Below are 57,671 nucleotides of genomic sequence, written 5' to 3'. Positions count from 1 at the left end.
GCGCTACGGCGAGCTGCGCCGTATTGAAAACCGCTATAACGGCACCGTAAACCAGTACTTCCTCTGCGATCGGGGTCGTTTTGGCTATGGCTACGTCAACGCGAAAGATCGTCCACGCCAGCCTGTTCAGCGACGCGGCAGCGATTTGATCGCGCTGAATGCAGAGCAGGCGATGCAGGGGGCAGCGGACGTGCTGCGTCAGGCGAAAAAAATTATCGGTATCGGCTCTGCCCGCGCCAGCGTGGAAAGCAACTTTGCCCTGCGTGAACTGGTAGGCGCGGAAAACTTCTCAACCGGTATTCCTGCCGCCGAACAGGCGCGTCTGGAGCTGATGCTGAAAGTGCTGCGCGACAGCGGCGTTCACACGCCAACCCTGCGCGAAATCGAAAGTTATGATGCGGTGCTGGTGCTGGGTGAAGATTTAACCCAGACCGGCGCTCGCGTCGCGCTCTCTGTCCGTCAGGCTGTCAAAGGCAAGGCGCGCCAGATGGCTGCCGCCCAGAAAGTGGCGGACTGGCAGATCGCCGCCATCATGAACATCGGTCAGCACGCCAAGCATCCGCTCTTTGTGACCAATGTTGACCAGACGCGTCTGGATGACATCGCCGCCTGGAGCTACCGCGCACCGGTCGAAGATCAGGCGCGTCTGGGCTTCGCCATTGCTAACGCGCTGGATGAAACCGCACCCGCCGTCAGCGGCATCGATCGTGAGCTGAGCGGTAAAATTGATGTGGTCGTGCAGGCGCTGGCCGGCGCGAAAAAGCCGCTGATTATCTCCGGCGTGCATTCCGGTAGCGAAGCGATGATTCAGGCGGCGGCGAACGTCGCCAGAGCGCTGAAAATGCGTGGTGCTGACGTTGGCATCACTCTGCTGGCCGGAGCGGCTAACAGCGTAGGCCTGGGCCTGATTGGCGGTCATCCGCTGGAAACGGCGCTTGACGAGCTGGAGAGCGGAGCGGCGGATGCGGTAATCATCATGGAAAACGATCTTTACCGTCATGCGGCGAAAGCGAAGGTCGATGCGGCCCTGAGCAATGCAGCGAACGTCATCGTTATCGATCATCAGCAAACGGCCACCAGCGACAAAGCCGGTCTGCTTCTTTCCGGCGCAAGCTTTGCGGAGAGCGACGGGACGCTGGTGAACCAGGAGGGGCGTGCCCAGCGTTTCTTCCAGGTATACGATCCCACTTACTACGATGACACCGTTCAGATCCTGGAAAGCTGGCGCTGGCTGCACTCGCTGCACAGCACCATCAACAGCCGTGAAGTGGACTGGAGCCAGCTTGATGATGTGATCGATGCCTGTGTTAAAGCGCTGCCGCAACTGGCCGGTATTAGAGAAGCGGCACCCAATGCCAGCTTCCGTATTCGCGGGCAGAAACTGGCGCGTGAACCACACCGTTACAGCGGACGCACCGCGATGCGTGCCAATATCAGCGTGCATGAGCCGCGTCAGCCGCAGGATAAAGACACCATGTTCGCCTTCTCGATGGAAGGGAACAACCAGCCATCGGCTCCGCGTTCGCAGATCCCCTTTGCCTGGGCACCGGGCTGGAACTCCCCGCAGGCCTGGAATAAATTCCAGGACGAAGTGGGCGGGCATCTGCGCAATGGCGATCCGGGCGTACGCCTGTTCGAGGCCGGAGATGCACAGCTGAGCTGGTTCGAAGCCGTTCCTGACGCCTTTGCCGGTGAGGTGGGAAGTTGGCGTGTGGCACCATACTTCCACCTGTTTGGCAGCGAAGAGATGACCCAGCGTTCCGCCGTTATTCAGCAGCGCATGCCGGAACCTTATGTGATGGTAAACCCTGCTGATGCGATGAAGCTCGGCGTCAATGCCGGCACCGCCATTGAGTTCAGCTGCGCGGGCGAAACCCTGCGCCTGCCGGTGCGCTTATCTGAGACGCTACAGGCGGGGCAGGTTGGCCTTCCCGTCGGGCTGCCGGGCATTCCGCCTTTCCTGGCGGGCGCAAGGATTGACAATCTGCAGGAGGCCGCACAATGAACTGGCTGACACCGGAAGTTATTGATGTACTGATCGCCATCGGTAAAGCGCTGGTGATCCTGTTCGTGGTGGTGGGCTGTGGCGCATTTATGAGCTTCGGCGAGCGTCGTCTGCTTGGCCTGTTCCAGAACCGTTACGGACCAAACCGCGTGGGTTGGGGCGGTTCGCTCCAGCTGGTGGCGGACATGATCAAGATGTTCTTTAAAGAGGACTGGACGCCGCCCTTTACTGACCGCGTGATCTTTACGCTAGCGCCGATGATCGCCTTCACCTCGCTGCTGCTGGCGATGGCAATTGTGCCGGTGACCTCCACCTGGATGGGCGCTGACCTTAACATCGGTCTGCTGTTCTTCCTGATGATGGCGGGTCTGGCGGTCTATGCCGTGCTGTTTGCGGGCTGGTCCAGCAACAACAAATACTCCCTGCTGGGCGCGATGCGTGCTTCGGCGCAGACGCTGAGCTATGAAGTTTTCCTCGGCCTGTCGCTGATGGGCGTGGTGGCGCAGGCTGGCTCGTTCAATATGGTCGATATCGTCAACAGCCAGCAGCATATGTGGAATATTATTCCGCAGTTCCTTGGCTTTCTGACCTTTGCCATTGCGGGTGTTGCGGTCTGTCACCGTCACCCCTTTGACCAGCCGGAAGCGGAGCAGGAACTGGCCGATGGCTATCACATTGAGTATGCCGGGATGAAATTCGGCCTGTTCTTTGTGGGGGAGTACGTGGGCATCGTTACCGTCTCATCGCTGATCGTCACGCTGTTCTTCGGCGGCTGGAACGGTCCGTGGCTGCCGCCGGTGATCTGGTTTGCCATCAAAACGGCATTCTTCATGATGATGTTCATTCTGATTCGTGCTGCGTTACCGCGTCCGCGCTATGACCAGGTGATGTCGTTCGGCTGGAAAGTTTGTCTGCCGTTGACGCTGTTGAACCTGCTGGCCACTGCCGCAGTGATTCTGTACAACGCGCAGTAAGGGGTAAACCATGACATTAAAAGACCTTGTGGTGGGATTTGGCACCACGGTACGCAGTATCTTTCTGATTGGGATGAACGCGTTCGCCAAGCGGGAAACCATGATGTATCCGGAAGAGCCGGTTTACCTGCCGCCTCGTTACCGTGGACGTATCGTGCTGACCCGCGATCCTGACGGTCAGGAGCGCTGCGTGGCCTGTAACCTCTGCGCGGTAGCCTGTCCGGTAGGCTGTATTTCGCTGCAGAAAGCGGAAATGCAGGATGGCCGCTGGTATCCCGAATTCTTTCGTATCAACTTCTCACGCTGCATCTTTTGCGGGCTGTGTGAAGAGGCTTGCCCGACAACGGCCATTCAGCTTACCCCAGACTTTGAGCTGGGCGAGTTTAAGCGCCAGGATCTGGTCTATGAAAAAGAGGACCTGCTGATTTCCGGGCCGGGCAAATATCCGGAGTATAATTTTTACCGGATGGCGGGTATGGCGATCGACGGGAAAGACAAGGGCTCCGCTGAAAACGAAGCTAAACCTATCGACGTCAAGGGCTTGTTACCTTAAGGAGCCAGGCATGGAATTCGCTTTTTATCTTTGCGGCCTGATCGCTGTACTGACCACGCTACGCGTGATCACCCACACCAATCCGGTTTACGCACTGCTTTATCTGATCATCTCGCTGCTCTCGGTGGCCGGCGTCTTTTTTTCGCTGGGAGCCTACTTTGCGGGCGCGCTGGAGATCATCGTTTACGCTGGCGCCATTATGGTGCTGTTCGTCTTCGTGGTGATGATGCTTAATCTTGGCGACAGCGTGCAGGAACAGGAGCGCCAGTGGCTTCAGCCGGGGGCCTGGATTGGGCCTGGCCTGGCGTCACTGGTTCTGCTGGTGGTGATTGTTTATGCCATCCTGACCGTAAACGATCAGGGCATAGACGGCACCATGATCGACGCGAAAGCGGTCGGCATCAGCCTGTTCGGCCCCTATGTACTGGCGGTTGAGCTGGCCTCAATGCTGCTGCTGGCGGGTCTGGTTGTGGCTTACCATATCGGTCGCGAACAGCGTCCGGGCGAAGTGTTAAGCAATCGTCCGGCCGATGCCGTGAAAAGCAAGATGGAGGAACACCCATGATCCCTCTGCAACATGGCCTGATTCTGGCCGCTATCCTGTTTGTCCTCGGGCTGACCGGCGTGATCATTCGTCGCAATATGCTGTTTATGCTGATCAGTATCGAAATCATGATCAACGCCGCTGCGCTGGCATTTGTGGTCGCAGGAAGCTACTGGGGACAGGCGGATGGACAGGTAATGTACATCCTGGCGATAAGCCTGGCGGCGGCCGAGGCGAGTATTGGCCTGGCTCTGCTGCTCCAGCTCCATCGCCGCAGCCAGAACCTTAACATTGATAAAGTGAGCGAGATGCGCGGATGAATCTTCTCTATTTAACGGTACTCTTTCCGCTTATCGGCTTTTTACTGCTGGCCTTCTCCCGGGGCCGTTGGTCAGAAAATCTGTCCGCGGCTATCGGCATGGGTTCGGTCGGTCTGGCGGCGCTGGTAACGCTTTTTGTCGGAATGGATTTCTTTGCCCAGGGCGAGGCGGTTTACACCCAGGCGCTCTGGACCTGGATGCAGGTTGGGGATTTCAATATCAGCGTCAGCCTGACGCTGGATGGTCTGTCGCTGACGATGCTGTCGGTGGTGACGGGCGTGGGCTTCTTTATCCATATGTTCGCCTCCTGGTATATGCGCGGAGAAGAGGGCTATTCCCGCTTCTTCGCCTATACCAACCTGTTTATCGCCAGCATGGTGGTTCTGGTACTCGCCGACAACCTGATGCTGATGTATCTGGGCTGGGAAGGGGTAGGCCTCTGCTCCTATCTGCTGATCGGTTTTTACTACACCGATCCGAAGAACGGCGCGGCGGCAATGAAAGCCTTTATCATCACCCGTGTGGGTGACGTGTTCCTGGCGTTTGGGCTGTTCATTCTCTACAACGAACTGGGTACGCTGAACTTCCGGGAAATGGTTGAGCTGGCGCCTGCACACTTCGCTACGGATAACCATATGCTCCAGTGGGCGACGCTGATGCTGCTTGGCGGCGCGGTAGGTAAATCCGCACAGCTGCCGTTGCAGACCTGGCTGGCGGACGCCATGGCAGGTCCGACGCCGGTCTCTGCGCTGATCCACGCGGCAACCATGGTCACGGCGGGTGTCTATCTGATCGCCCGTACGCACGGCCTGTTCCTGCTGACGCCGGAAGTCCTGCATCTGGTGGGTATCATCGGTGCTGTTACGCTGCTGCTGGCGGGGTTTGCCGCGCTGGTACAGACCGATATCAAGCGCGTGCTGGCCTATTCCACCATGAGTCAGATTGGTTATATGTTCCTCGCGCTGGGCGTTCAGGCCTGGGACGCGGCGATTTTCCATCTGATGACCCATGCGTTCTTCAAAGCGCTGCTGTTCCTCTCCTCCGGTTCGGTGATCCTGGCCTGCCACCATGAGCAGAACATCTTTAAAATGGGTGGCCTGCGTAAGAGCATCCCGCTGGTCTATGTCTGCTTCCTGGTCGGTGGTGCCGCACTTTCGGCGCTGCCGCTGCTGACCGCAGGCTTCTTCAGTAAGGATGCGATTCTGGCAGGCGCGCTGGCAAACGGTCACATCAATCTGATGGTTGCCGGTTTGGTGGGCGCGTTAATGACGTCGCTCTATACCTTCAGAATGATTTTCATCACATTCCATGGGGAAGAGAAAATTCATGCGCATGCAGGCAAAGGGATTACGCATCACCTGCCGCTTGTCGTGTTGCTGATCCTCTCAACCTTTATTGGCGCAATGATCGTGCCGCCGCTGCGTGGCGTACTGCCGGAAACGGCCGAGATGGCGCACGGCACGGTGCTGACGCTGGAAATCACCTCAGGTGTGGTGGCCGTGGTCGGTATCCTGCTGGCAGCCATGCTGTGGCTGGGCAAGCGTACGCTGGTGACCCGTATCGCCAGCAGCGCGCCGGGGCGTTTCTTCGCGACCTGGTGGTTTGCTGCCTGGGGCTTCGACTGGCTCTATGACAAGATTTTCGTGAAGCCTTATCTGTTTATCGCCAGAGTGCTGCAGCGCGATCCGCTGGATGGCCTGATGGGAACACCGGCATTGTTTGCCCGGTTGACCAACAAAGGGCTGGTGGTCAGCGAAAACGGCTATCTGCGCTGGTATGTTGCTTCCATGAGCATTGGTGCCGTTGTGGTGCTGGTGCTGCTGATGGTGGTGTAAGTTTGTGAGCGGGCAGAGTTGATTACTCTGCCCTGAAAAAGCATTTTGAAAATATACCCCTTATAAATGGGCGTCATCGGCGATGGGAGTTTGGTTTCGAGCCGCTTAGCAACCGCAGCATACTTAAGTATGTGAGGAGTGCAGGCACTGCCGGAAATCAAACTACCGAGCAAGATAGCCCAAAAGGGGTCATAAAGAAGGGACATTACCGCCATGTTATTACCCTGGCTTATCCTTATCCCGTTCATCGGTGGCCTGCTCTGTTGGCAGTTGGAGCGCTTCGGTGCCAAATTGCCGCGCTGGATCGCGCTGATTGCAATGGGGCTGACGCTGGCTCTCTCCCTGCAGCTCTGGTTGCAGGGCGGCTATTCGCTGACGCAGTCTGCAGGCCTGCCGCAGTGGCAGTCTGAATTCCTGCTGGAGTGGATACCGCGCTTTGGTATCAACGTCCACCTGGCGCTGGACGGTCTTTCACTGCTGATGGTTGTGCTGACCGGCCTGCTTGGCGTGATGGCGATTCTCTGTTCGTGGAATGAAATCGAGAAATGGCAGGGCTTTTTTCACCTTAACCTGCTCTGGATCCTGGGCGGCGTCATCGGCGTGTTCCTCGCGATTGACCTGTTCCTGTTCTTCTTCTTCTGGGAGATGATGCTGGTTCCGATGTATTTCCTGATCGCCCTGTGGGGCCATAAGGCATCGGACGGTAAAACGCGTATTTCCGCCGCGACCAAATTCTTCATCTACACTCAGGCCAGCGGTCTGGTGATGCTGATTGCGATTCTGGCGCTGGTATTTGTGCACTACAACGCCACCGGCGTGTGGACCTTCAATTATGAAGATCTGTTGAATACGCCGATGTCGCAGACGGTGGAATATCTGCTGATGCTTGGCTTCTTCATCGCCTTTGCGGTCAAAATGCCGGTCGTTCCGCTTCACGGCTGGCTGCCGGATGCACATAGTCAGGCACCCACGGCGGGTTCTGTTGACCTGGCGGGGATCCTGCTGAAAACCGCGGCCTACGGTCTGCTGCGTTTTGCCTTACCGCTGTTCCCGAATGCGTCAGCGGAGTTCGCGCCAATAGCGATGTGGCTGGGTATTATCGGTATTTTCTACGGCGCGTGGATGGCTTTCTCGCAGTACGATATCAAACGTCTGATCGCTTATACCTCCATTTCGCACATGGGTTTTGTGCTGATTGCTATCTACACCGGCAGCCAGCTGGCATTTCAGGGCGCGGTTATTCAGATGATTGCGCATGGGCTGTCAGCGGCGGCGCTGTTTATTCTCTGCGGCCAGCTCTATGAACGTCTGCACACCCGTGATATGCGGCAGATGGGCGGTCTCTGGTCACGCATTAAGTGGCTGCCGGGCTTGTCGCTGTTCTTTGCTGTCGCTAACCTGGGGATGCCGGGTACCGGTAACTTCGTCGGTGAGTTTATGATCCTGACCGGCAGCTTCCAGAGCGTGCCGGTGATTATCGTCATCGCCACTTTCGGCCTGGTATTTGCCTCTGTTTACTCGCTGATCATGATGCAGCGTGCTTATTACGGCACGCCGAAATCGGAAACGCCGCTGCGGGGTATGTCACCGCGTGAGTTCCTGATGATCATGGTGCTGGTCGTGCTGCTGGTTCTGCTGGGAGTTTATCCGCAGCCGATACTGGATACTTCCCATGCTGCAATGAGTAATATTCAGCAGTGGTATACCGCTTCAATTTCAACTACAAGGCCGTAATTCGCCATGACAATAACTCCTCAACACTTGATCGCGCTTCTGCCGCTGCTGATCGTCGGATTGACGGTGGTAGTTGTGATGCTGTCCATTGCGTGGCGACGCAATCACTTCGTCAATGCCACGCTGGCGGTAATTGGGCTGAACATCGCGCTGTTCTCACTTTGGTTCGTGGGACACGCGGGCGCAATGGACGTCACGCCGCTGCTGCGTGTGGATGGCTATTCGATGTTTTATACGGGGCTGGTGATCCTTGCCAGCCTGGCTACCTGTACCTTTGCCTATCCGTGGCTGGCAACCTACCCCGACAACCGCGAAGAGTTCTACCTGCTGGTGCTGATTGCGGCGCTGGGCGGTATCGTACTGGCCAGTGCCAACCATCTGGCGGCGCTGTTTATCGGTATTGAGCTGATTTCTCTGCCGCTGTTCGGCCTGGTGGGCTACGCCTTCCAGCAGAAACGCTCGCTGGAAGCCAGTATCAAATACACCATTATGTCGGCTGTGGCCTCATCGTTCCTGCTGTTCGGGATGGCGCTGGTTTATGCCGATTCCGGTAACCTGGGCTTCCTGGCGCTGGGACAGAGCCTGAATGACAGCCTGCTCAGCCAGCCGCTGCTGCTGGCAGGTCTGGGCATGATGATTGTCGGTTTGGGCTTTAAGCTCTCGCTGGTGCCTTTCCACCTGTGGACGCCGGATGTTTATCAGGGCGCGCCTGCGCCGGTATCGACCTTCCTGGCGACAGCCAGCAAGATCGCTATCTTCGGCGTGGTAATGCGTCTGTTCCTCTACGCGCCGGTCGCGGACAGTGAAGCAGTCAGGCTGGTGTTAGCGATTATCGCCGTGGCGTCGATTCTGTTTGGTAACCTGATGGCTATCACCCAGAGCAACATCAAACGCCTGCTTGGCTACTCATCCATTGCTCACCTGGGTTACCTGCTGGTCGCGCTGATTGCTATTCAGACCCATCAGCTGTCGCTGGAAACCGTCGGCGTCTATCTGGCGGGTTACCTGTTCAGCAGCCTCGGCGCGTTTGGCGTGGTCAGCCTGATGTCCAGCCCGTACCGTGGTCCGGACGCCGACTCGCTCTACTCCTATCGCGGCCTGTTCTGGCACCGTCCGATCCTCTCCGCGGTAATGACGGTGATGATGCTCTCCCTGGCCGGTATTCCGATGACGCTGGGCTTTATCGGTAAGTTCTATGTGATTGCCGTAGGCGTGGGCGCGCAGCTCTGGTGGCTGACCGGCGCCGTGGTGGTGGGGAGTGCGATTGGCCTCTACTACTATCTGCGCGTGACGGTCAGTCTCTATCTGAATCCGCCTGAACTGTTACAGCGTGATACCCAGGCAAACTGGGCCTTCACCGCTGGTGGCGTTGTGGTGCTGATTTCTGCCATTCTGGTGCTGTTGCTGGGGATTTACCCTCAGCCGCTGATCTCTCTGGTGCAGATGGCGCAGCCGCTGATGTAACAGTGCTATCTTCAGATTTTAGCTGACAGAAATCCCGGCCTTGCAGGAGTCCGGGATTTTTTTGCGCTGTTAATCAACCAGTTCAATGCCCAGACTATCAAGCAGAGCCAGCGCTTCCTGGCGTGAAAATTTTGCACGGTCGACGGCATTGTTCAGTACATCAATAGTGAAATCCCAGGAATCGGTAAGATCTGCCGCCTGGAGATTGGTATTACCGAATAAGCTGCCGCCCATATCGCAGCCGGTCAGTGCAGCTTTACGCAGATCGCACTCTCTGAAATCGACTTCATGCAGCCTGCATCCGCTCATCATCAGGCCTTGCAACGTCAGGCCAAAAAACGATGCATTGGTCAGAATACATTGTGTAAACCGTAATTCATGATCCAGGTTAAAAGTGGGCCAGTAAGCCCGCGTCCAGTCGGTGCCGCTAAGCTTGCACTCGTTAAAGCTTACCTCGTTAAAGCGCGAACCGGTTATCTCCATCACGCTGAGATTACAGTGATCGAAGGAGCAGTTAATGAACTTGCAGCGGCTAAAGCGCGCGGCGGTGAAGTTGCAGTGGTCAAATTCGCAACCTTCAAAGATGGCCTCTTCGGTTAAGGAAGAGGAGAGATCAAGTTTCGTAAAAGACGCATCGAAAAATTCTTTATGATCGAGTAGCGTTGTCATACAGCCCTCATGCTGACTTTACAGATGAAAGTGATGATACCTTGTCACCCTTCAGCGCTTGAATAGATCGAAGAAATTATCACTAACGGGGAGAATATTGAGTGATTATCTGGCAGGACTTACATCACAGTGAGCTGAGCGCCACGCTGCTTTATCAACTCTTAGCACTGCGCAACGCGGTTTTTATCGTCGAGCAAAATTGCCCTTATCAGGATATCGACGGTATCGATCTGGCTGGCGAAAATCGGCATCTTCTGGGCATGCAAGACAATAAACTGGTGGCATATGCCCGCCTGCTGGCACCCGGCAGTCCCGCCAGTCCGGTAAAGATTGGCCGGGTTATCGTTGCCAGCGAAGCACGGGGTTTGCGCCTCGGTAACCAGCTGATGTCGCAGGCGATGGCCAGCTGCGAAGCGCACTGGCCGCAGCACAGAATCAGACTCTCTGCGCAGGCGCACCTTGGGAAATTCTACGCCCGCTTTGGTTTTAACGCGGTCAGCGATCTGTATCTGGAAGATAATATTCCACATGTTGATATGGAAAACTGATGGCTGACAGCAAAGCGGCGGGCCTTCAGTTAATCAGCCCACCCTGCGTCAGCCACTGACGGCGCTGTTCCGCCAGTTGCGCTTTCTCCGTACTGTGCTTTGAGACGGCTATTCTTAGCCGCTGCTGTTGGGTATAACGATCTTCCCGCGAGAGCTGAGTATCTCCACTCAGCTCACACAACAGGGTGTTCATATCCCGGATACTGTTTTTCGCGATCTCCTCGCTGACGCGCGCGGAGACTTCGGCAAGATGATCCATTTTTTATCCCCTAAGAACAGTTTAATTGTTGAATGAGTAGGGCACCGGCAACCAGCAGCGACAGCGGCGTCACGGGCAGTTCGAGATCGACCCAGGCTTTGTTGCCGCCATATTCCGTTTCGAAATGCCACCGCTCGTCGCTAAGCTGTCGATAAGTAAAAGGTAGTCCACGGTGTCGGCCACCGAAAGCCGCCCAGCGAAGGGCAGAACAGATGGCTTCAGCAGTAGGAAGGGAATCAGCGTTAGGCATAGCGAGTTACCTGTAAAGTAAATTTGAGTACTCACCCGATAACGCAATATGCATGCCAATTTATAATTTATTGTATTTTAAAAATATTTATCAAGGGGCTGTCAAAGTGACACCGTAAGTAGCGTGTCACTTTGACAATGCATTGTCAGTTTGACATTCAGTCTGACGCAGCGGATGCGAAGGGCGGAGCGAGGTCCGCCCGGTAAGGATCAGCCCGCCGTCATCTGGCGATCGTCGACATAGTGACGTTTGTCTGCAGGCGGCGGCATATACTGGTAAAGCCATGTCTCACTTAACGTCTCCTCTTTGCTGCGCAGGAACAGACGCAGCTCAACCGGATCGGCGGCTTCGCTGGTGGGGTACCAGTCAAAAAGGATCCGGTAACCGTTAATCGGCTCAAGATAGAGAATTTCAACCTGCTTCAGCGTCCCTGAAGAGGTGGTTATCACCGGTTCAATGCCTTTTGCCGCCGCGGCTTTCAGATCGCCGCCGACAAAGTCCACCGCAAAACGGCGTGCCCAGACTTTCGGATAGTGTTCGCCAGGCGCCCAGCCTTCCGGGAAGCCACCCATACCGGTGCGGGTGGCGTTAACGCGGGCAAGATCGCTGCGTACCGGCGGCAGGCCGCTCCAGTAAAGCTTGTAGCTGAAGCTGTGCTCACTGCCGGCTTTGATCGCCTTCGCCGGATGCCAGAAGCAGACAATGTTATCCAGCGTTTCGCCGGTCGTCGGGATTTCCATCAGATCAATGGTCCCTTTGCCCCACTGGCCTACCGGCTCCACCCACAGGCTCGGGCGTTTATCATACCAGCCGATAACATCCTGGTAGTCCTGGAAGTTATGGTTAAGCTGGAGCATACCGAAACCACGAGGGTTTTCATCCTCATAGCTGTTGAACGTCAGACGCTGTGGGTTGTTCAGCGGACGGCAGATCCACTCTCCTGAACCGGCCCACATCGCCAGGCGATCGGAGTCGTGGATCTGCGGATGGATGGTGTCACACATCCGGCGCTCATTATTGCCACAGCTGAACATGGTGGTCATCGGCGCGATGCCAAGCTGGCTGATATCTTTACGGGTATAGAGGTGGTTTTCCACCTCCATCACCACGCGCTTCTCTTCGCAATGAATGATGAATTTAAACGCCCCGGTACAGCTTGGGCCATCAAGCAGGGTATAAACGGTGAAGGTCGTGTCATCCGCTTCCGGCGTTTCAAACCAGAAGGCGGTAAAGTCCGGGAACTCTTCAGGTTCACTGCCGAACGTATTGACCGCCACGCCGCGCGCCGACAGGCCGTACTGATAGGTATCATCTACGGCACGGAAATAGCTGGCGCCCAGGAAAGAAACGATATCCCGGCGGGCAAGCTCCGGCTTTTTAAAAGCGCGGAAACCGGCAAAGCCCAGATCCGTTTTTCCTTCCAGCTGGCGGGTGTCGACGTTGGCATTGTTGTAGTTAAACAGCTCAGGGCGGAAGTGAATCTCACGCGCCTGGTTGTCAGCATCAATGGAGAACATGCGCAGACGGCGTTTAAACCCCATGCCTACGTGGAAGAACTGCACGTCAAGCTCGCGATTGGGAATGTCGTTCCACAGCGAGTGGTTGGCGTCATACTGAATTTCGTTATAGGCCTGTGGCGTCATGGTCGCCAGGGTTTCAGGCAAAGGCGCCGGTGCGCCGCCGTAGGGTTGCTTCGCCATGCCAGCGGCCATTTTCTTTAGCACGTCGAAATCAAAGCGTTTCGCAGTACCATCGGCAATATCGGTATCAGCCCAGGCAGCCTGGGCAAACAAGGTGGATAAACCGGACATTCCGCTGAGGGTAGCGAACGCCATTGACGCTTTCATAAACATTCTTCGATTCATGCCAGAAGCCATTTCCTTTGCTGAACGGAGTTTGTAGAGTCTGTTGTGCATATGCGCACCAGGCTGCAACGCTTATCGTGCGGCGTGCGGCCCCGCTTTACCCGAATTGTGAGATAGCTCACGGTGATTACGACAGTTGCTGCTTTGTTAAATTCAGTCGCCAGAAACTTATCAGAAATATCCAGGAAAAGCAGTGAATTCCTCTCTCTGCGCCGATTTCACGCCATTTCCTGATACGAATATACCGATACTGTCCGCGTTAACAGCATTTCCGCATCAGGCCGGTTATTCTTCCGACAGGAGCGACCTTGCCGATCGCAGCGGCATTAGCCTTTTTATTCGTAGTCAGGTGAGGAGGCATGCCGATACAAGCGGCATGGGCAAAAGCCGGTAGTGAAAGAAATTCGCTAAGTTTTTACTTTATCAGTCAATTCCTGGCCTGATTTAAGCGCAAGTTGGTCAGGAAGGTCTACAGTTAGTAGTTAGTAAGCTTACTTACACAAGGAGATGTTATGGCTAATATGACAACTGACCCACAAGAATCACGCCTGGACGACGATCTGGCGCTGCTGACGAAAACCCTGGAAGATGTACTGAAATCCTCCGGCGATCCGGCAGATCAGAAATATATCGAGCTGAAAGCGAAAGCGGAAAAATCACTTAACGACGTGAAATCCCGCGTGAGCAATGCTTCTGATACTTACTACTATCGTGCGAAGCAGGTTGCTTACCGCGCTGATGAGTACGTACATGACAAACCCTGGCAGGGCGTTGGCGTTGGCGCCGCGCTTGGTCTGGTGGTAGGACTGCTGCTGGCGCGTCGTTAATCGCCTCAGCCGTTCAGGCAAAAATGGGTGTCCTCAGGGACGCCCTTTTTTTGTCACTAATCCGGGTAGCGCGCCTGCAGCGCATTGCGTTACCGGACGGGCCTGGATCAACATTCACTTTCTGAGGCGGCGTTAAAATCACGCTTATTTCCTCTGCATGGATGAGCCGTTGTGCCGCTTTTATCTGCGCTTCAAATGCTGCGTCAGCAGCTCTCTCAGGTTACCGATGCCCGGACGGGTTATGCCAGTTTCACTGCCTCGGTTTCATCAGGGACGGAAAGCCTGGCCTGGCTGGCGGGGCAGCCGCACTGGCCGAAATTTTTCTGGCAGTCCCGCGATAACGGTGAAAGCCTGGCGGCCTGCGGCGAGCTGATAAGGGCAACGACACCGGCGGAGGCCATGCTGCTGGTCAAAACGCTGCCGCCCGGCTGGAAACTGACAGGCGCGAACGCGTTCGGGCCGGAGAGCTTTTTCTTTGCGCCCCGTCTGCTCTGGCAGGATGATCAGATGACGATATTTATCCATGGCGAGCTGTCGAAGGATGCGCGGCGGGCGATTGAATTTATCGATCGGCTGGTGCTTTTGACTGCGGCGGAAACGCTACCTCGCCGGACGGACGCTCTTTCTCATATGCCGGAGCGGGCGGCGTGGGAGCTGCTGGTGGAAAAAGCGCTCGCCGGGATTACGGCGGGCGCCTTCGACAAAGTGGTTCTGGCGCGCGCGACCGATTTGCATTTCTCCTCGCCGGTTCCGCCAGCGGCACTGCTGGCCGCCAGCCGCCACAAAAATCCTCACTGCTACCATTTTATGCTGGCGCCAGGCCCGTATAAGGCGTTTGTCGGCTCCAGCCCTGAGCGCCTTTACCGGCGGCAGGGCAAGCAACTGCAAAGTGAGGCGCTGGCGGGAACCTGTGCCAGCACAGCGGATGATCGCCTGGCCTTGCAGCTGGCTGAAAAACTGCTGAATGATGAGAAAAATCAGCGGGAAAACCGCCTGGTGGTGGAGGACATTTGCCAGCGGTTGCAGCCTATAACTGGTCACATCCAGGTTGCGCCTGTGGAAATTGTCCGGTTACGCCACGTGCAGCACCTGCGGCGGCAGATTCACTGCACGCTACAGGTTCAGGATGATGCACTCTGTCTTACTCAGCTCCAGCCAACGGCAGCGGTCGCCGGGCTGCCCCGGGAACCTGCCAGGCAATTTATCCGCGACTATGAACCTTTTCAGCGCGGCTGGTATGCCGGTTCGGTGGGGTATTTATCTGCCGCTGAAAGCGAATTTTCCGTGGCTTTACGTTCTGCTGAGATTGGCGGCAATCGCGTCCGCCTTTATGCGGGCGCAGGTATAGTCGCGGGTTCCGTCGCCAGCCAGGAGTGGCGCGAGCTGGATCAAAAAGCGGCGGGCCTTGGCGCACTGCTGGATCTGCATTTCATCCAGTAACCCTGCCTCAAATCAAAATACCCCCACTGCGCCCCTCATATACTTAGGGGGTGCTTTTTTGATCTGGAATGGGTTATGTCATGCAGCACCTTTAACCGCCGCTGGGCCGGCGTCATTCTTGAAGCCTTAACCCGGCAGGGCGTCCGTCATCTCTGCATCGCCCCCGGATCGCGTTCAGCGCCCTTAACGCTTGCGGCCGTCGCGCATCCCCGGCTGATCTGCCATACCCATTTTGATGAACGTGGGCTTGGGTTCCTGGCGCTCGGACTGGCGAAAGCGACCCGGCAACCTGTTGCGGTGATCGTCACGTCGGGTACGGCGGTGGCGAACCTCTATCCGGCCATAATTGAGGCGAAGCTCACCGGAGAGCGACTGGTGATACTCAGCGCGGATCGTCCGCCTGAGCTGATCGACTGTGGGGCTAATCAGGCCATCAGCCAGCCGGGCCTGTTTGCCAGCCATGCTGCTACCCTCAATCTTCCCGGTCCTTCTCCGGCGATTTCCGCCCGCTGGCTGGTGAGCGCCGTCGATGCGCTGCTGGGCCAGCACCCTTTTGGTGCCGTTCATCTCAACTGCCCCTTCGCTGAACCGCTTTACGGGGGCGATCCTGATGCCTTTCAGCACTGGTGGGATACGCTGGGCAACTGGTGGCAAAGCACGCAACCCTGGCTTCAGTATGAGGCTGAGGCGGACATACGCGTCCATGAAGAATGGGCGGAAATGCGCCTGAAACGCGGTCTGGTGGTGGTGGGCAAGGTGACGCCCGAAGAGGGTAAGGCGATCGCGGCATGGGCTGACCTGCTCGGCTGGCCGCTGCTGGCCGACGTTCAGTCACAAACCGGACAGCCGTTTCCCTTTGCTGAAATCTGGCTGAGAAAACCGCAGGCGCGCCAGGTGCTGTCACAGGCGGATGTGGTGGTGCAGTTTGGCAGCCATTTTGTCAGTAAACAGCTCACCCTCTGGCTGGCGAACCATCAGCCTGAAGCCTGGTGGCTGATTGAGCCGGTGCCCGGCCGGCGGGATCCTGCCCATCATCAAAGTTGCCGTATTGAGGCGGACATTCTCCGCTGGCTGGCGGCGCATCCTGCCGAAAAATGTATGGCATGGTGGCCGCAAATCGCCCGGTTTTCGGCCGCCGCCCGTGAGGCACTGACGACGCCTCCTCCTCCTTTCGGCGAGGCGCTGCTGGCGCAACGACTGTCGGACTTTCTGCCGGACGAGGGTGCGCTTTTCCTGGGCAACAGTCTTACGGTACGGCTGGTTGATGCCCTCGGCCAGCTCCCGGCGGGATATCCGGTTTTTGCCAGCCGTGGCGCAAGCGGTATCGACGGGCTTATCGCCACGGCAGCGGGCGTTCAGCGCGGAACAGCAAAACCTCTGCTGGTGGTGATGGGCGATCTTTCTGCGCTGTACGATCTCAACAGTCTTGCGCTGCTGAGGCAGGTCACCGCACCGCTGATACTGATCGTTATCAACAATAACGGGGGGCAGATATTCTCCCTGCTGCCAACGCCAGAAGAGGCAAGGGAGCGCTTCTTTGCTATGCCGCAGCATATCGATTTTTCCAGTGCCGCCGCGATGTTCGGGCTGCGCTACGCCTGTCCGGATAACTGGGACGATCTTTGTACGGCGGTGATGCAGGGCTGGCAGGCGCAAGCGACATTGATTGAGCTACGCGTTGCGCCCGAACAGGGGGCGCAGTTTCTGGCTCAGGCGGGGGAACGGTGAGACTTCATGCCCGCTGGCAGGGCGAGCGTGGCAGCGGCAGGCCGGTGCTGGTCTGGCTGCACGGTTTTCTGGGCTGCGGGGAAGAGTGGCAGGTGATACAGCGCCATTTCGCCGCCTGGCCGCAGCTGAGTCTCGATCTGCCGGGGCATGGCGGTTCCAGCGCCAGCCGCACTGAAGGTTTCGGGGCGCTTTCCTGTGCGATTAGCGAAACGCTACAGCGCTATCAGATTCAGCGTTACTGGCTAATTGGCTACTCCCTGGGCGGGCGCATCGCGCTTTTCCACGCCTGTCGGCAAATCACGCGAAAGCCAGTGGGTGTGATTGTAGAGGGTGCCCATCCCGGGCTGACCAGCGAGTCTGAACGGCAGGAAAGAAAGATAAGCGATGCCGCCTGGGCGCATCTTTTCCGCCAGCAACCGCTCTCACAGACGCTGGAACAGTGGTATCGCCAGCCGGTTTTTAGCGATCTGAGCGAGGCGGCGAGACGGAAACTGATCGCGCTGCGCCAGAATAATCACCCTGATGCGCTGGCCGATATGCTGCTGGCGACCTCACTTGCCCACCAGCCCGATCTCACTGCTGAACTCAAACAACTCAGCCTGCCCGTTCACGCCATTTGCGGCGAGCGCGACGCCAAATTTCTGCAGTTAGCGCAGCGGACGGCGCTGCCGCTGCACCTCATTCCCGCGGCGGGGCATAACGCTCACCGGGCTAATCCGCAGGCGTATGCTGACCGGTTGCGGCAAATTTTAACTGACTTTAAGGACTCCGCATGATTTACCCAGATGAAGACGAGCTCTATGCACCGGTTGAATGGCAGGAGTGCGGGATGGGCTTCAGTGATATCCGCTTCCATAAATCGCCGGAAGGGATAGCCAAAATCACCCTGAATCGTCCCGAAGTGCGCAACGCTTTCCGTCCACAGACCATCAAAGAGATGATGCAGGCGCTGAATGATGCGCGGCACGACGACGCTATCGGCGTCATCATTCTGACCGGCGAAGGGGATAAGGCGTTTTGCGCTGGTGGCGATCAGAAAATTCGCGGCGACTATGGCGGCTACCGCGATGAATCGGGCGTCCATCATCTTAACGTGCTCGATTTTCAGCGGCAGATACGGACCTGTCCAAAGCCGGTGGTGGCGATGGTCGCGGGGTATGCCGTCGGTGGCGGCCACGTTCTGCATATGATGTGCGACCTGACAATCGCGGCGGATAATGCCCAGTTTGGGCAGACGGGACCGAAAGTTGGCTCTTTTGATGGCGGCTGGGGCGCGGCCTACATGGCGCGTATCGTTGGGCAGAAAAAGGCGCGGGAAATCTGGTTTCTCTGCCGGATGTACAGCGCCCAGCAGGCGCTGGAGATGGGGCTGGTCAACACCGTGGTGCCGCTGGCGGCGCTGGAGAAAGAAACGGTACGCTGGTGCCGTGAAATGCTGGAGAACAGCCCGATGGCGCTGCGCTGCCTGAAGGCGGCCCTGAACGCCGACTGCGACGGCCAGGCCGGACTGCAGGAGCTGGCGGGTAACGCCACCATGCTGTTTTATATGACCGAAGAGGGGCAGGAAGGGCGCAACGCCTTCAACCAGAAACGCCCGGCAAATTTCCGCAAATTTAAGCGCAACCCATGATGCGTCGCGCCCAGTTATTTCACTACAGTATCCCGCTTGAGGCCGGCGTGGTCCTGCGGGACAGTCGGATCAAACAGCGTGAAGGACTGCTGGTCAAACTCCGCGAAGCGGGCCGCGAGGGGTGGGGCGAAATTGCCCCGCTGCCCGGATTCAGTCAGGAAACGCTCGATGCGGCGCAGCGGGAGGCGGCCGACCGGCTACGGTGTTGGGCCAGGGATGGCAGCGTATCAGAAAGTACATTGCCTTCGGTTGCCTTCGGCCTTAGCTGCGCCTGGGCAGAACTGGCGGATGAACTGCCTGCCGGGGCGGAGTGGCACAGCGCCATCCTTTGTAACGGCGATCCTGATGAACTGCTGCTTCGCCTCGGCGCGCAGCCAGCGCCCGTTGCCAAGATGAAAGTAGGGCTGTACGAACCGGTTCGCGATGCGATGATGGTAAATCTGCTGCTGGAGGCGTTGCCGCAGCTGACGCTGAGGCTGGATGCTAACCGCAGCTGGCGTCTGGAAAAAGCGCGGCACTTTGCCCGATTTCTCAACCCGCAGCAGCGCGCCCGCATCGCCTTTATCGAGGAGCCGTGCCGCACGCCCGATGACTCAATCCTGTTTGCGGCGGAAACCGGCATAGCGCTCGGCTGGGATGAGAGCAGCCGTGAAGCGGAATTTCAACTTGCGATAACGCCGCACCTGCGCGCGGTCATCATCAAACCCTCGCTCACCGGCAGCCTCTCCACCGTGCGTCAGCGGATAACTCAGGTGCAGCAGGCCGGTCTGAGCGCGGTGATCAGCGCTTCGCTGGAATCGAGCCTGGGGCTGACCCAGCTGGCGCGCCTGGCCCGCTGGCTGACGCCGGAAACCGTTCCCGGCCTGGATACGCTCGGATTCATGCAGCAGCAGCTGATACGGCGCTGGCCAGGTAACCCGCTACCGCTGCTCAGCGAGGCATCCCTGGCGATGGTATGGCAGAACTGAATCACTACCGGCTGACGTGTTCAGATGCTGACGATCTGAGGAGCTGGCCCTGGCAGCACTGGGCGCAGCGAAGGCCGGATGAAGCGGCGCTGCGCGTGGGCGGTGTCACTCTCTGCTGGACGCAGCTGGCAGAACAGGCGGAGCAGCTGGCGGCGGGCTTCAGGGTGCAGGGCGTTTCTCCCGGCTGTGGCGTTTTGCTGCGGGCTGCCAACAGCCAGGAGGCGGTGATGGCTTATCTGGCGCTGCTGCGTTGTGGCGCGAGGCTGATACCGGTTAATCCACAGCTTCCTCAGACGCAGCTGCTGGCGCTGCTCCCTTCGCTGAACCCTGACTTTATACTCAATCTGGCGGGGGACGCCTTATCTGATACTCATCCGGCAGGCCTGAAGGGGCAACCCCGCAGTGCGGACCCGACGCTGGGTCCCGTAGCGTTGTCATTAACGACATCGGAACACGTCTCTCCTTATTGCTGGGACAGCGCCGCCATCGCAACGCTGACGCTGACGTCGGGATCGGGCGGTCTGCCCAAAGCGGTAGCACATACCTTCAGCGCACATCTCGCCAGCGCAAAAGGCGTGAATGAACGGATCGGTTTTACCGCTGCGGATGCCTGGCTGCTCTCGCTGCCGCTTTTTCACGTCTCCGGCCAGGGCATTCTCTGGCGATGGCTCTCCGCCGGCGCCACGCTGGAGATTCCGGACGGCAGGCCGCTATACGAAGCGCTGGCGCACTGTAGCTTCGCCTCGCTGGTGCCGACGCAGCTCTGGCGTCTGTTGCAACAGCCTTCACTGCCAGCGGGACTGCAAACCGTGTTGCTGGGCGGTTCGGCCATTCCGGACCAATTAACCCGGCAAGCGGAAGCCAGAGATATCGCCTGCTGGTGTGGCTATGGCATGACCGAAACCGCGTCCACTGTGGCGGTGGGGCGGGCTGACGGCAGCGGCAGCGTGGGACGCGCGCTGGACGGTCATCAGATTGCGCTGGTGGCGGGCGAGATCCGGTTGAAGTCGGCGGCGCTGGGCGTGGGTTACTGGCGAAGCGGTGAACTGGTACCGCTGACGGATGACCAGGGGTGGTTCGCCACCCGCGACAGAGGGCGCTGGAGCAGCAGCGGGCTTCAGGTGTTGGGGCGGACGGATAATCTGTTCTTCTCCGCAGGCGAGGGCGTCCAGCCTGAGCTTATCGAGCGCATTCTGTTACAGCATCCTGCCGTATCTCAGGCGTTTATTGTGCCGCTGGCGGATGAAGAGTACGGTCACCGGCCGGTTGCGTTACTGGCGGCAACCGCGCCGCTCAGCGAGATTGCCTGCTGGGCCAGAAGCCGGCTGGCAGGCTTTCAGCGGCCTGTTCACTGGTATCCACTGCCCGATCTGAGCGGTGGCGGTATCAAAATCGCCCGCCGCCGCCTCGCTGAGTGGGTCGCCGATCGTCACTCTGTTAGCACAGCACAGAATTAAGTCGCGCTTCCGGCCCGTGCCGTGAAGAGGAAAAGAGAGTTGTGTTTAGGCGGGTTGCTTCATACAGTGAACGGATACAGGCAGACCCGGAGAAGAAAATGATAAGAGTGGAAATGCTCTCAACAGGCGATGAAGTGCTGCATGGCCAGATCGTCGACACCAATGCGGCATGGCTGGCGGAGGTCCTGTTCCAGAACGGCCTGCCGATGACCAGCAGGCAGACGGTTGGCGATAACCTGAATGAACTTGTCGACGTGCTTATCCAGCGCAGCAAAGTGGCCGATGTGCTGATCGTAAACGGCGGTCTCGGCCCGACCAGCGACGATCTGAGCGCGGTGGCGGCGGCGAAAGCGGCCGGGGTGGGGCTGGAGATGCAGGCGGAATGGCTGGCGAAGATGGAGGCCTTTTTTGCTGAACGGGGGAAGAAAATGGCTGACAGCAACCGGAAACAGGCTGAAATCCCTGAGGGTGCCGAGATGCTTGATAACCCGGTGGGAACGGCCTGTGGTTTTGCGCTGCCGCTGAACCGCTGCTGGATTTTCTTCACGCCGGGCGTGCCCTCCGAATATAAAGTGATGGTTGAGCAGCAGATTTTACCGCGCCTGAAAGCGCGTTTTGCGCTCCCTGAACCGCCGGTTTGCCTGCGGATGACCACATTCGGGCGGGGTGAAAGCGATCTTGCCTCGGCGATCGAACCGCTGCCGCTGCCTGAAGGTGTTGTGATGGGCTACCGCGCCTCTATGCCGATAATCGAACTCAAACTTAACGGCCCGGCCTCAATGCTGCCGGAGATGGAACGCTTCTGGCAGCAGGTGCGCGACATCGCCGGAGAAAGCGTGATCTTTGAAGGGACAGAAGGTTTGCCCGCTCAGCTGGCGCGTCGGCTACAGGCGAAAAACCTCAGGCTTGCGGTGAGTGAACAGTTTACGGCCGGATTAGTTCACTGGCAGCTGGCGTCTGCCGGCGCGGTGCTGGGTGAGGGGAATATCCTGCCGGCGCGTGCAGAATCCCTGCCAGCGCTTAGCCAACGTGCCAGTCAGCTGGCTGCCTCAGCCAGTGCAGAGGTGGTGCTGGTCGTGGGAGGCATGCAGGAAGAGAGGCTGGCTTTCGCGCTCCTGACGCCGGAAGGATGCTGGGCGCAGCGGGTGAAATTCAATGTTAACCGTCACGGACTGAAAACCCGTCAGGATGTGGTGGCGATGATGGCGCTGAATATGCTGCGTCGCTGGCTCGACGGCCTGGAGGTCACCAGCGGGCACGGCTGGATCGACGTGGAAGAAACGCTGAAAAGCTGACGTAAAAAAGGGGCGATGCCAGTCGCCCCGATCGCCGGATGCGCTCCCGAAATGGATCGCCCGTTTATCAGGCTTTCCCTTCACATCTCGATCTCAATATCTCCTTTTGCCGTACAGCAGCAGGGCAGGATCTCATCCTTCTGCACAAACGCCAGCGGTCTGGCGGCATAGCAGACCTCGCCCTTCAGCAGCCGGGTACGGCAGGAGCCGCAGTAACCCTCACGGCACTGATACTCGACCGGAATGCGGTGGGATTCCAGCGCATCCAGCAGGGAACGATGTTCCGCCTGGCAGTGCAGCTGCGTCCCGGAAGTCCGCAGCGTAATGATCGAACCCGCCATGTTACAGCTGGAAGTCGTCGAAGTCGTTTTCGCCCACTTCGGAGTCTATCTGACCTACCAGATAGGAGCTCACTTCCACTTCCTGTGGCGCAACCTGCACGTTATCGGAGACCAGCCAGGAGTTGATCCATGGGATCGGGTTGGAGCGGGTTTTGAACGGCAGATCCAGACCTACCGCCTGCATACGGATATTGGTGATGTATTCAATGTACTGCCACAAAATGTCTTTATTCAGGCCGATCATTGAGCCGTCGCGGAACAGATATTCTGCCCACTCTTTCTCCTGCTGGGCGGCCAGCACAAACAGGTCGTAGCACTCCTGACGGCATTCGCGGGCGATTTCCGCCATTTCCGGATCGTCTTCGCCGCTGCGCAGCAGGTTCAGCATATGCTGAGTACCGGTCAGGTGCAGCGCTTCATCACGGGCGATGAGGCGGATGATTTTGGCGTTACCTTCCATCAGTTCGCGCTCGGCAAAGGCGAACGAGCAGGCAAAGCTGACGTAGAAGCGAATCGCTTCCAGCGCGTTGACGCTCATCAGGCAGATATAGAGCTGCTTTTTCAGCGCGCGCAGGCTGACGGTCACGCTTTTACCGTTCACCTGATGCGTGCCTTCACCCAGCAGATGCCAGTAGTTGGTCATCTCGATCAGATCGTCGTAATAGCCAGAGATATCTTTGGCGCGGGAGAGGATCTGTTCATTGGTCACGATATCGTCAAACACGATCGCCGGATCGTTAACGATATTACGGATAATATGGGTGTAAGAACGCGAGTGGATTGTTTCCGAAAACGCCCAGGTTTCCACCCAGGTTTCCAGCTCGGGAATGGAGATCAGCGGCAGCAGCGCCACATTCGGGCTGCGACCCTGAATGGAGTCGAGCAGCGTCTGATATTTCAGGTTGCTGATAAAGATATGCTTTTCATGATCCGGCAGCGCCTGATAGTCGATGCGATCGCGTGAAACATCCACCTCTTCAGGGCGCCAGAAGAAAGAGAGCTGCTTTTCGATCAGCTTCTCAAAAATGTCATACTTCTGCTGATCGTAGCGCGCGACGTTAACCGGCTGGCCGAAAAACATCGGTTCATCCAGCTGGTTGTTTTTATTCTGCGAGAACGTTGTGTAAGCCATTTGCGTCAATCCAGTAAACGCGGGCCGGTCGGGCCGACCCGTGGAGTGAAGAAGGGGGCAGAGTAGCCCGCCCCTCAGTTAAACATTAAATCTTGCAGGCGCCGCTTTCGCAGCCGTCGTCCTGAATGGAAGGCGCCAGATCGTCCTGTGCGTCTTCAGCACCGTCGCGGGTGTTCTGGTAATAGAGCGTTTTCACGCCGAACTTATAGGCGGTCAGCAGATCTTTCAGCAGCTGCTTCATTGGCACGCGGCCATTGGCAAAGCGCGACGGATCGTAGTTGGTGTTCGACGAGATCGCCTGGTCGATAAACTTCTGCATCAGGCCGACCAGTTGCAGATAGCCGTCATTATTCGGCATATCCCACAGCAGTTCATAGCTCTCCTTCAGACGCTCATACTCCGGCACGACCTGACGCAGGATGCCGTCTTTCGAGGCTTTAATGCTGATATGGCCGCGCGGTGGCTCGATGCCGTTGGTGGCGTTAGAAATCTGCGACGAGGTTTCAGACGGCATCAGGGCAGAAAGCGTGGAGTTACGCAGGCCGTGGGTTTTAATCTGCTCACGCAGGCCTTCCCAGTCCAGATGCAGCGGCTCGTTGCTGATCGCGTCCAGATCTTTCTTATAGGTATCGATCGGCAGAATGCCTTGTGCGTAGGTGGTTTCATTGAACCACGGGCAGGCACCTTGCTCTTTCGCCAGCTCGTTCGACGCCTTCAGCAGGTAATACTGAATCGCTTCGAAGGTTTTGTGCGTCAGGTTGTTGGCGCTGCCGTCGGAATAGCGTACGCCGTGCTTCGCGAGGTAATAAGCGAAGTTAATCACGCCAATACCCAGCGTGCGACGCCCCATCGCGCCACGTTTGGCGGCCGGGATCGGATAATCCTGGTAGTCGAGCAGCGCATCCAGCGCACGCACCGCCAGGGTCGCCAGCTCTTCCAGATCGTCCAGGCTGTCGATGGCGCCCAGGTTAAAGGCGGAGAGCGTGCAGAGCGCGATTTCACCGTTTTCGTCGTTCACGTCCATCAGCGGCTTGGTAGGCAGGGCGATTTCCAGGCAGAGGTTAGACTGGCGAACCGGCGCAATGCTGGCGTCAAACGGGCTGTGAGTGTTGCAGTGATCGACGTTCTGAATGTAGATACGGCCGGTGGAGGCACGTTCCTGCATCATCAGCGAGAAGAGGTCAACGGCCTTGACGCGCTGCTTACGAATGCTGTCATCTTTTTCGTACTTGGTGTAGAGGCGCTCGAATTCATCCTGATCGGCGAAGAAGGCGTCATACAGACCTGGCACGTCGGACGGGCTGAACAGGGTGATCTCTTCGCCTTTCAGCAGGCGCTGATACATCAGCTTGTTAAGCTGCACACCATAATCCATATGACGTACGCGGTTACCTTCAACGCCACGGTTGTTTTTCAGCACCAGCAGGCTCTCAACTTCCAGATGCCACATCGGATAGAAAAGGGTCGCCGCGCCGCCGCGAACGCCGCCCTGCGAGCAGGATTTCACCGCCGTCTGGAAATGTTTATAGAACGGGATACAGCCGGTATGGAAGGCTTCGCCGCCGCGGATTGGGCTGCCCAGCGCACGAATGCGGCCCGCGTTGATGCCGATACCGGCACGCTGCGATACATACTTCACAATGGCGCTTGAGGTGGCGTTAATCGAATCCAGACTGTCGCCGCACTCGATCAGGACGCAGGAGCTGAACTGACGGGTTGGGGTGCGCACGCCGGACATGATTGGCGTTGGCAGGGAAATTTTAAAGGTGGAGATGGCGTCGTAGAAGCGCTTCACGTAATCCAGACGCTGATCGCGCGGGTAGCCAGAGAAAAGGCAGGCAGCGACGAGAATGTAGAGAAACTGCGCGCTCTCGTAGATATCGCCGGTGACGCGGTTCTGCGCGAGGTATTTCCCTTCCAGCTGCTTCACGGCGGCGTAAGAGAAGTTCATGTCGCGCCAGTGGTCAATAAAGCCATCCATCTGCTCAAACTCTTCCTGGCTGTAATCCTCCAGCAGGTGGCGGTCATATTTGCCAAGGTCAACCATACGCTTCACCTGATCGTAAAGCTTCGGCGGCTCAAACTGGCCATAGGCTTTTTTACGCAGGTGGAAAATGGCGAGGCGGGCCGCCAGGTATTGATAGTCTGGTGCGTCGCGGGAGATCAGATCGGCGGCGGATTTGATAATCGTTTCATGAATATCAGAGGTGCGGATCCCTTCATAAAACTGAATGTGGGAACGCAGCTCGACCTGCGAAACAGAAACGTTATGCAGGCCTTCCGCAGCCCAGTCAAGCACGCGGTGAATTTTGTCGAGGTTGATGCGTTCGGTGCGGCCATCGCGTTTGGTGACAAGCAGGCTCTGATTCATGTCGCGTAGGTATCCTGTCCGTGAGTCGAAAATACCCCTGGCTTATACACAGTCTGCCCCAATGTGGGTAAACCTGTGGATAAACACTATATATAGGGGTAAAAAGAAGTTGGAGTAACAATATGGTGAGTATTTTAGTAATTTATCCGCGCTTAACAAGGCTTGATTTTATCCGCGTTTTGCGGTTTGCAGGCTGGCATATTTCCTAAGTCCACGTTTCTCAAGGCCCTGGCGCAATGTCAACAGGCTGATAAAAATTTTAGAAATTTGATCAAGCGCGGCTTTCTTGTTCAGCCGCCAGGAAGCGCGGATTATTTTGCATCAGTCAGCGCCAGTAAGGTGAAGAAATTTTCCCGTTAGCGTCAGTAAATGCCTCCCTGATAACGTCGCCTGTCAGGCTGTCCTGCCGATCGGTAATTGTCCAACAGGAAAAGGTTATGTCGTGCCGGTTCTGACTGGGAAAACAGATTACCGCAGAAGTCTCCAGGCGCCGTTACGGCAGAGGCGCTGGCGCCTGGAAAAGGGTTAGTTGACCGGGCGGTGTGTATGCACCATGTAGTTAACGTCAACGCCGGGCGCCAGCTTGAACTTGTTGGTCAGTGGATTATAGTGCAGGCCGATCATATGGCGCTCGCGCAGCCCGGCCTCATCCACCCAGTTCAGCAGTTCTGAAGGCCGGATAAACTTTTTGATATCATGCGTACCGCGCGGCACCATACGCAGCACATATTCCGCGCCGATCACCGCCATCAGCCAGGCTTTGCTGTTGCGGTTTAAGGTGGAGAAGAACACCTCGCCGCCGGGTTTTACCAGCCTGGCGCAGGCATGGACCACCGAGCGGGGATCCGGCACGTGCTCCAGCATCTCCATGCAGGTCACCACGTCATACTGCCCGGCGAACTGTTCCGCGTGTTCTTCCACCGTCTGCTGGACATAATCCACCTTCACGCCGCTTTCCAGCGCGTGCAGACGGGCGATCTGCAGCGGCTCCGCGCCCATATCCAAACCGGTCACTTCCGCACCTTCGCGGGCCATACTCTCCGCCAGAATGCCGCCACCGCAGCCCACGTCGAGCACTTTCTTCCCGAACAGCCCCTCGCTGTACTGCGCAATGTAGCCGAGGCGCAGCGGATTAATCCGGTGAAGCGGCTTAAATTCTCCTTCAAGATCCCACCAGCGTGAAGCGACCGCTTCAAATTTGGCGATTTCGTCCCGATCGACGTTAGGGGTGGTGGCGTTTTGTTCAGCCTTCATTACGTGATTACTCCCTGCAAAGTTTGCAGCCAGTATACATCTTTCTGCGCCCTGATGGGCAGCGTTGCCCGGCGCGCTCACCGCCGTGGATTAAAGCGGGCAAAACGACGCTTTCCATTCACCATCAGGCCTTAAGGTGATATACTTTCGCACCTTTGAATCCGGGTATAATGTAGAGGGATAGCGGCTCCATGAGCGACCTAGCCAGAGAAATCACACCGGTCAATATCGAGGAAGAGTTAAAAAACTCTTACCTGGATTATGCCATGTCGGTCATCGTTGGCCGTGCATTGCCAGACGTTCGGGACGGCCTGAAACCCGTGCACCGTCGCGTGCTCTATGCCATGAACGTGTTAGGCAATGACTGGAATAAACCCTATAAAAAGTCCGCCCGTGTTGTCGGCGACGTAATCGGTAAATATCACCCGCATGGCGACACTGCCGTGTATGACACCATTGTCCGTATGGCGCAGCCGTTCTCGCTGCGCTATATGCTGGTCGACGGCCAGGGTAACTTCGGCTCCGTTGACGGCGACTCCGCCGCCGCGATGCGTTACACCGAAGTACGCATGTCTAAAATTGCCCATGAACTGCTGGCGGATCTGGAAAAAGAGACCGTCGACTACGTGCCAAACTATGACGGCACGGAGCAGATCCCCGAAGTCATGCCGACCAAAATCCCGAACCTGCTGGTTAACGGCTCTTCGGGCATCGCCGTGGGCATGGCGACCAACATCCCGCCGCACAACCTGACGGAAGTGATCAACGGCTGTCTCGCCTATATCGACGATGAAAACATCAGCATTGAAGGGCTGATGGAGCACATCCCAGGCCCCGATTTCCCGACAGCCGCCATCATTAACGGGCGTCGCGGGATCGAGGAAGCCTACCGTACCGGCCGCGGTAAGATTTATATCCGCGCCCGTGGCGAAGTGGAAGTCGATGCCAAAACCGGCCGCGAAACCATCATCATTCATGAAATTCCCTATCAGGTGAACAAAGCGCGCCTGATTGAGAAGATGGCTGAGCTGGTGAAAGAGAAACGTCTGGAAGGGATCAGCGCGCTGCGTGATGAATCCGATAAAGACGGTATGCGTATCGTGGTCGAAGTGAAGCGCGATGCGGTGGGCGAGGTGGTGCTGAATAACCTCTACTCGCTGACGCAGCTGCAGACCTCTTTCGGTATCAACATGGTGGCGCTGCATCAGGGCCAGCCGAAGATTATGCCGCTGAAGGATATTCTGGAAGCCTTCGTTCGCCACCGCCGTGAAGTGGTGACGCGCCGGACCATTTTCGAGCTGCGCAAGGCGCGCGACCGCGCCCATATCCTTGAAGCGCTGGCGATCGCGCTGGCCAACATCGATCCGATTATCGAGCTGATTCGCCGTGCGCCAACGCCTGCGGAAGCGAAAGCTGGCCTGGTTGCGCGTTCGTGGGAGCTGGGGCACGTGTCGGCCATGCTCGAGCGCGCTGGCGATAATGCCGCCCGTCCGGAGTGGCTGGAAGATGAGTTCGGTATTCGCGACGGTCAGTACTACCTGACCGAGCAGCAGGCTCAGGCGATTCTGGATCTGCGTCTGCAAAAGCTGACCGGTCTGGAGCATGAAAAGCTGCTCGACGAATACAAAGTGTTGCTGGAGCAGATTGCCGAGCTGATCCGCATTCTGGAAAGCGCCGAGCGTCTGATGGAAGTGATCCGCGAAGAGCTGGAACTGATCCGCGATCAGTTTGGCGACGAACGCCGCACGGAAATCACCGCCAACAGTGCCGATATCAACATTGAAGATCTGATCAACCAGGAAGATGTGGTGGTCACCCTGTCTCACCAGGGCTATGTGAAATATCAGCCGCTGTCGGATTACGAAGCGCAGCGCCGCGGTGGTAAAGGCAAGTCTGCCGCCCGCATTAAAGAAGAAGACTTTATCGATCGGCTGCTGGTGGCCAATACCCACGATACGATCCTCTGCTTCTCCAGCCGCGGCCGTCTCTACTGGATGAAGGTTTACCAGCTGCCGGAAGCGAGCCGTGGTGCGCGTGGACGTCCTATCGTCAACCTGCTGCCGCTGGAAGCGAACGAGCGCATCACCGCGATTCTGCCGGTGCGTGAATATGCGGAAGGCTGGAATATCTTTATGGCGACCGCCAGCGGCACCGTGAAGAAAACCGCGCTGACCGAGTTCAGCCGTCCACGCAGCGCCGGCATTATCGCCGTCAATCTGCGTGAAGACGATGAGCTGATTGGTGTGGCGCTGACCAACGGTAACGACGAAGCGATGCTCTTCTCTGCGGCCGGTAAAGTGGTGCGCTTTGCAGAAAATGCCGTCCGTGCCATGGGACGTACCGCGTCCGGTGTGCGGGGCATCAAGCTGGCGGAAGGCGACCGCGTGGTCTCGCTGATTGTGCCGCGTGACGATGGCGCGATTCTGACGGTCACCCAAAACGGCTACGGTAAACGCACCGCGAACAGCGAATACCCGACCAAATCACGCGCCACGCAGGGCGTTATCTCGATCAAAGTGACCGAGCGTAACGGACCGGTGATCGGCGCGGTGCAGGTTGTTGATGGCGATCAGATTATGATGATCACTGATGCCGGAACGCTGGTCCGTACCCGCGTCTCTGAAGTGAGCGTGGTGGGCCGTAATACGCAGGGCGTGATTCTGATCCGTACCGCAGAAGATGAGAACGTCGTCGGCCTGCAGCGTGTGGCAGAACCCGTCGCGGAAGAAGAGCTGGATGCTATCGACGGCAGCCTCGCTGAAGGGGATGAGGATATCGCCCCGGAAGTGGAGAGCGACGATGAGGCACCCGAAGGCGACGAAGAGGAGTAATCCTTAACGCCTACAAAAAGAGTTGATGTCCTTCAATTAAGCGCCATGAGGCTGAACGGATATTGAAGTATAAAGCACCGAACGATTTATATCTTCGGTGCTTTTTTGTTGGCAAAATGAAGATTCCTTCGCTTGCCATCCTGCTGCAACTCTAATTATTTGGGGTATAGTGATAATCATCATATTAAATGCGCGACCCTGGATTCTCCTTTTCCCAAACTGGCCCAAAAAATCCGATCTATTCTTTTGATTTATGTCAATAATTCTTTAACTGGCATTTATCTTTAAATGGCGATCAATGTATAAGCGAAAGAGACGTTGGCAATGATCCCCCTTAATCACAAAAAGGAGTTTGTGGAATGGCTATTCCGGTTTATTTATGGCTTGAAGATGATGGTGGAGCGCCCATAAAAGGCAATGTTGATGTAAGCGGCAGAGAGGGAAGTATTGAGGTAACTGAGTTAATGCACTCCGTGGAGCAACCTACAGACCCTATGACGGGCAACACCACAGCAAAGCGCTTACATAGTTCCTATTCATTTATGAAAGGCGTTGATAACGCCACCTGCTTTCTCTACAAAGCCCTGTCTATGGGGCAGACACTTAAATGGCTGTATTCAAGTTTTACCGAATCAATGATAACGGACAGGAAGAGGAATATTTCAGGACCACGTTGGAGAACGTGAAGGTAACAGAGATAGAATCCACACCTTCACCCGTAATGGTGAAACATACACAGCAGATTATGCAGGTGCAACAGGCTATAAGAATGACAGTTCTCAGGAGTGTGTCAGCAACAAAGGTCCACTTCCCAGAGGTACTTATACCATCGGTTCTCCCCACAATTCAGCCCATACGGGGAAATACACTCTCGACCTCACCCCCAATCTGAACAATGCTATGTGCGGGCGTTCTGCTTTCCGAATTCATGGTGCAAGCAAGAGGCATCCACTGGATTCATCCGAAGGATGTATTATCGCACCTGTCAGCGTCAGAAAGCGCATTTGGGCGAGCGGTGACAGGGAGTTAATAGTGAAATGAAATATCTTTTGGTACTTGCTGCTGTAGTTTCTCCCGTTGGTATGGCTACACAGATGGAAGGTTTCGGGGCCAACTACGACCAGGATGATTCATACATTGCTAACTACGACACCAACAAAGGTTTAGCGCCTGAGGTGATTATTGGCGACAGCATCTTTGTCATGGAATTTAGCCGTCTTTCAGATATTGCAAAAACGACTGGCGTAGCGGTTAATCAGAGCGAACAGGCATCATGGCTTTGCCTTGCCGCTAAAGGTATTGATTACTGGTTTATCTCTGATAATGAGATGGGGCAGGGGGATTTAACCTCTGTGGCAATAGCCACATCCAGACAACATAAAGGGTGTTCTCATTATAACGGTGATGTAAGCGTTACGATTAAAGGGGTTCCTTTGCTGAACGCGTCACCAGAAGATCTCTCATCGACGTTTTCAAACAATCCAGATGGCAACATCATTCAATATTGCGCTGACACTAAAACCTACGGTGATTTCACTCAGCTAAACTGCCTTCAATATTTTTTTGAAAACAAGAATGTCAAAGGCGTGTTTATTAGTCAGGTTACATCCAGCTAAACGCTATCATCAAGGCCGCCAGGCGGGCGGCCTTATTTTCCGCGCAATAAATGTTATCAGCTGGCCTGGTGTGGTCAGGCAAAACTGTCGATGCTGACAGGCGTTAACATACGAATACTTCGGTACGGTGAGCGCACGGGATTACCTCACCCTGCGAGGAACTGAACATTGAATTGCGTCAACATCCGTTATGGCACTTTTATCAGCCTCCGGGCCGCTGTTATCTGGCTTTTTAGGCGTTCTGACGGTAGTGTAGCGGGATCAAAAATGTCAACCTGACACTGCTGCCACTATAGGTTTCGCTTGAAATATCTCGTCTCGTTCAGAACTACGTTAAGGATTTCCCGTTACCTCTTCCGGGCGCTGGCGCTTATGCTCTGGACGCTGGGCGCCTTGCTGACCACGTTTTACATCGTCAGCGTACTGCACGAGAAAGAAAATCAGGTTCGTCAGGAATTTAACGCCAACTTTGAACAGGCGCAGTGGTATATCCGTCATTCCGCTGGCGTTTCCCGTGAGCTGAAATATATCGCCGAAAACCGGCTTAACGCCACCGCGAACGGCCTGGACGTGCTGAATGGCCTCTTCCCGGGAAAAGTGGCTCTGCCGCAGTTTTATCCGCTCTACGCCGACTCCGACTGTAGCGTGATGAGCAACAACTGGCGCAGTTCACTGGAGTCGCTCAGCTACTTTCTGCATTACTGGAAAGAAAATTTTTCCTCCGCCTACGAGCTGAACCGCGTTTTCTTCGTCGGTGGTGAGAGCCTCTGCCTGGCCGATTTTGGCGTCGGGGAAGCGTCGGCCGATCGGGAGCGTGCGCTGAAATCCCTGCATGAGCGCATTCTGAGATACCGTAACGGCAACGAGGATCAGCGCAAAAACAATCTCTTCTGGCTGGCACCTTCCAGCCAGCCGGGCATGGGATACTACTATATGGTGACGCCGGTCTATGTGGCCGGCAAAATGGCCGCACTGCTGGGCGTTGAGCAAACCATCCGGGTGGAAGATTTTCTGACGCCGGGCAGTTTCCCTGTCAGTGCGACTCTGGTGGATGAGAACAATCAGCGCGTGATGACTTCTCCGCGCTCCGGCGCCCGCATCGACCTGGCTGAACTGCCCGATAAAGCCGCCTGGTTCGGCTACATGAATGGCTATAAGCGCCTGGTATTGAAAAAGAATCTGACGCCGTCTTCACTCTCGGTGATCTATTCCGTCGAAACGCATGAGATGATCGAAAAGCTGAAAACGCTGATCGTCAATGCGCTTCTGCTGAATCTCATCAGCGCCATCGGCCTCTTTACGCTCGCCTGGCAGTTCGAGCGCCGGATGTTTTTGCCTGCGGAAGATAATGCGCACCGACTCGAAGAGCATGAGCAGTTTAACCGCAAAATTGTCGCCTCTGCGCCGGTCGGGATCTGCATCCTGCGCACCAGCGATGGCACCAATATCCTCAGTAATGAGCTGGCGCATAATTACCTCAGCATGCTCACCCAGGAGGACCGCCAGCGGCTGACGGAGATTATTTGCGGCCAGCAGGTCAATTTCGTCGATGTGCTGACCGGCAGCAACACCAACCTGCAGATCAGCTTTGTTCACTCACGCTACCGCAACGAAAACGTCGCAATCTGCGTGCTGGTCGATGTCTCAGCCCGCGTCAAAATGGAAGAGTCGCTTCAGGAAATGGCGCAGGCGGCCGAACAGGCCAGCCAGTCGAAGTCGATGTTCCTGGCGACCGTCAGCCACGAGCTGCGTACGCCGCTCTATGGCATCATCGGCAACCTCGATCTGCTGCAAACCAAAGCGCTGCCAAAAGGCGTTGATTCACTGGTGACGGCGATGAACAACTCCTCCAGCCTGCTGCTGAAAATTATCAGCGACATTCTCGACTTCTCAAAAATCGAGTCCGAACAGCTGCGCATTGAGCCCCGCGAGTTTTCGCCAAGAGAAATCATTACCCATATCGCCTCGAATTACCTGGCGATGGTGGTAAAAAAACGGCTTACGCTTTGGGTGTTTATCGACAGCAACGTGCCGGTAACGCTTGATGGCGATCCGCTTCGTCTTCAGCAGGTAATCTCCAACCTGCTCAATAACGCCATCAAATTTACTCATACCGGCGGTATTGTCCTGCAGGCGTTTGTGAAAGACGGCTACCTGGCTTTCCGGGTTCGTGATACCGGCGTCGGTATCCCGGCAAAAGAGATCACGCGTCTGTTTGATCCCTTCGTTCAGGTTGGTACCGGCGTTCAGCGCAACTTCCAGGGTACCGGGCTGGGGCTGGCCATCTGCGAAAAACTGATCAATATGATGGACGGCGATATTGAGGTGGATTCTGAGCCGGGCATGGGCAGCCAGTTTATCGTCCGTATTCCGCTCTATAACAGTAAGGTGATGACGCCCCTCCTGCACGACGGCCTGCAGGGTAAACGCTGCTGGCTGGAGGTGCGTAACGAGGCGCTGGCGACGTTCCTCGAAAGGCTGCTGCGCGAACACGGCATCGAAGTTGAACGCCTGAGTGAGAGTGGCAGCAGCGCGGAAGACATTATCGTCACCGATTACGATTTTCAGACGGATCACCCGCTGCGTGCGATGATCCGCTTTGATGGCAGCCATAACGACGGTCCGCAGGAAATGTCGCCCGGACGCTGGGTCTATGGCACCACCACACCGCATGAACTGCCGGCGCTGCTGGGCCGCATCTATCGGGTGGAAGTGGCGATGCCGGATGCTTCGCCGCTGCTGCCGGCGGCTGGCGAGCAGGCTATCAGCAACGAAGATATCCTGATTCTGGTGGTGGACGACCATCCGATTAACCGTATGCTGCTCTCCGATCAGCTCGGTTCACTTGGCTATCGGGTCAAAACCGCTCAGGATGGCGTGGATGCATTAAACGTCCTCAGCCGTAACGACATTGATATCGTGCTCACTGACGTCAATATGCCGAATATGGACGGCTACCGGCTGACCCAGCGCCTGCGCCAGCTTGGACTGACTTTCCCGGTGGTCGGCGTTACGGCGAACGCGCTGGCCGAGGAGAAGCAGCGTTGTATGGAAGCGGGAATGGATAACTGCCTGTCGAAACCGGTCACGCTGGATACGCTACGCAAGACGCTGGCTATTTATGCAGAGAGAGTGAGGAAGAGCCGGGAAGGGTAATAAAAAGGGCGGAAAGTTTCCGCCCTTTGAGTACGCTAGCGGAATATCACTCTCTGTCGACCGGTGTGGTACTGACGGAGGAGAGATAGTTCAGCAGCGCGATATCGTTTTCCACGCCCAGTTTCATCATTGCTGACTTCTTCTGGCTACTGATGGTTTTAATGCTGCGGTTAAGCTTCTTGGCGATTTCGGTTACCAGGAAACCTTCGGCAAACAGGCGCAAAACTTCACTCTCTTTCGGAGAAAGACGTTTGTCACCGTAGCCGCCCGCGCTGATTTTTTCGAGCAGTTTGGCCACGCTATCCGGCGTATACTTCTTCCCTTTCTGCAGGGCTGCCAGCGCTTTCGGCAGGTCGGTTGGCGCGCCCTGTTTCAGCACGATCCCTTCAATATCAAGATCCAGTACCGCGCTTAAGATCGCCGGATTATTGTTCATGGTCAGAACAATGATCGACAGATCCGGATAGTGGCGCTTGATATATTTGATCAGCGTAATGCCGTCGCCATACTTTTCACCCGGCATCGATAAATCGGTGATCAGGACGTTGGCATCAAGTTTAGAGAGGCTGTTAATCAGTGCTGTGGAATCTTCGAACTCACCAACTACATTAACCCATTCAATCTGTTCAAGTGACTTGCGAATACCGAACAGAACAATCGGGTGATCATCGGCAATAATTACGTTCAAGTTGTTCATATTATTGGTTACCTTGCTGCAGCAGATCGTTGACGTAACGGTCAATCTCACTGGTGGTATTTTTAATGTTTGAATCGTCACACTCTGAAATGTGCTGTTCTAACGTTTCACAAAGCTGCTTGCCCGGTGTCAAATTGAGCATGGCAAACACGCCCTTCAGGCGATGTGCAGTCTGAGCAAGCGAACTCCAGTCCCTTTCCGCCGCCTCATTATACAATCTCTTCACATCATCTGGTACTGTATCGACGAAGAGCTGGAAATATCCTGGGGCGAAAAGCTGAATCGCATCCTGTTCTTCTTCCCACTCCGCACCGGATTCATCTTCGGCAAGCTGCAACTCAATCAGCTGCAGCAGCGCATCCTGCATGGCACTGCTGATATTAAAGTTTACCCTCAGCTGGTTTGGAGACAGTGAGCTGAAGCCAGTTTCATCATCCACGAGCAGCAGTGCCCACGGCGTCATCCGGGCCGGATCGTCAGTGATCAGAAGATCGTGATCCTGGCCGGAGAAGCGTTCATCCGGCGTAATGCAGCTCGCTCCCCAGTTTTCCAGCTGATGAACCACGATTTTCCGCACGTCATCTACCGTGATCTCGATAAGCGTGGTTAATCCTTCCAGCAATTTCTCTTCCTGGGCCTGCTGGTTCTCTTCCGGCGCGTGAACTTCGATACTGTAGCGCGTACCGATATCGGGCCGCGCCGCGATGGCAAGATGGCCGCCCAGCTGTTTGCAGAGCTGTTTACAGAGGAAGAACGCCAGCCCGGAGGCCTGACCGAAACGATCCTGGCGGGTTTCGCCGAGGAAAGGGAAATCATTATTGCCCATCTCATCAACGGTCAGGCCAGCGCCGGTATCGACGATTTCGATACTCAGCCGGTCAGGATGGTCGGCCGGATGGTCTATCTCAATGCTGATCCGGCCCCAGGTGGTGCTGGTGATGGAGTAGTGCAGCAGCGTGGAGAGAATCTTGTATAGCGCACGCCGGTCACCGAAGCGGATTTGATCCACGTTCAGCCGGTTGCTGACCAGCAGCCGCAGCCCTTTACGCCGCAGAGAAGGCAGCGCCTCCTGCACCAGTTCATCAAGCAGCGCCTGCAGATTAAACGCGCCTGCATCCGGCGCCCAGTCGTGCGTTTCCAGCCGGTTAAGCAGAACGATATCATCAACAAGGCGGCTGAGCGCATGGGACTCTTCCAGCACGGTGTCGATTTCATCTCCCGGCTGGGTGCGGCTTAACGATTCAAGCTGCGCGATCACTTTATTGAGCGGAGCGTTCAGCGCGTGGCCCAGATTCTGCAACAGCTGCTGACGCGTCTGGTGGTTTTTATCCAGAACCTGCTGCGCTTTTTGCAGCTTCTTATTCACCAGCAGTTCGCGATCCTGATCGCGCATCATAAAGAGCTGCGTGTTCGGGGAGATGGCGCTGCGCGCGTGGCGAATTTCATACACTTCATTGTTTACCGTCGCCTGCAAAATGCCCTGATGCTGGTCGGACATATTGATAATTTTTTGCAGGTTGAGATGCGGCAGCAGATGCTCGGCAATTTTGTTGCTGATCAGGGTCCGGTTATTGGCGAAATCATAGACCAGCAGGCCAACCGGCAGGCTACCGACAATCTCTTCATTCAGCATGCGCAGCGAGTCCAGCTCCGCGCTCTGGTTTTCACTCGGACGCAGCGACTGCTGACGAAGCAGGAACAGCCCGCTGAGTGAGAGCAGCAGCAGCGCAAAATTTGCCAGCAGCGGCCACAGTAAATTACGTAGCGTATCGCCAATCAGGCCCATCAGCGGTACCCGGTAGGTCAGCTGGAGCGGGGTGCTGGTTAACGAGGCGGCAATCTCAACGTAATTATTACCAAGGCTCACTTTACTGTTATGCGTGGCGTCGCTACCCGGCGCATCGCCGACGGGCACCATCACATCCTGCTTAAGCTGGAAATTTTCCAGCGGCATACTGAGCGGGATCAGATCGTTAATCGGCAGATCGAATGCCACGACCGTCGCCAGGTGTCCCGGCTGATTAAAGGTGGTGCGCACGGTGAAATAGTGATCGTTCTGCCAGGCGAAACGACGCAGAGGTGAGAAGCTCTCGCGTTCATCAAGGGCATTAGCCTGTTGCAGCATTTCTGTCCGGCGTGCTTCAACGATAGTACTGATGGTGCTCTCTTTATAGCGGGTAGCCATATCCTTGAGCGGCAGGGTGGAGATCAGAATCATGCTGTTATCCTGGCCGTTCAGAAAATACATCGACCAGGTGCTGTTCTCTGCACCCCAGAGCGTATCGAGATAGTTAGACATACGCAGCGTCATATCGAGCGTGCTGCTGTCATGAGAGCCGAAAATCAGCGCTTCGGTTTTACGCCGCGTTTTTTCAAGATAGTAAACGTCCGGACGCAGCCGGGTTTCCTGCAGGCTGTTAGGCGGCGTGCCTGCGGCGCTGGCGGCCAGATTTTCATAGATCTGCCAGGTGGCGAAGCGGTAGGTATCAATACGTTTTTGCATGGCATGGGTGATATCTTCCATGGCATAGCGCTTGTCCTTCAGCCAGGCGTTTACCGCGTTGTGGATCATAAATCCTGAGGCGAGCAGCAGCACAAGGATAAATATCGCGAAGAAGCGCGTGACATTGCCTGAGGTCAGCGGGAATTTGTATGGCAACATAAGCGTAGCGTGATACCCCAGTTAACGTGTGATTGGCCGGGCGCTGGCGGCCACGACTAACAGCAGGACGGCAATAAGGCCAAAGGCCGTCGCCAGACTGAACCACTGTGAGATAAAGCCAATCAGCGCCGGGCCTGCCAGAATACCTGCATAACCTATGGTTGTCATGGAAGAAATCGCCAGATTGACCGGCATCGCGGTCTGCTTACCGGCGGCGCTGAACATGATAGGGACGGCATTGGAGCCACCAAGCCCCACCAGCACGAAACCGACGAGCGTCATCGTTGCGCTGGGCACCAGCGTGGCGAGCAGCAATCCTGCGGCCGCACAGAGCGATCCGCAGCACAGCGTGGCGGTGCGGCCAAAGAAATTGACGATGCGATCGCCGCTCAGCCTGCCGATAGTCATCGCCACCGAAAAGAGCGCGTAGCCAAGGCCTGCCTGAGACGGCGGCAGATCGCGGCTCTGGGTCAGAAAGAGCGCGCCCCAGTCCAGAATGGCACCTTCCGCGAGAAAAAGAATAAAGCACAACAGGCCCAGAAAAAGTACCCAGCCGCGCGGCAGGACAAAAAGCGGCGCGTCCGGCTGATGCAGCCGCTGGCTGAGAAGATAGCGCTGGCTGAACAGCCAGAGCAGGATAATCATTGCCGCCGCCACACCTACGGCGGCAAGGGGAGAAAACCCGGCGACGAGGCAGGCGCTGACCACACCCGCCCCGGCAATGCCCCCCACGCTGTAAAAACCGTGGAAGCCGGACATCATCACGCGTCCGGACGCTTTTTCGACCTCCACAGCCTGAATATTCATCGCGACATCCACCAGACCAATCGCTGCACCGAACATCATCAACGCCAGCGCCAGGCTTACCGGTGTGGAAAGCGTCGCCAGTAGCGGCAGGGCGAGCAGCACAAACAGCGCCCCGAGGGTGATCACCCGGCGACAGCCAAAACGGCCAACCAGCATGCCGGTAAGCGGCATCGCGATAAGCGATCCGAGGCCGAGGAAAAGCAGGAGCGTCCCCAGCGCACCTTCACTGAGCAGCGCCCGCGCTTTGGCATAGGGAACCAGTGGCGCCCAGGCGGCCATGCCTATCCCCGCAATAAAAAAAACGGTACGGGTGGCATGCTGCGTGGCGACTGAGCTGGGGTTGGCGTGTTGAGCATCCAGTGTCGTCATTGTCTCTCTGTAAGCTGTAGCGAACGGCGCTACTTTTTAGCATGTTTCTTATCTTTAATGAAGGAATTAGCACTACATTCTCACGAGGCTTAGCCTTGCGAAGCCCCATGGATACACACGGTAAAACTATTTAACCTTGAAAAACGGCTCTGATAACAGATTTTTCCGCCTAAGCCGTGATTTCCGGATAACTCCTGGCAGGTTGGTATAATAGTGCAACTTAACTCAAATCATTAATATAGCGTGAAAAAATGTATTTTCCCGTTTCTTAGCGCTCCTGGGATGATCATCTTTTCGCCAATCCACAACGCAGTGTTATGAGACGATTTTCACAATTTGCCAGAAATTTTTCGCTGGAGGCTGAGGCGCTAAAAGGTCGAAGTGGCCCTGTTTACAGGTTAACTGCGCCAGTCCGATACCTGATTTAAGTCCAATTACCTTGTGTAAAATCAATAAAATGAAACTTTATATTAAAAAGTTATTAACATTTTTTGACAACTTCCCCTCATCTGAACTATACCATATGATTAATTATTTTTATCTATTCGATTCATGATTATCAACCCATAAAGAACGGAACTTCTTTACGCTTTAAAAGATAAAATTTATAAAAAACGCATTTAACCCCATTTTACTCCGCATTTTTTACGCCTTCAGCCGCTTGTGAGCTGCTTGTGAACCGGGTGAAAACCTGACTCTTCAGAGTCGGGCAACACTTGATCCTTTTTTAATTGAGAAATTTTTCTTAATTCTGAGGGGGTCCAGACTTTATTCGGTGCTCAAGAGGTTACTCATGGCTCAGCTCAATGATGGCAGCGTGGACATCCTGTCCCGCGATGATGGACAAATCCTTTCACAGGCAGGCGCAGGCGGTGGCTCACGTACTGTTCTGTTGAATCAGCCCAGCGTGGTCAGAATCAACGGAACGCGTGCCATGGTGGCCGAATTTGAGCGACAGGGTAACGATTTGGTGCTGCATATGCGCGACGGCAGCGTAGTGCGCTATCAGCAGTTCTTCTTCGATGACGTCGACGGTGACCACAGCGAACTGGTTTTTGACGATGGCGTTAATCCTCCCGAGCATGCCCTCTTTCCTGTCACCAGCGACATTGCCGATATACAAACGGCGATGGCGCTGACCCCTGAATATGAATCTCTGGGATCTATCGAACCGCTTCTTCTGGCAGATACCGGCGCGTCGGGTGGCGTGGTAACTGCTGCGGGTATCGGCGCACTTGGCCTTGCCGGTATCGCCGTCGGTGCGATTGCCGGAGGGGGAGGAGGAGGTGGTGGTGGTGGTGGCGATGGAGACGGCGGCACCGTAACGCCACCGGTGACTCCACCTGTCACACCACCGGTTACTCCGCCCGTCACGCCTACCGTCACGCTTTCGCCTTTTACCGGGGATAACGTGTTGACCCAGGCGGAAAAAGGCAGCAGTCAGATCCTGAGCGGAACGACCACCAATGCCAGTGCGGGCAGCGCCTTAACGGTGACCCTTAATGGTAAGACCTACACCACCAGCGTAAACGCGGACGGAAGCTGGAGCGTGACTATCCCGGCGGCAGATCTGGCCTTGTTGCCGCAGGGCAGTAATGCGATCCGCGTCACCGTGACCAATGCCGATGGCAACAGCGCCTCGTCAGGCGAAAATATCACGGTTCAGGGAGGGATCACCGAGCCGGGTGCGCCGTCGATATCGATCAATCTCTTTGCGGGGGACGATATTCTCGACGGGGCTGAAAAACAGATATCGCAGCCCATCAGCGGCACCACCACAAATGTGCAGCAGGGACAAACCGTCACGGTAAGCCTTGGGGGTATCACCTATACGACCACCGTGGGTGCAAATGGAAACTGGAGCCTGTCGGTGCCTTCCGCCGCGTTGCAGGCGCTAACTGCAGGTAGCACGACGATTACCGCCAGCGTCAGCAATGCGGCTGGCGTGGCGGCATCCGACGCGCATCCCATTACCGTCCAGCCCGTCAGCCAGAGCAGCATCACAGTTGGTGAACTCAGCGGCGACGGCTATCTGAACGCGACCGAGGCGCAGTCTCCCTTAAACGTTTCAGGTTTCACTTCCGGGGTGCCAGCGGGCACCGTGGTAACCGTGACGCTGGGCGGGCGCGCCTACACTGCCACGACAGGCGCGGATGGCAGCTGGAGCGTCGCCATACCGGCAGCAGACTTACAGTTACTGCCTCAGGGATCGAATCTTGTCAGAGCCACCGTTACCCTGGCTGATGGCACCGTTATCAGCAATACCTCTGCCGCTTCCCTCAACGTGGACACGCTGCCCCCTGACGCCACTATCAATCTGCCGTTTGGCGATGGCGTCCTGAGCGGCGGCGAAGCGGGCACCACGCAAACGCTGACCGGTAACACCGGCGCGATCGGTCCGGGTCAGACTGTGACCGTTACGCTGAACGGCAATCAATATACCGGCACCGTTAACAACGATGGCAGCTGGAGCGTTTCACTTCCACCTTCGGCGCTGCAAAACCTGCCGCAGGGCAGCAACGCTATCAGCGTCGTGGTGACCGATCCGGCGGGCAACAGTAGCACAACCACCACGCCAGTGAATGTGGCAACCGCGCCGCCGGGCCTTTCCGTTACGCTGCCCCAGGGGCCCCTGAATGAGGATGCGGTAAATGCGCCGCTGATTGTTAACGGCGTCAGCAACGGCGGTGAACGCGTTACGCTGACGCTGAATGACGTTACCTATACCACCACCGTTAACCCTGACGGTACCTGGAGCATCAGCGTTCCCGCTTCCGATTTACAGCAGCTCCCTGACCAGAATTACACCGTTGCCGTCACCTCCACGGATGCCTTCGGCAATACAGCTACCCGTAACGAAACCCTGGCGGTGGACACCACGCCACCTGCGCTGACCGTTAATACCATTTCCGGCGACGGTTTTGTTAACGCGGGTGAAATGGCGCTGCCGCTGCAGATAACCGGTACAACCACACCAGGCTCAACGGTGCTGGTGCGGTTTGACAGCGTTGATGTCACCGCAACGGTCGATCCGGTGACCGGCGCGTGGACGGCGACGCTCTCCGAGGATATTAAAGCGGGCCTCGCTGACGGTAACTACATCGTCACGGTAATCGCGACCGATGCGGCAGGTAACCAGAGCGAAAGTTATACCAGCGTCACTTTTATCACCGACGCCGCGAATCTGCCGACGCTGACGCTCAATCCGCTCACCGCAGACGATGTGCTTAACGGCTCGGAAGTGGCCCTGGACCAGGCGCTGACCGGCACAGCCAGCAACGTACAGCCAGGAAGGGAAATAACGCTGACGCTTGAGGGAGGCGGCACCTATACCGGCACGGTGCTGGCCGGTGGACGCTGGAGCATCGCGCTGCCTGCAGATGTCCTGTCGGCATTAGAAAATGGCACGCAAAACTATACCGTTAGCGTAAGCGATATCGCAGGAAACAGGGTTACTCAAAACGGCAGCTTTGAGGTCGCCGTAGATGATACCGCAGCCTCGCTTTCCGTTGGCGTTATCGCGGGTGATAACGCGCTCAATACTACCGAAGCGCAGTCGGACCTGATTATCAGCGGGAGTAGCAGTAACCTGGCGGAAAATACCGCGCTGACGGTGACGTTTAACGATAATACCTACCCCGCTCTGGTGAACGCCAACGGCGGCTGGAGCGTCACGGTGCCCGCCGCCGATCTGGTGGGGATACCTAACGGCAGCTATACCGTTACCGTCACTGGAGCGGACACGGCTGGCGATCCGGTGAGCAACGAAAGCGCGCTGACTGTCCGCACCAATTTCCCTGACAATATTCAGATTACCGCGCCGTTTGGCGACGGCATTCTCAACGCAGCTGAAACCGATACGCCACAAGTGCTGACGGGATCTACCGGCCTGGCGTTTTCCGACCAGACGGTGACAGTGACCATCAATGGCGAGGCGTATCCTGCCACGGTCAATCCGGCCACGGGGGAGTGGCAGCTTACGCTTCTGCCGGAAATTCTGAAATCCCTGCCGGAAGGCAGCGCCGATATAGTGGTTACGGTAAGGGATTCGCTGGGGAACGAAGTCTCTGCCTCAGCGCCGGTTTCTGTCGATACCTCGGCACCGACTCTGACGGTGGCGGCGTTGGATAATGATGGCCTCGTTAATGCGCAGACGCAGAACCAGCCGCTGACGCTGAGCGGCACTGCGGGCGCGGGCAGTACCATCAGCGTGGTCCTCAACGGCATCAGCTATGCGACCGGCACCAACCCGGACGGTAGCTGGAGCCTCGATATTGCGCCTTCAACGCTGCAGGCGCTGGGAGATGGCCGTTACGATATCCTCGTGACCGCAACGGACAGCAGCGGCAACGCCACGCCTGTCCAGATCCCGGTCACGCTGGATACCCTCGCGCCTGCCGTTACCTTCGCGCCAGTGGGAGGTGACAGCTACCTCAACGCCATTGAGCACGGTCAGCCGCTGACGTTAAACGGGACTGCGGAAACCGGTGCCACGGTGGTGGTCACCCTGAATGGCGTCGACTATCCGGCGACCTCTGATGCCCAGGGGAACTGGAGCGTTACCGTACCGGCTGACGCGGTGAATAATCTGGCCGATGGCGCTTATACCCTCAGCGCGGCGGCGACAGATGCCGCTGGCAACGTGGCTGGGGCCACGCAACCGCTCAACGTGGTTGCCGCTGACGCTAATCTGCCTGCCATCAGCGTGGATACTTTTACCAGCGATGGCATCCTTGACGGCGCGGAAAAGGAACTGTCACAGTTTATTACCGGCACGACGCTCAACGTGCAGGCGGGCCAGATCGTCACGCTTACCCTGAACGGACAGCAGTATTCTGGCACCGTACAGGAGGGCGGTAGCTGGAGCGTGCTGGTTCCGGCCAGCGCCCTGACCGGGTTGCAGAACGGTACGCAAACTTACAGCGTGGCCGTCAGCGATGTGGCGGGAAACCCCGCCAGCGGCAGCGGCAGCTTCAGCGTGGACAACACATTCAGCGCCATTGCGATCGGCATCATCAGTGATGACAACCAGCTCAATGGCAATGAGGCGCAAAACGATCTGGTGATCAGCGGCAGCAGCCGTTTTGTCGCCTTTGGCGCCCGTATTTTTATGCGCTTTAACAATACGGATTACGAGACCACCGCCAATGCTGACGGCAGCTGGAACATTACTGTTCCCGCCAGCGCGCTGGCCGGTCTGACCCCAGGCGAACTGCTCGTCACCGCCACGGCAACGGACGTGAATGGCAACACCATCACCACGACCCGCAGTCTCACCTCTGATGTGAATCCGGACTTCGGCATCACTCTGGATCCGCCGTTCGGAGACGGTACGCTGAACGGCGCGGAATCGCTGGCCGACCAGACACTGACGGGCACCACCGGCGCAACGGGTGAAGGCCAGAGCATCAGTCTCGTCATCGGCGGCGTCACCTATACCGGAACGGTGGATGCGGGCGGCAACTGGGCCGTGGTCCTGCCGGGCGCGGCTCTTCAGGCATTGCCGGAAGGCAGCAATACGCTGAATATCACCGTAACGGATCAGGTGGGCAATAGCTCTTCACTGAACGGCAGCGTGAATGTTGATACCCTTGCCCCTGTACTGACCGTTGACGCCATTTCGCAGGACAACCGTCTTAGCCTGGCCGAGCTGAGCGAGACGCTGACCCTGACCGGCACCGGTACCAACGGCGATGAGATTATCCTGACGTTAAATGGTCAGGATTATAGCGCCACGGTTAATACCGCCGGTGCCTGGAGCATCGACATTCCTGCCGCTGCCCTGGGCGGCCTGACAGAAGGTTCCTGGGACTTTACGATCGTCGCCACGGATCCGTCAGGTAACCAGACAACGGCGATCCGCACGGTAGACGTCGACATCACCCCGCCTCTGGTGACGGTGGATGCGGTTTCCGGCGATGGCTATCTTAATGCCGCAGAGGGCAACCAGCCGCTGGTGGTCAGCGGCAGCGGCGAAGAGGGCAGCAACATCGCCGTAGAACTGAACGGCGTGACTTATACCACGCTGGCGGGTACGGATGGCGCCTGGTCGCTGACTATTCCTGCCAATATTGTCAACGGCCTGGCCGATGGCAGCTACACGCTGAACGTGACGGCCAGCGATCGGGCTGGCAATACCACCCTGACCACGACGCTGCTCAACGTGGACAAGAGCGCACCCTCCATCTCCGTTGCCGACGTGACGGCCAACAATATTCTTGATGGCGCCGAGCAGCAGGTTGATCAGGTTATCAGCGGCACCGCGAGTAACGTTGAAGCGGGCCAAACGCTGACCGTTACCCTCAACGGCGTGGACTATCCAACAACTGTGCAGACGGGAGGTGCCTGGCAGGTTGTTCTGCCCGCCGCCGCCCTGACTGCGCTGGCCAATGGTTCACAAACGCTGACCGTCACCGTTACCGATGCCGCAGGCAACACCGGCACCGCAGATAAAACCTTCAGCGTGGATAACACCATCAGCAGCATTGCGATAAGTCCGCTGAGCGGCGATGGCTATCTGAACGCGGTGGAAGCGGGAAGCGAACTGCCCGTCACCGGCATCACCACCAATGTGGCAGAAGGAAGCGTTGTCACCTTTACGCTGGGCGGCGTGGAGTACACCACGACGGTGGAAGCCGATGGCAGCTGGTCATTGACCGTACCTTCCGCCGCGCTGACCGCGCTGGAGGATGGGTTGCAGACCGCCACGGTCAGCGTTGTCGCCAGCAACGGCGAAACCTTTACCGGTAGCGGCACGTTAAACGTTCTCCAGGACAGCCTGCCAGCGCCAACGCTGCAAACGCCGTTCACTGACGGGACGCTGACCAATGCCGAAGCGACGATCAATCAGACGCTGACCGGCGAAACCGGCGTGCAGGGCGCAGGGCAGACGGTAACTGTCACCATTGCGGGCACCGACTATTCAGCCACGGTTAACAGCGCCGGAGTCTGGACGCTGCTGCTCACCCCGGAGGTGCTGCAGGCACTGCCGCAGGGGGCCACAACCATTACCGTGACCGCCACTGATGTGGCAGGCAATGCGGCTACTACCGCCGGAGTACCGATCGCGATTGATACCTCACTGCCGGTCTTTACGCTGGATCCGCTGGCAGGCGGTGATGGCATCCTCAACGGCGACGAGCAGGATAATCCGCTGGCGATCTCAGGGACCGGTACCCCAGGCGAGACGATCACGGTGACGCTGAACGCCGTTGAGTACACGGCCACGGTCGGGGAAAACGGCAACTGGAGTCTGACCATACCGCCAGGCGATCTGGCCGAACTTGCGGACGGACTTTATACCCTGACCCTGACCGCCACCGATGCCGCCGGCAACGCTACCACCCTGAACGAGTCGCTGAATGTGGATACGGCGGCACCACTGTTTACGTTCGATCCCATCGCGGAAGATAACATCATCGATCGGGCTGAACAGAACCAGCCGCTGATCATTACCGGGACGGGCAGCGAAGGGGACACCATCACCGTGACCCTTGGCGGCGTGGACTATCCCGCCAGGGTCGGGTCCGATGGCACCTGGAGCCTCACCATACCGCCAGCAGGACTGGCGAATCTGAGTGAAGGGGACAACAGCGTCACCGTTACCGCTACCACCCCGGCGGGTAACAGCCTGAGTCAGACGACTATCGTCGCGCTGGACAGCAGTGTGGACATCGCGCTGATTGTTAATACTATTTCGGGTGATGGCGTGGTTAACGCCGCCGAAGCCGCCGCAGGATTTAATGTGACCGGCAGCGTGCCGGACAACACAACCACTGTTGTGGTCACCATCAATGGGGTGGATTACCCGGCGACGGTGGCGGCAAACGGGCTCTGGAGTGCCACCATTCCCGCCGGTGCGCTCGGTGCGCTTGCCGATAACGCTTACCCGGTTCTGGTCACGGCGACCGCTGCCGATGGGGGAAGTGTTTCGGTACCTTCTTCCGTAATCCTTGCTACCACAGCACCCGTATTTACCCTGGCAACGCCTTCCGGCGACGGCTTCCTTAACCAGGCAGGACAGGATCAGCCGCTGGCCCTCAGCGGAACAGGTGATGCAGGAGTCAGCATACGTGTGACGCTGAACGGTGTGCCTTATACCGCAACGGTTGACGAGGCGGGCAACTGGTCGGTCACTGTTCCGGCGACGGATCTTGCCACGCTCACAGACGGCGATTATCAGGTAAGCGTGACGGCGACCGATCCGGCAGGAAACAGCACCACGCAAAGCAGTCCGCTGACGGTCGATCTGACCGCGCCTTTCCTGGTCATCAATCCGGTAAGCGGCGATGGCGTGCTGAATGCCGCCGAGCAGGGACAGCCGCTGACGGTGAGCGGCAGTGCTGAACGCGGCGCAACTATTATTGTCACCCTGGAAAATCAGGACTATACCGCAACGGCGGGCCAGAATGGCCAATGGACGCTGACGATCCCGGCGGCCGAGCTGGCGGCGCTGACTAACGGCGACTATACGCTGACCGTGGTGGCGACCGATCCGGCAGGCAATACCACACTCGCAGACACTCCGCTGACGGTCGTCGCCGACGCAGATGTGCTGCCCGTACTCACCCTTAACGACTTTGCCGGTAACGCTATCCTCGACGCGGCTGAACAGCAGGTTGATCAGCAACTAAGTGGCACCGTCGCCAACGTTGAAGCGGGCCAGACCGTTACCGTGACGCTGAACGGCGCGACCTACACCGGCGTGGTGCAGGCCAGCGGCGCATGGAGCGTCACCCTTCCGGCCGCCGCACTGACCGGACTGGAAGAGGGCAGTCAGAGCTATACCGTTTCGGTAGAAGATGCCGCCGGTAATCCGGCGACAGCAACCGGTAACTTCGAGGTAAATACGCTGCTGAGCGGTCTGGCGTTCAATCCGATCGGCGGCGATGGTTATCTTAATGCCGAAGAGGCGCTCAGCGATTTGACGATTAGCGGAACATCGGCAAACGTGGCGGAAGGCAGCACGCTGATCGTGACGCTTAACGAAACAGACTACCCCGCGCTGGTAGGCCCAGACGGCACATGGAGTCTGGTTGTCACGGCGGCCGATCTGGCAGCACTGGCAGAAGGGCCGCTGGCGGTCACGGTCAGCGGCACCGATGCGGCGGGCAACCCGGTGAGCGGCGAGGCCACGCTGAATGTCGCCACTGAGCTGCCGGTCATCACCCCGGATACGCTGTTTGGCGACGGCACGCTTAATGCCAGTGAAGCGTTGAGCGGACAAACGCTGTCCGGCAGCACCGGGCTGACCGGCGACGGACAAACCGTCAGCGTGGTGATTAACGGCACCACATTGCCAGGTACAGTGGATAACAACGGCGCCTGGAGCATCAGCGTTCCTGCGGCTATTCTCCAGGCGTTGCCGCAGGGCGAAACCCCGGCGTCAGTGACCGTCAGCGATGCGGCGGGCAACAGCGTTACCAGCGATGTCACGCTGAATGTGGATACGCTGCCGCCAGCGCTGACCGTCGCGGATCTGGCTGGAGACGGTATCCTGAACGCCGTTGAGCAGGGCAACAACCTTACCCTGAACGGTACAGGAGAAGCAGACGCCGCCCTTATCGTCACGCTAAACGGCGCGGATTACACCACCACCGTGGGGCCTGATGGCGAGTGGACGCTGGACATTCCAGCGGCGGATCTCGCCGGACTGACCGATGGTAGCTACACCCTGAACGTCACGGCGACCGATGCGGCTGGCAACAGCAGCACGGTGAATGCGCCGCTCACGGTTAAAGCAGATGCAGCCAGCCTGCCAGGGCTGACGGTGAATCCGTTCGCCGGGAATGACATCCTTGACGGCGCTGAACAGCAAACCGCTCAACTTCTTTCCGGCTCCACCAGCAATGTCGAGCCAGGACAGACGGTTACCGTCACGCTGGGCGACCAGATTTATACCACGCAGGTTCAGGCCGACGGCAGCTGGAGCCTTAGCGTTCCTGCCGCTGCACTGGGACAACTGGCTGACGGCACCGCCACGATTGGCATTGCGGTCAGCGATGTGGCGGGAAATCCTGCCTCCGTCACCCGCGATCTTACCGTTAATAGCGCCACCTCCGGGATCGGGATCGATCCGCTTAGCGGCGACGGCTTCCTGAACTCGGCAGAAGCGCAGGATGCGCTGATCGTCACCGGCACCACGGCCAACGTGGCGGTGGGCAGTACAGTTACGATCGATTTTAACGGTCAGACCTTTACCGGCGAAGTGGGCGTTAACGGCATATGGAACGTGATTATTCCCGCCGCTTCGCTGGCCGGTCTGCAGGACGGTAACGCCACGCTGACGGCCAGTGCAACGGATGCCACTGGCGAGCCTGTCTCCAGCAGCACGACGCTTGACGTACGGGTAAATCAGCTGCCACAGCCAGTGCTGGATACGCCATTTACCGATGGTGTTCTGAACGGCAGCGAGGCGGCGGTGACGAAGACCCTGACGGGGAATACCGGCGTAACAGGAAATGGCCAGACCGTCTCGCTGGACATCAACGGTGAAACCCTGACCGGGGTGGTAGATGCTGACGGCAACTGGAGCATCAGCGTCCCTGCAACCTCACTGCAGACGCTGCCGCAGGGTGGAAATACGCTGGAAATCACCGTCAGCGACGCTGCCGGAAATAGCAGCACCTTGCCTGTACCGGTGGTTGTCGATACCACGGCGCCAACACTGTCGCTGAACCCGATCGCCGGAGATGGTGTGATCAACGCGGGTGAAGCGACGGAAGATATTACCGTCAGCGGGGGCAGCACCGGCGCTGAAGCGGGCCAGCTCGTTACGGTCTCACTCTATGGTCAAAGCTTTACCACCACCACCGATGCGGACGGCAACTGGAGCCTTCAGCTACCGGCCGGCCTGCTGACGAATGCGCCTGACGGCAGCTATCCGATCGTCGTTACCCTCAGCGATGCGGCCGGCAACCCTACGTCAGCCACCGCCGACGTGACGCTGTCGACCTTGTCGCTTCAGCCGACAATTAATACGCCGTTCGGCGACAGTTTCCTGAATATCAGTGAATCTCAGGCCGACCAGGTGCTCAGCGGTACTACTGGTGCCAGCGGCGCTAATCAGTCTGTGCTGGTGACTATCGCCGGAACGGATTACACGGCGAGCGTTGATGAAAACGGTAACTGGACGCTGCCGGTCACCGCCGCCACGCTTCAGGGACTGGATAATGGCGCGCAGACCATCACCGTTACCGTGACGGATGCGCAGGGCAATACCGGCGTGACGAACAGCACCATCACCGTTGATCTGGTTGCGCCAACGCTACAGCTGAACCCGGTCGCAGGCGATAACATCATCAATGCGGCGGAGCTCCTGCAACCGGTTTCCATCACCGGGACCGCCTCGGCCAGCGAGGCGGGACAGTTGCTTACCGTCACCTTTAATGGTCAGAGTTACCAGCAGGTCGTACAGGATGACGGTAGCTGGCGTCTCGATTTACCTTCTGATGTTACCCAGGCCCTGGCCGACGGCGTTTATCCGGTGACGGTGACGCTGAACGACAGCGCGGGCAACACCATTACGCAAGATCTCTCCGTCACGGTGCAAGCCTCGCCAGCCAGCCTGCCGACGATTGCGGTCGATGTGGTTTCCCTGGATGACTACATTAACCGCGCGGAAGCCGGGCAGGAACTGACCCTTTCCGGCTCAACAACCAATGTTGGCGCGGGTCAGATTGTTACGGTGGTGCTTAACGGCATCAGCTATACGACAACGGTTCAGGCCAACGGCAGCTGGAGCGCGACTGTTCCGGCCGCTGACGTGGCCGCGCTGGACGATGGCGCGCAGACCCTCAGCGTGTCGGTCAGCGATACGGCGGGCAACCCGGCCAGCAGCACGCGTGACATCACCAAGATTGCGCAGGATGCCAGTCAGCCGACCATCACTATCGATCCGGTTACCGGTGACGATGTACTGAACGTGACGGAAGCGCAGGGCGATGTCACGATCACCGGGACCAGCCAGCGCATTCCGGCAGGCGAAACGATTACCGTCACACTTAATGGCAATACCTATCCGGCAACGGTAGACGCAGAAGGGAACTGGAGCGCGACGATTCCGGCCGCCGACGCGCAGGCGCTGGCGCAGGGCAGTAACGATCTGACCGCCACCGGCAGCGACGTGGCGGGCAACCCGGCCACCTTTACTGACTCGTTCACCGTGGATACGCAGCCGCCGTTACTGACGGTTTCGCTGGGTGCCGGGGCGGACGACATACTGAACCTTGCCGAAGCGCTGGTGGGGCTTACCGTCAGCGGTACCACTGACGCCGGGCTGGACGTCAACGTGACGCTGAACGGCAACACCTACAGCGTCACGGCGGGCGGCGACGGGAGCTGGAGCCTGGTTATCCCGGCCAGTGACCTGCTGTTGCTGCAGGACGGGTCTGTTGACGTTGGTGTGTCAGTCACGGATGCCAACGGCAATACGGCCACCGATCTGCTTGAGCTGGGCGTGGCAATCAATGCGCCGCCGCAGCTGACGCTGGAGACGCCGTTTGTTGACGGGCTGCTTAACGCGACCGAAGCTGCCGCCGAGCAGGTTATCAGCGGTACGGCAACGAATCTGCCGGCAGGTACGGCGATTGTGGTTACCGTTGGCACGCTGACGTTTAACGGTACGGTTGGCGCTGATAATAGCTGGAGCGTGACGATCCCGGCGGGCGAACTTACCCCGCTGGGCGATGGCGCATTCCAGGTTTCCGTCACGGCTGCGGACGCGGCGGGCAACCCTGCGAGTGCGGAAACGAGCATTGAGCTGCTGGTGACCGACCTGCCAGCGGTGACCATCAACACGCCGTTTGTGGATGGGCTGCTGAATGCGACAGAAGCGGGAGTGGATCAGATCCTCAGCGGTACTACTGGCATCATCGGTGAAGGGCAGACGATCACATTAAGCATTGACGACGGCAGGCTACCGCTCACCACTACCGTGGATGCGCAGGGCCGGTGGAGCGTCACGCTCACGGCATCCCAGCTCACGGATATCGGTAATGGTACCCATACCATCAACGTGACGGTAAGCGATCGCGCTGGCAATACCAGCAGTGACGATCTGGATTTCACCGCCATTATTACCGGTCTGCCTGCGCCAACCCTGGTAACGCCGTTTACCGATGGCGTGCTGAATGCCGTCGAAGCGGCGCAGGGCGGCGTGTTGACGGGCGTAACCGGCATTACCGGCGCACAGAGCGTCAGCATCAGCGTTAATGGCACCGCTTACGCCGCGACGGTAGATCCTGCCACCGGCGCATGGAGCCTCCCGCTGCCGGCCAGCCTGCTGACCACGCTACCGGACGGTAGCTGGCCGATCACCGTTACGGTAACCGATAGCGTGGGCAACGTAGGCACGACGAACGGTTCGCTGCTCGTCGCTATTAACGATCTGCCGGATGTTTCGATTAATCTGCCGTTTGGCGACGGTCAGCTCAACGTGGCCGAAGCGGCTCTCGATCAGGTCTTGAGCGGATCTACGGGCAAAATCGCCCCTGGACAAACCGTTACCGTCAGCATTGACGGCGGCGCGCCGCTTGAGGCAACGGTAAACGCCAACGGCGACTGGTCGCTCACTCTTAGTCCGGCAGCTCTGGCCGCGCTGGGCAGCGGTTCTCATAACGTGGCGGTCACCGCGACCGATAGCGCAGGCAACAGCAATACGGACAGCCTGGACTTTGCAGCCAGGCTTGAGCTGCCCGTACCCACCATCACGACGCCGTTTGGCGATGGCACGCTGAATATCAGCGAAGCGGGCGCGGCGATCACCCTGACGGGAACTACCGGCGTTACGGGTCTTAATCAAGGCGTGCTGCTACAAATTGACGTCGGCGGCACGATATATACGGGAGTCGTCAATGAACAGGGGAACTGGAGCGTAGCGCTGCCGGCTGGCGCGCTAAGAGGTCTGGATAACGGCTTGCACAGCATTGATGTCACCGTTATCGATCCGGCGGGAAATACCAATACCGAAAGCCTTGATTTTACCGCGGCGCTGACGCCACCGGTGCCGGTGCTGAACACGCCGTTTGTTGATGGTTTCCTTAACGGAGCGGAAGTGACTGCCGGGGCATCGCTCTCCGGCACAACAGGCGCGACCGGCGACGGTCAGAGTGTGACGGTGACTCTTGGCGGCGAGAACTATACGCTGGAGGTCGCTGCGGATGGCAGCTGGACGCTGGATCTGACTCCTCTCCAGCTTGGCGCTTTGCCGCAGGGGGCGCAGAACGTGACGGTGCTGGCGACAGATGGCGCAGGTAACAGCGCGTCGGTAACGGGCAGCGTCACAGTAGATACCCAGGCACCTGTGATTACCCTTCTTCCTTTCACCGGTGACGATACGCTCACCTATGTTGAAAGCCTGACTAATCAGACGCTGAGCGGTACCGTCACCGGCGCCAGTCCGGGCCAGCCGGTGACGGTCACCATTGGCGGCGTTACGCTCACCGGCGTGGTGCAGGCTGGCGGGGTCTGGTCCGTCACCGTACCGCCGGCAGCTTTGGCGGCCCTCGGCACGGGTGCTACCGGTGAGATTGCGGTGGCAATAACCGACGTGGCTGGCAATACCGGTACGGCAAACGCGATTGTCGGGCTCGATCTGGCGGTGCCTGCAACACCGTTGTTTACGCTTGCCCCGGTTTCCGGCGACAACATTATCAACGCGGGCGACGCTGACACGCTGACCATTGGCGGGACTTACGCCAACCTGCCGCCGACGGCAGGAGAAGAGGGCAGTACCGTTACCGTCACGATTAATGGCATCCCGGTAGGCACCGTAGTCGTCAACGGACCAGAGGGCAACTGGTCAATCACCGTACCAAATACGGTCGCAACGCTGCCGGAAGGTACGCTTGAGATCGTTGCCACGCTGGAAACGCCAGAGGCAGGCAGTCTGACCGACAGTGGGGCGCTCATTGTGGATCGCGTTCCACCAACGTTAACCATTAACCCCGTCACCGGAGATGGTGTACTGAACGGCAGCGAGGCTGCGGTCACGCAACTCATCAGCGGTACGGCCCCGGTCAGTGAAGCAGGCAGAGCCGTGACGCTGACGCTGAATGGCAAATCTTACACGGCCATCGTACAGGATGACGGTAGCTGGTCAGCCAGCGTGCCGGCGGGCGATCTGCAACAGCTGAACGATCAGGGCTACCAGATTAACGCCAGCCTGACGGATGCGGCGGGCAATACCGGCACGGCAGATGCCACTGTTACCGTCGATACGGGCGGGCCGCTACTGCAGGTGGATGCGCTGCTCGGCAACAACGTGCTTAATGCTACCGATATCCTGACCACCCAGTTGCTGACGGGTACAGCATCCGGGGCCGAAGGACAAACCATCGGACTCTATCTGGGCGATGGCTCGCCGATCGCCACGGCGATTGTTAATGAAGATGGCACCTTCAGCCTCGATCTGACGCCGCAGGTGCTGGGCAGCCTGACCGAAGGGACGCTGGTGTTCGGCCTGCGGGTCAGCGATGCGTCCGGCAACCAGACCGACGCCACGCTGACGGTGAATAAAATCGTCAACCAGGCGCTGAATCTGGTGGTGGACTCGGTGTTCGGCGACGGCTTCCTGAACGCGGCCGATACCACCGTCGCGCAGGTGATCACCGGCGTCGCTACCTCGGCGGGCATCGGTGCGATCGTCTCGCTGGAGATTGGCGGAACCACGCTTGAAGCTAACGTCGGCCAGGACGGGAAGTTTGCGCTGGTCGTGCCGCCGAGCGTGCTTGGCCTGCTGAGTGGCGGCGATCTTGAGCTGAATCTGGTGCTGACCGATGCGGCGGGCAACACGCGTACCGTTGGCGAAACCGTCACCGCTATTCTCGATAATCCGGTCATCGGCAGCCTTACCGGGCTGTTCGGCGGCGATAATCTGCTGAGTATCGTCGAGGCGGGCCTGGCGCAGACTATCGGCGGCACCATTGATGCTGCGGTGGGTTCCGATGTGACGGTTACCCTGGGCAGTAAATCTTACACCACTAAACTGACCGCAGGCGGCAACTGGAGCCTGACGATCCCGCCACTTGATCTCGGCGCGCTGGCCAGTGGTACGCTGGCGCTGGGCGTAAAGGTGGTCGACCCGGCAGGTAATACGGCCTCCTCATCGGTCAATGTTGGCATTCTGACCCAGCAGCCTTCGATTACGCTAAGCCCGCTGTTTGGCGATGGCATTCTCAATATTGCCGATGCGCTGGTTAACCAGACCATCAGCGGCACGGTGAACAACGTTGCCGCAGGCACCGTGGTGAGACTCAGCATTGGCAATACCACGGTAGATGCTACCGTCGGCCAGAACGGTGCCTTTACCGCGACGGTGACGCCGGACATCCTTGGCACCCTGACCAGCGGCAATATCACCGTGGGCGCCAGCCTGACCGATGCGGCGGGCAATACCGCCTCCACTTCGCTCGGCGCGGTGGTCAAGCTGAACGCGCCGGTTATCAGCGTTAATCCACTGTTTGGCGATGGCTTGCTCAATGTGGCGGATGCGCTGCTGGGACAGGCGATCGGCGGCACCATTACCGGTGCCGAACCGGGGTCACGCGTGGTGATCACCGTTGCGGGAACGCAGTTTGTCACCACCACGGCGGCCAACGGCAGCTTCAATATTGGCCTCTCTCCGGCCATTCTCCAGGGGCTGGCCGACGGCAATCTGACGGTTGGCGTCAGCGTGACGGACAGCGCGGGGAACACCACCAGCACCACGGCAGGTGCGATTGTTGGCGTACAGAACCTGCCGACCATCACGCTTAATCCGCTGTTCGGGGACGGCGTACTTAACCTGCTGGAGTCGCTCGTTACCCAAACGATCTCAGGTACAGTGGGCAATGTCGCACCCGGGTCTACGGTCTCCATCCGTCTGGGTAACACCAGTGTAACGGCGGAGGTGGCACCAAACGGCACGTTCAGCGCTGCGATATCTCCCGCTATCCTCAGCACCCTGCTGGACGGTAACCTGACCGTTGGCGTTTCGGTTACGGACCGGGTGGGGAACACCAGCAGCGTTAACGCCGGGGTCAAAGTCGGCATCGGCGTTTCACCAGCGGTGACGGTGAATACTATCTTTGGCGATGGCGTACTGAGCGCGGCTGACCTGAACAGCACGCAGACCATCAGCGGCACGACGACCAACGTCACCGCAGGTTCTGCTATCAGCGTTTCTCTGGGAGGAAAAGCATACACGACCACGGTGAGTGGCAACGGTGGCTGGAGTCTGAGCGTGCCGAAAACCGATCTCGCCGCGCTGGCGAACGGTACGCAGACGGTAAATGTGACGGTGACGGACGCTTATGGCAATACTGCTTCCAACAGCGGCACGCTGAACGTGATTGCGCAAACGCCACCGACGATCACGCTTTCCAGCATCTTCGGTGACGGCTTGCTGAACGCGACGGATGCGCTGACGGCTCAGACCATTAGTGGCACCACTACCAATGCTGAAGGTGCCACTATCCGGGTGAACGTGGGCGCGACCTCGCTGACCACTACGGTCGGCGCGAACGGCGCCTGGAGCGTTTCCGTCCCGGCGGCGGCGCTGGCAGCACTGCCGGATGGCACTGCGCAGGTGACCGCCACGCTGACCAATGCGGCGGGGAATACCGGCACAGGCAGCGGCACCGCCCAGGTAGGTATCCAGACGTTGCCAACCGTCACGCTGACGCCGTCCTCCGTCTTTGGTGGCGATCACTACCTCAATCTTACTGAAGCGAACACCGCGCAGACGATCGGCGGTACCTCAACCAATGCGGTAGGCAGTACCGTTGCGGTTAACGTTGCCGGAAATGTCTTCACTACCACCGTCGGTGCGAACGGGAGTTGGAGCGTCAGCGTACCGTCTTCTACCTTAAGGGGGATCGCGGACGGCAGCCATACTGTCAGCGTGACGCTGACCGATCGGGTGGGCAACACCTCCACCGCCAGCGATACCTTTGTAGCGGTAACCAATAATCTGCCGGTTATCGGCGTCGATCCTGTTCTCAGCCTGGTCAGCGTATTGCTGACCGGCCTGACGATAAGCGGTGGCACCCGTAACCTGCCGCAGGGAACGCTACTGAATGTGACCCTGAAT

33 protein-coding genes and 1 pseudogene (2 of these 34 running past the window's edge) are annotated in these 57,671 nt (G+C 57.7%); 23 read left to right on the top strand and 11 right to left on the bottom strand.

The annotated features are described in order from the left end of the window. The 8 genes from nuoG to nuoN all read left to right on the top strand — a co-directional run. Window positions 1-2,005 carry the 3' portion of an NADH-quinone oxidoreductase subunit NuoG gene (gene nuoG, locus EA20_RS0101580; RefSeq protein ID WP_024965162.1) on the top strand. 722 nt of this gene lie to the left of the window's left edge, so the window shows 2,005 of its 2,727 coding nt (coding positions 723-2,727); the start codon falls outside the window, past its left edge; its stop codon occupies window positions 2,003-2,005. After that, window positions 2,002-2,979 carry an NADH-quinone oxidoreductase subunit NuoH gene (gene nuoH / locus EA20_RS0101575; RefSeq protein WP_024965161.1) on the top strand — a complete coding sequence of 326 codons (978 nt, stop codon included), beginning with the start codon at window positions 2,002-2,004 and terminating at the stop codon, window positions 2,977-2,979. Before nuoG ends, nuoH begins: the two co-directional genes overlap by 4 nt. 10 nt (window positions 2,980-2,989) lie before the next feature. Beyond that, a complete protein-coding gene (gene nuoI, locus EA20_RS0101570; RefSeq protein ID WP_024965160.1) occupies window positions 2,990-3,532 on the top strand; it encodes an NADH-quinone oxidoreductase subunit NuoI in 543 nt (180 codons plus the stop codon). A 10-nt stretch (window positions 3,533-3,542) separates the two neighbouring features. Continuing rightward, window positions 3,543-4,097 carry an NADH-quinone oxidoreductase subunit J gene (gene nuoJ / locus EA20_RS0101565; protein WP_024965159.1) on the top strand — a complete coding sequence of 185 codons (555 nt, stop codon included), beginning with the start codon at window positions 3,543-3,545 and terminating at the stop codon, window positions 4,095-4,097. After that, window positions 4,094-4,396: an NADH-quinone oxidoreductase subunit NuoK gene (gene nuoK / locus EA20_RS0101560; protein ID WP_024965158.1), complete on the top strand. Its 303-nt coding sequence runs from the start codon at window positions 4,094-4,096 to the stop codon at window positions 4,394-4,396. The genes nuoJ and nuoK overlap by 4 nt, the downstream gene beginning before the upstream one ends. Continuing rightward, window positions 4,393-6,231, top strand: coding sequence for an NADH-quinone oxidoreductase subunit L (gene nuoL / locus EA20_RS0101555; RefSeq protein ID WP_024965157.1), 1,839 nt, complete (start codon window positions 4,393-4,395; stop codon window positions 6,229-6,231). The genes nuoK and nuoL overlap by 4 nt, the downstream gene beginning before the upstream one ends. 213 nt (window positions 6,232-6,444) lie before the next feature. After that, on the top strand, window positions 6,445-7,965 hold the full coding sequence (nuoM, locus tag EA20_RS0101550) for an NADH-quinone oxidoreductase subunit M (protein WP_024965156.1): 1,521 nt from the start codon (window positions 6,445-6,447) through the stop codon (window positions 7,963-7,965). A 6-nt stretch (window positions 7,966-7,971) separates the two neighbouring features. Beyond that, entirely contained in the window at window positions 7,972-9,429 is a 1,458-nt protein-coding gene (gene nuoN / locus EA20_RS0101545; protein WP_024965155.1) for an NADH-quinone oxidoreductase subunit NuoN, read from the top strand. A 69-nt stretch (window positions 9,430-9,498) separates the two neighbouring features. On the opposite strand, the gene EA20_RS0101540 is transcribed toward nuoN, so the two are convergent. Continuing rightward, window positions 9,499-10,098 (bottom strand): pentapeptide repeat-containing protein, encoded by a 600-nt coding sequence (locus tag EA20_RS0101540; RefSeq protein ID WP_024965154.1) that lies wholly within the window; start codon window positions 10,096-10,098, stop codon window positions 9,499-9,501. Window positions 10,099-10,199: 101 nt separating this feature from the next. Here EA20_RS0101540 and EA20_RS0101535 point away from each other — a divergent pair, with 101 nt between their 5' ends. Beyond that, window positions 10,200-10,646, top strand: a complete 447-nt coding sequence (locus tag EA20_RS0101535) for a GNAT family N-acetyltransferase (RefSeq protein WP_024965153.1) — start codon at window positions 10,200-10,202, stop codon at window positions 10,644-10,646. A 25-nt stretch (window positions 10,647-10,671) separates the two neighbouring features. Here the strand turns inward: EA20_RS0101535 and EA20_RS0101530 are convergent, their stop codons facing one another. The 3 genes from EA20_RS0101530 to EA20_RS0101520 all read right to left on the bottom strand — a co-directional run bounded on the left by EA20_RS0101530 (window position 10,672) and on the right by EA20_RS0101520 (window position 13,020). After that, window positions 10,672-10,905, bottom strand: a complete 234-nt coding sequence (locus EA20_RS0101530) for a DUF2526 family protein (protein WP_024965152.1) — start codon at window positions 10,903-10,905, stop codon at window positions 10,672-10,674. 10 nt (window positions 10,906-10,915) lie between these two features. Continuing rightward, window positions 10,916-11,155 (bottom strand): hypothetical protein, encoded by a 240-nt coding sequence (locus EA20_RS0101525; protein WP_024965151.1) that lies wholly within the window; start codon window positions 11,153-11,155, stop codon window positions 10,916-10,918. A gap of 209 nt (window positions 11,156-11,364) precedes the next feature. Further along, on the bottom strand, window positions 11,365-13,020 hold the full coding sequence (locus EA20_RS0101520; RefSeq protein WP_024965150.1) for a glucan biosynthesis protein D: 1,656 nt from the start codon (window positions 13,018-13,020) through the stop codon (window positions 11,365-11,367). A gap of 521 nt (window positions 13,021-13,541) precedes the next feature. Here EA20_RS0101520 and elaB point away from each other — a divergent pair. The 8 genes from elaB to EA20_RS0101480 all read left to right on the top strand — a co-directional run bounded on the left by elaB (window position 13,542) and on the right by EA20_RS0101480 (window position 22,365). Further along, window positions 13,542-13,847: a stress response protein ElaB gene (elaB, locus tag EA20_RS0101515; protein ID WP_152540203.1), complete on the top strand. Its 306-nt coding sequence runs from the start codon at window positions 13,542-13,544 to the stop codon at window positions 13,845-13,847. Between the two features lie 171 nt (window positions 13,848-14,018). Further along, on the top strand, window positions 14,019-15,287 hold the full coding sequence (locus tag EA20_RS0101510; RefSeq protein ID WP_369699772.1) for an isochorismate synthase: 1,269 nt from the start codon (window positions 14,019-14,021) through the stop codon (window positions 15,285-15,287). 75 nt (window positions 15,288-15,362) lie between these two features. Beyond that, a complete protein-coding gene (gene menD, locus EA20_RS0101505; protein ID WP_024965147.1) occupies window positions 15,363-17,015 on the top strand; it encodes a 2-succinyl-5-enolpyruvyl-6-hydroxy-3-cyclohexene-1-carboxylic-acid synthase in 1,653 nt (550 codons plus the stop codon). After that, entirely contained in the window at window positions 17,012-17,791 is a 780-nt protein-coding gene (gene menH / locus EA20_RS0101500; protein ID WP_024965146.1) for a 2-succinyl-6-hydroxy-2,4-cyclohexadiene-1-carboxylate synthase, read from the top strand. Before menD ends, menH begins: the two co-directional genes overlap by 4 nt. Then, complete coding sequence (menB, locus tag EA20_RS0101495; protein ID WP_024965145.1) at window positions 17,788-18,645, top strand: 1,4-dihydroxy-2-naphthoyl-CoA synthase; 858 nt, start codon at window positions 17,788-17,790, stop codon at window positions 18,643-18,645. The genes menH and menB overlap by 4 nt, the downstream gene beginning before the upstream one ends. Continuing rightward, window positions 18,645-19,613 carry an o-succinylbenzoate synthase gene (gene menC / locus EA20_RS0101490; RefSeq protein ID WP_024965144.1) on the top strand — a complete coding sequence of 323 codons (969 nt, stop codon included), beginning with the start codon at window positions 18,645-18,647 and terminating at the stop codon, window positions 19,611-19,613. The genes menB and menC overlap by 1 nt, the downstream gene beginning before the upstream one ends. Next, window positions 19,601-21,070: an o-succinylbenzoate--CoA ligase gene (menE, locus tag EA20_RS0101485; protein ID WP_024965143.1), complete on the top strand. Its 1,470-nt coding sequence runs from the start codon at window positions 19,601-19,603 to the stop codon at window positions 21,068-21,070. The genes menC and menE overlap by 13 nt, the downstream gene beginning before the upstream one ends. Before the next feature lie 98 nt (window positions 21,071-21,168). After that, window positions 21,169-22,365, top strand: coding sequence for a nicotinamide mononucleotide deamidase-related protein YfaY (locus tag EA20_RS0101480; RefSeq protein WP_024965142.1), 1,197 nt, complete (start codon window positions 21,169-21,171; stop codon window positions 22,363-22,365). An 80-nt stretch (window positions 22,366-22,445) separates the two neighbouring features. Here EA20_RS0101480 and yfaE read toward each other — a convergent pair whose 3' ends face one another. From yfaE to ubiG, 4 genes are all read right to left on the bottom strand, one after another. Beyond that, window positions 22,446-22,706, bottom strand: coding sequence for a class I ribonucleotide reductase maintenance protein YfaE (gene yfaE / locus EA20_RS0101475; protein ID WP_024965141.1), 261 nt, complete (start codon window positions 22,704-22,706; stop codon window positions 22,446-22,448). Window position 22,707: 1 nt separating this feature from the next. Beyond that, window positions 22,708-23,838, bottom strand: a complete 1,131-nt coding sequence (gene nrdB / locus EA20_RS0101470) for a class Ia ribonucleoside-diphosphate reductase subunit beta (RefSeq protein ID WP_024965140.1) — start codon at window positions 23,836-23,838, stop codon at window positions 22,708-22,710. A gap of 85 nt (window positions 23,839-23,923) precedes the next feature. Beyond that, window positions 23,924-26,209: a class 1a ribonucleoside-diphosphate reductase subunit alpha gene (gene nrdA, locus EA20_RS0101465; protein WP_024965139.1), complete on the bottom strand. Its 2,286-nt coding sequence runs from the start codon at window positions 26,207-26,209 to the stop codon at window positions 23,924-23,926. A 525-nt stretch (window positions 26,210-26,734) separates the two neighbouring features. Continuing rightward, complete coding sequence (gene ubiG, locus EA20_RS0101460; protein ID WP_024965138.1) at window positions 26,735-27,463, bottom strand: bifunctional 2-polyprenyl-6-hydroxyphenol methylase/3-demethylubiquinol 3-O-methyltransferase UbiG; 729 nt, start codon at window positions 27,461-27,463, stop codon at window positions 26,735-26,737. Between the two features lie 191 nt (window positions 27,464-27,654). Between ubiG and gyrA the strand changes: the two genes are divergently transcribed. The 5 genes and pseudogenes from gyrA (at window position 27,655) to rcsC (ending at window position 35,066) form a co-directional block, all read left to right on the top strand. Further along, window positions 27,655-30,294: a DNA topoisomerase (ATP-hydrolyzing) subunit A gene (gyrA, locus tag EA20_RS0101455; protein WP_024965137.1), complete on the top strand. Its 2,640-nt coding sequence runs from the start codon at window positions 27,655-27,657 to the stop codon at window positions 30,292-30,294. 359 nt (window positions 30,295-30,653) lie between these two features. Further along, window positions 30,654-30,994, top strand: a pseudogene (gene tssD, locus EA20_RS20515) (type VI secretion system tube protein TssD); the annotation flags it as partial. Next, window positions 30,952-31,335 carry a tlde1 domain-containing protein gene (locus EA20_RS21035; protein ID WP_369699777.1) on the top strand — a complete coding sequence of 128 codons (384 nt, stop codon included), beginning with the start codon at window positions 30,952-30,954 and terminating at the stop codon, window positions 31,333-31,335. The pseudogene tssD and the gene EA20_RS21035, both read left to right, overlap by 43 nt. Continuing rightward, on the top strand, window positions 31,332-31,910 hold the full coding sequence (locus EA20_RS0101445) for a hypothetical protein (protein WP_024965136.1): 579 nt from the start codon (window positions 31,332-31,334) through the stop codon (window positions 31,908-31,910). The genes EA20_RS21035 and EA20_RS0101445 overlap by 4 nt, the downstream gene beginning before the upstream one ends. A gap of 303 nt (window positions 31,911-32,213) precedes the next feature. Next, on the top strand, window positions 32,214-35,066 hold the full coding sequence (gene rcsC, locus EA20_RS0101440) for a two-component system sensor histidine kinase RcsC (protein WP_024965135.1): 2,853 nt from the start codon (window positions 32,214-32,216) through the stop codon (window positions 35,064-35,066). A 46-nt stretch (window positions 35,067-35,112) separates the two neighbouring features. Here rcsC and rcsB read toward each other — a convergent pair whose 3' ends face one another. From rcsB to EA20_RS0101425, 3 genes are read right to left on the bottom strand one after another with little or no spacing between them, the layout of a single operon-like run. After that, window positions 35,113-35,763: a response regulator transcription factor RcsB gene (gene rcsB, locus EA20_RS0101435; RefSeq protein WP_024965134.1), complete on the bottom strand. Its 651-nt coding sequence runs from the start codon at window positions 35,761-35,763 to the stop codon at window positions 35,113-35,115. A gap of 1 nt (window position 35,764) precedes the next feature. Further along, complete coding sequence (gene rcsD, locus EA20_RS0101430; RefSeq protein ID WP_024965133.1) at window positions 35,765-38,425, bottom strand: phosphotransferase RcsD; 2,661 nt, start codon at window positions 38,423-38,425, stop codon at window positions 35,765-35,767. Between the two features lie 21 nt (window positions 38,426-38,446). Beyond that, window positions 38,447-39,601 (bottom strand): MFS transporter, encoded by a 1,155-nt coding sequence (locus tag EA20_RS0101425; protein WP_024965132.1) that lies wholly within the window; start codon window positions 39,599-39,601, stop codon window positions 38,447-38,449. A gap of 793 nt (window positions 39,602-40,394) precedes the next feature. Between EA20_RS0101425 and EA20_RS0101420 the strand changes: the two genes are divergently transcribed. After that, window positions 40,395-57,671, top strand: the 5' portion of a protein-coding gene (locus tag EA20_RS0101420; RefSeq protein ID WP_024965131.1) for an Ig-like domain-containing protein. 903 nt of this gene lie beyond the right edge of the window; only the first 17,277 of its 18,180 coding nucleotides appear in the window; the start codon lies at window positions 40,395-40,397; its stop codon lies beyond the right edge, outside the window.

The sequence above is a fragment of the Pantoea sp. IMH genome, assembly GCF_000599885.1.
Taxonomy (GTDB): domain Bacteria; phylum Pseudomonadota; class Gammaproteobacteria; order Enterobacterales; family Enterobacteriaceae; genus Erwinia.
This window is presented reverse-complemented; position numbering and strand designations above follow the sequence as displayed.

Excerpts from the sequence above, each read along its gene's own strand:
- nuoI (WP_024965160.1), top strand. The coding sequence starts at position 2,990 with ATGACATTAAAAGACCTTGTGGTGGGATTTGGCACCACGGTACGCAGT.
- EA20_RS0101480 (WP_024965142.1), top strand. The coding sequence starts at position 21,169 with ATGATAAGAGTGGAAATGCTCTCAACAGGCGATGAAGTGCTGCATGGC.
- yfaE (WP_024965141.1), bottom strand. The coding sequence starts at position 22,706 with ATGGCGGGTTCGATCATTACGCTGCGGACTTCCGGGACGCAGCTGCAC.
- rcsD (WP_024965133.1), bottom strand. The coding sequence starts at position 38,425 with ATGTTGCCATACAAATTCCCGCTGACCTCAGGCAATGTCACGCGCTTC.
- elaB (WP_152540203.1), top strand. The coding sequence starts at position 13,542 with ATGACAACTGACCCACAAGAATCACGCCTGGACGACGATCTGGCGCTG.
- menB (WP_024965145.1), top strand. The coding sequence starts at position 17,788 with ATGATTTACCCAGATGAAGACGAGCTCTATGCACCGGTTGAATGGCAG.
- nuoM (WP_024965156.1), top strand. The coding sequence starts at position 6,445 with ATGTTATTACCCTGGCTTATCCTTATCCCGTTCATCGGTGGCCTGCTC.
- EA20_RS0101540 (WP_024965154.1), bottom strand. The coding sequence starts at position 10,098 with ATGACAACGCTACTCGATCATAAAGAATTTTTCGATGCGTCTTTTACG.
- menC (WP_024965144.1), top strand. The coding sequence starts at position 18,645 with ATGCGTCGCGCCCAGTTATTTCACTACAGTATCCCGCTTGAGGCCGGC.
- EA20_RS0101525 (WP_024965151.1), bottom strand. The coding sequence starts at position 11,155 with ATGCCTAACGCTGATTCCCTTCCTACTGCTGAAGCCATCTGTTCTGCC.
- nuoH (WP_024965161.1), top strand. The coding sequence starts at position 2,002 with ATGAACTGGCTGACACCGGAAGTTATTGATGTACTGATCGCCATCGGT.
- EA20_RS0101445 (WP_024965136.1), top strand. The coding sequence starts at position 31,332 with ATGAAATATCTTTTGGTACTTGCTGCTGTAGTTTCTCCCGTTGGTATG.
- nrdA (WP_024965139.1), bottom strand. The coding sequence starts at position 26,209 with ATGAATCAGAGCCTGCTTGTCACCAAACGCGATGGCCGCACCGAACGC.
- nuoJ (WP_024965159.1), top strand. The coding sequence starts at position 3,543 with ATGGAATTCGCTTTTTATCTTTGCGGCCTGATCGCTGTACTGACCACG.
- rcsB (WP_024965134.1), bottom strand. The coding sequence starts at position 35,763 with ATGAACAACTTGAACGTAATTATTGCCGATGATCACCCGATTGTTCTG.
- gyrA (WP_024965137.1), top strand. The coding sequence starts at position 27,655 with ATGAGCGACCTAGCCAGAGAAATCACACCGGTCAATATCGAGGAAGAG.
- EA20_RS0101530 (WP_024965152.1), bottom strand. The coding sequence starts at position 10,905 with ATGGATCATCTTGCCGAAGTCTCCGCGCGCGTCAGCGAGGAGATCGCG.
- EA20_RS0101520 (WP_024965150.1), bottom strand. The coding sequence starts at position 13,020 with ATGAATCGAAGAATGTTTATGAAAGCGTCAATGGCGTTCGCTACCCTC.
- EA20_RS0101425 (WP_024965132.1), bottom strand. The coding sequence starts at position 39,601 with ATGACGACACTGGATGCTCAACACGCCAACCCCAGCTCAGTCGCCACG.
- nuoN (WP_024965155.1), top strand. The coding sequence starts at position 7,972 with ATGACAATAACTCCTCAACACTTGATCGCGCTTCTGCCGCTGCTGATC.
- nuoK (WP_024965158.1), top strand. The coding sequence starts at position 4,094 with ATGATCCCTCTGCAACATGGCCTGATTCTGGCCGCTATCCTGTTTGTC.
- nrdB (WP_024965140.1), bottom strand. The coding sequence starts at position 23,838 with ATGGCTTACACAACGTTCTCGCAGAATAAAAACAACCAGCTGGATGAA.
- menD (WP_024965147.1), top strand. The coding sequence starts at position 15,363 with ATGTCATGCAGCACCTTTAACCGCCGCTGGGCCGGCGTCATTCTTGAA.
- menE (WP_024965143.1), top strand. The coding sequence starts at position 19,601 with ATGGCAGAACTGAATCACTACCGGCTGACGTGTTCAGATGCTGACGAT.
- nuoL (WP_024965157.1), top strand. The coding sequence starts at position 4,393 with ATGAATCTTCTCTATTTAACGGTACTCTTTCCGCTTATCGGCTTTTTA.
- ubiG (WP_024965138.1), bottom strand. The coding sequence starts at position 27,463 with ATGAAGGCTGAACAAAACGCCACCACCCCTAACGTCGATCGGGACGAA.